Raw genomic sequence first — 57,671 nt, 5'->3', positions numbered from 1 at the left:
TTGCGCAGTACTGCGCAACTTCTTGCGCACTTGGCTGCAGGCCTCGTGAAGCATGGGCTGCAGCGATTTTAAAGGCAAAATATTATGACCATGTGCGCAACTTCTTGCGCAGTATGGCCAAGTGATGGCGCTGCCCGGAAATTGCTGGTTTTGAACAAATGACCAATCCGGCACCATTTTTTGCCGTTCCGTCACTGGTCAGCCATCTTCCGGTTACTGGAAAGTCCCAAGCCAGAGCCTGTTGTGCTTAACGCCGACAGGTCAGGGGGTTAAAAAGCGTCTTATTAATGAGACACCGCCCTCGGCTATACTCCCCGCATTTCGACCTAGGCACGAGGAATCACTGTGAAGAACTGGACGTTGCGCCAACGCATTTTGGCGAGCTTTGCGGTGATTATCGCCATCATGTTTCTGATGGTGGTTCTCTCGTATTCGCGGCTGTTGAAAATCGAAGCCAGTGAAAACAGCGTCCGCGATGATGCGATCCCCGGGGTTTATTACAGCTCGATGATTCGCGGTGCCTGGGTCGACAGCTATTTGCAGACGCAGGAGTTGCTCGGGTTAAAGGGCGGGCAGGGGATTTCCAGCGAGGATGCGGCGGATTACAAGGCGTTCGAAAACCGCCTGCAAGAACAAATGGCCAACTACCGCAAAACCATGGCCACCGACCAGGACCGTACCGAGTTCGCTGCGTTCGAGAAGTACCACGACGCCTATATGAAAATTCAGGATCAGGTGCTGGACCTGCACGGACGCAACCTGGAAGCCGATGCGCTCAAGTTGTTCAACGAGAAGCTGACCCCGGCGTGGTACAGCGGACGGATGAAGCTCAACGATATCATCGGCGAGAACAAGACCGTCGCCGATCAGGCCATGGCCAATATCGACGAGGCAGTAGCGGCTGCCAAGGTCAGCATGCTCGTCTCGTTGCTGGTGGCTGTGCTGGCGGCCGGTGCCTGCGGTTTCCTGTTGATGCGTGCGATCATGGCGCCGATGAACCGCATCGTGAAAATCCTCGAAATCATGCGTACCGGCGATTTGAGCGGCCGTTTGAATCTCGACCGCAAAGACGAGTTCGGTGCAGTGGAAACCGGCTTCAACGACATGATGACCGAGCTGACTGCGTTGGTTTCCCAGGCCCAACGTTCGTCGGTGCAGGTGACCACGTCGGTGACAGAGATTGCCGCCACCTCCAAGCAACAACAAGCCACCGCCACCGAAACCGCTGCCACGACAACGGAAATCGGCGCAACGTCCCGTGAAATTGCCGCGACCTCGCGCGATCTGGTGCGCACCATGACTGAAGTGTCGACCGCTGCCGATCAGGCCTCGGTGGCCGCCGGTTCCGGTCAGCAGGGTCTGGCCCGCATGGAAGACACCATGCACTCGGTCATGGGCGCTGCTGATCTGGTCAACGCCAAACTGGCGATCCTCAATGAGAAGGCTGGCAACATCAATCAGGTGGTGGTGACCATCGTCAAGGTCGCTGATCAGACCAACCTGCTGTCGCTCAACGCCGCCATTGAAGCGGAGAAGGCCGGTGAATACGGTCGCGGTTTTGCCGTGGTCGCCACCGAAGTGCGACGTCTGGCGGATCAGACTGCTGTAGCCACTTATGACATCGAACAAATGGTTCGTGAGATCCAGTCGGCGGTGTCTGCCGGGGTGATGGGCATGGACAAGTTCTCCGAGGAGGTGCGCCGCGGCATGTCCGAGGTGCAGCAGGTCGGCGAGCAGCTGTCGCAGATCATCCATCAGGTGCAGGCGCTGGCGCCACGGGTGTTGATGGTCAATGAAGGCATGCAGGCTCAGGCCACCGGCGCCGAACAGATCAACCATGCGCTGGTGCAGTTGGGTGATGCCAGCAGCCAGACCGTCGAGTCGCTGCGTCAGGCCAGTTTCGCCATCGACGAACTGAGCCAGGTGGCCGTCGGGCTGCGCAGCGGCGTTTCGCGATTCAAAGTCTGATGAGCGAAATCATCGCCAAACGCAGCGCTGCGCAGGTGGCGAAGCAGGCGTTGTTCCTGCTGTTTCGCATTGGCAGCGAGCGCTACGCATTGCGCGCCACCGAAGTGGCGGAAGTGCTGCCGCGCCTGCCATTGAAACCGATTGCCCACGCGCCGCATTGGGTTGCCGGGGTGGTCGCTTACCGCGGCGCGGTGGTACCGGTGATTGACCTCAGCGCGCTGACGTTTGGCAAACCCGCCGAGGCGCGAACCAGTACGCGACTGGTGCTGGTTCACTATCGCCCGGATGAGTCGCACCCAGAGCAACGGCTTGGGCTGATTCTTGAACAGGCCACCGATACCCTGCGCTGCAATCCGGAAGATTTTCAGCCCTACGGCCTCGACAACCGTGAGGCGCCCTACCTCGGCCCGGTGCGTGAAGATGCCCAGGGGCTGGTGCAGTGGGTGAAGGTCAATGACTTGCTCGATGACGCCGTGCGCACGTTGCTGTTTCCCTCGCCGCCGCGTGATCCGGCGCAACTTGAGGCGCAGCCATGAGTAGCGATCAGCGTTTTTTCGACTTCCTCAAGGAGCGTATTGGCCTCGATGTCACCTCGGTGGGCCCGGCGATCATTGAGCGCGCGGTGCGCCAGCGCACGACGCTTTCACAAGCGGCGCACGCCGACGAGTACTGGCAACTGCTGCAAGGCTCGCGGGACGAGCAACAGGCACTGATCGAGGCGGTAATCGTTCCCGAAACCTGGTTTTTCCGTTATCCGGAATCCTTCGCCACACTCGGCAAACTCGCGCGCCAGCGTCTCGCCGAGCTGAACAACATGCGCGCATTGCGCATTCTCAGCCTGCCGTGCTCTACCGGCGAAGAACCTTATTCGATTGCCATGGCGTTGCTCGATGCCGGGCTTAAACCGCATCAGTTCAAGGTCGACGGCATGGACGTCAGCCCGCTGTCGGTGGATAAGGCGCGGCGGGCGCTGTACGGCAAGAACTCGTTTCGCGGGCAGGATCTGGACTATCGTGACCGTCACTTCAGCGCTGAGCAGGACGGTCATCGCGTCAACGAAACCGTACGCGAGCAAGTGCGCTTGCAGGTCGGCAATGTGCTCGATCCGACGCTGTTGGCCACCGAGCCAGCCTTCGATTTCGTGTTCTGTCGCAACTTGCTGATCTATTTCGATCAGCCGACCCAGCAGCAAGTCTTCGAAGTGCTCAAGCGCCTGACCCACGTCGACGGTGTGCTGTTTATCGGTCCGGCCGAGGGCAGCTTGCTTGGGCGTCTGGGCATGCGTTCGATCGGGATTGCGCAGTCGTTTGCGTTCAGTCGCCACAGCGACCCGCAGCCAGAGCCATTGCCGGTTGCCAGGCCCGTTGCTCTACCGGTCAGCCAACCGATACGCAGCACGCCGCCACCGCCGGTGCGCAATCGACCGTTTGCTGCAGTGACACCGTTGCCAGTAACGAGAAAAAGCGCGAACCCGGACGCGGCCACCTTGCTGGCGAACATCGCCGCGCTGGCCAACGAAGGCAAAAGTGCTGAGGCCCGCGCCGCGTGCGATCAATACTTGCGCAGCCACGAACCCGTGGCGCAGGTGTTCTATTGGCTTGGCCTGCTCAGCGATGTCGCCGGCCTGACGCTCGAAGCCCAGGGTTTCTATCGCAAAGCCTTGTACCTCGAACCGCAACATTCCGAAGCGTTGATGCACCTGGCCGCACTGTTGCAGGCTCAGGGCGACAGCGTCGGTGCCAGACGATTGCAGGAACGCGCCGCCCGCAGCGGCCGCACCGCCGACAGTGAGCGTAAACGATGATCGCCGACACCTTGAACGTCACCCATGAAGACGCCCGGGCCATCGATGATTGCTGGAACCGCATCGGCATCCACGGTGACAAGTCGTGCCCGCTGCTGGAAGAACACATCCATTGCCGCAATTGCTCGGTGTATTCCGCCGCCGCCACACGCCTGCTCGATCGTTATGCCTTGCAGCAGGACGAGCGCGACCCGGTGGCGGCAGTGGTCGAAACCGACCTGAAGACCCGATCGCTGCTGATGTTCCGTCTCGGTGAAGAGTGGCTGGGACTGGCCACGCGCAGCCTCGTTGAAGTGGCGCCGATGCAGGCGATTCACTCGCTGCCGCATCAGCGTTCGCGCGCCTTGCTCGGCGTGGCGAATGTGCGCGGCGCACTGGTGGCCTGCTTGTCGCTGGTCGAATTGCTGGATCTGGATGGCAGCGCCGCGCCGGCGCCCGGCGCGCGGATCATGCCGCGCATGCTGATCATCGCCGCCGATGGCGGGCCGGTGGTCGTGCCGGTGGATGAAGTCGACGGCATTCATGCCATTGACGAGCGAATTCTTGATGCCGCCTCGCAGTCCGGTGCTCAAGCCAGTGCCAAATTCACCCGTGGCGTGCTGCAATTACGGGGTCGCAGCCTGCGTTGGTTGAATGAAGAACAGCTGTTGTCCGCCGTGACCCGGAGCCTCACATGACCCCCGAGCAAATGCGCGACGCCTCGCTGCTTGAGCTGTTCAGCCTTGAAGCCGAAGCCCAGACGCAGGTCCTCAGCGCAGGGCTGTTGGCGCTGGAACGCAACCCGACCCAGGCCGATCACCTCGAGTCATGCATGCGCGCGGCGCACTCGCTCAAAGGCGCGGCGCGGATCGTCGGCGTCGACAGCGGCGTCAGCGTTGCCCATGTGATGGAGGATTGCCTGGTCAGCGCCCAAGAGGGGCGGTTACTGCTGCGCCCGGAACACATCGACGCGTTATTGCAGGGCACCGATTTGCTGATGCGCATTGCGACGCCAGCGGGTGCGCCGCAACCGGCAGACATCGAGTCGTATGTGGCGTTGATGGGGCAACTGCTGGATCCGTCCGCCGCGCCAATCCCTGTCGCTGCACCTGTCATGGCCGAGTTGCAAATGGCGGCGCCGACAGCGGTTGAACCCACTTCAGCGCCTTCTATAGAAGCCCCGGTTGAAACATCCGACCCCGTACCCCGCAAAAACAGGCGTACCACGGAGGGGGGCGAGCGCGTATTGCGCGTCACCGCTGAACGCCTGAACAGCCTGCTCGATCTGTCGAGCAAATCGCTGGTGGAAACCCAGCGCCTCAAACCGCATCTGGCCACCATGCAGCGTCTCAAGCGCATGCAGAACAATGGCCTGCGCGCGCTGGAAAACCTCAATGTCCATCTCAAGGAGCATGCCCTCAGCCTTGAGGCGCTGGAAGCGTTGGAGGATGCGCGGCGCCTGCTTTCCGAGTCGCAACAACTGCTGGCCGAGAAGAACGCCGAACTCGATGAGTTCGCCTGGCAAGCCAGCCAGCGTGCACAAGTGCTTTACGACACGGCACTGGCCTGTCGCATGCGCCCCTTTGCTGACGTGCTCAGCGGTCAGGCGCGGATGGTGCGTGATCTGGGCCGCAGCCTCGGCAAGCAGGTGCGACTGGAAATAGAAGGCGAGAAAACCCAGGTCGACCGCGATGTGCTGGAAAAACTCGAAGCACCGCTCACCCATTTGCTGCGCAATGCGGTCGACCATGGCATCGAAACCCCGGAACAGCGCTTGCTCAAGGGCAAACCCGAGGAAGGCCTGATCCGCCTGCGCGCCTCGCATCAGGCTGGATTGCTGGTGCTGGAGTTGAGCGATGACGGCAACGGCGTCGATCTGGAAAAGGTCCGCCGCAGCATCGTCGCGCGCCAATTGTCCCCGGCCGAAACGGCGGCGCAATTGAGTGAAGAGGAGCTGCTGACGTTCCTGTTCCTGCCCGGTTTCAGCCTGCGCGATACGGTGACCGAAGTGTCGGGCCGTGGCGTCGGCCTCGACGCCGTGCAGCACATGGTGCGCCAGTTGCGCGGTGCGGTAGAGCTGGAGCAGACGGCGGGCGAGGGCAGCCGTTTTCATCTCGAAGTGCCGCTGACCTTGTCGGTGGTGCGCAGCCTGGTGGTGGAGGTCGGTGAAGAAGCGTACGCGTTCCCGCTGGCGCACATTGAACGCATGTGCGACCTGGAGCGCGATGACATCGTTCAGGTCGAAGGTCGTCAGCATTTCTGGCACGAAGGCCGGCATGTCGGGTTGGTCGCTGCCAGTCAGTTGTTGAACCGCCCGGCCAGCCAGAGCAGCAGCGAAACCCTGAAGGTCGTGGTGATTCGTGAGCGCGAAGCGATTTACGGCGTGGCTGTCGAACGCTTCGTTGGCGAGCGCACGTTGGTCGTACTGCCACTGGACGAGCGTCTGGGCAAAATCCAGGACATCTCCGCCGGTGCCTTGCTCGATGACGGTTCGGTGGTGCTGATCGTCGATGTCGAAGACATGCTGCGTTCGGTCGACAAACTGCTCAATACCGGTCGCCTGGAGCGCATCGCCCGCCATGGCAATCAAGCCGCAGAAGCCGCGCGCAAGCGGGTGCTGGTGGTCGACGACTCGCTGACCGTGCGCGAATTGCAACGCAAGCTGCTGCTCAATCGCGGCTACGACGTGGCCGTCGCGGTGGACGGTATGGACGGTTGGAACGCGCTGCGTTCGGAGGATTTCGATTTGCTGATTACCGACATCGACATGCCACGCATGGACGGTATCGAACTGGTGACCTTGTTGCGCCGCGACAACCGTTTGCAATCGCTGCCGGTGATGGTCGTTTCGTACAAGGATCGCGAAGAGGATCGCCGCCGTGGACTGGACGCCGGCGCCGACTATTATTTAGCCAAAGCCAGTTTTCATGACGACGCCCTGCTTGATGCAGTGGTCGAGCTCATCGGAGGAGCGCGGGCATGAAAATCGCAATCGTCAACGACATGCCAATGGCGGTGGAGGCCTTGCGCCGGGCGGTGGCCTTCGAGCCGGCGCATCAGGTGGTCTGGGTCGCTTACAACGGCGCCGAGGCGGTGCGTCTGTGCGCGGAAAATACGCCGGATCTGATCCTGATGGACTTGATCATGCCGGTGATGGACGGCGTCGAAGCCACTCGGCGGATCATGGCCGAGACGCCGTGCGCCATCGTCATTGTGACGGTCGACCGCCAGCAGAACGTGCACCGGGTCTTCGAAGCGATGGGGCATGGCGCGCTGGATGTGGTCGATACGCCGGCCATTGGCGCAGGCAATGCGCAGGAAGCGGCGGCACCGTTGCTGCGCAAGATCCTCAACATCGGCTGGCTGATCGGCGAGAAAACGCCGCGCGCGCGTCCGGCGCCTACGCCCCAGCGCAGTTCGGCCTCGCGCCAGCGGCTGGTGGCGATCGGCTCGTCCGCTGGCGGGCCGGCGGCGCTGGAGGTGCTGCTCAAAGGCTTGCCCAAGGATTTCTCGGCGGCCATTGTGCTGGTGCAGCATGTCGATCAGGTGTTCGCTGCCGGCATGGCCGAATGGCTCGCCAGCGCCAGTGGTCTGGACGTGCGTCTGGCGCGTGAAGGCGAACCGCCGCAGGCCGGCGTCGTGCTGCTGGCCGGCACCAACCACCATATCCGCTTATTGAAAAACGGCACGCTGGCTTACACCGCCGAACCGGTCAACGAGATCTACCGACCTTCGATCGACGTGTTTTTCGAGAGCGTTGTCAGCTATTGGAACGGCGATGCGGTCGGGGTTTTGTTGACCGGGATGGGGCGAGATGGCGCGCAAGGGCTTAAGCTCATGCGCCAACAGGGTTATTTGACCATCGCCCAGGATCAGCAAAGCAGTGCGGTGTACGGCATGCCCAAGGCTGCCGCGGCGATCGATGCCGCCGTAGAAATCCGCCCACTGGAAAAGATAGCGCCACGATTGCTGGAGATTTTCCCCAAATGAACAGTTTTATCCGCAATCCTGGCCCCCGCAGTAATCAGGTGACAGCCCATGAATGATTTACAGATCGACGACATTAAAACCGACGAAAACGCCGCCATGGTGTTGTTGGTGGACGATCAGGCGATGATCGGCGAAGCCGTGCGCCGTGGGCTGTCGAACGAAGAAAACATCGACTTCCATTTCTGTTCCGACCCGCATCAAGCCATTGCGCAAGCGGTGCGGATCAAGCCGACGGTCATTCTCCAGGACCTGGTGATGCCCGGTCTTGACGGCCTGAGCCTGGTGCGCGAGTACCGCAATCACCCGGCGACCAAGGACATTCCGATCATTGTCCTGTCGACCAAGGAAGACCCGCTGATCAAGAGCGCGGCGTTCTCCGCGGGGGCCAACGATTATCTGGTGAAGCTGCCGGACACCATCGAACTGGTGGCGCGCATCCGCTATCACTCGCGCTCCTACATGACATTGCTGCAACGGGACGCGGCCTACCGTGCGCTGCGCGTCAGTCAGCAGCAGTTGCTCGACACCAACCTGGTGCTGCAACGCCTGATGAACTCCGATGGCCTGACCGGGCTATCGAACCGCCGCCACTTCGACGAATACCTGGAGCTGGAATGGCGCCGCTCGTTGCGCGACCAGAGCCAGTTGTCGTTGCTGATGATCGACGTCGATTACTTCAAGTCCTATAACGACACGTTCGGCCATGTCGAAGGCGATGAAGCATTGCGCAAGGTCGCCACGGCCATTCGCGATGCCAGTGCGCGCCCCTCGGACTTGCCGGCGCGTTACGGTGGTGAGGAATTTGCGCTGGTGCTGCCGAATACTTCGCCGGGCGGCGCACGACTGGTGGCGGAAAAACTGCGCCAGACCGTGGCTTCACTGAAGATTCCACACATTGCGCCCAGCGAAGGGACGAGCCTGACTATCAGCATTGGTCTGGCGACCATGGTGCCGCAGGCGGGCAGCGATTGCCGGTTGCTGATATCGGCGGCCGATCGTGGGTTGTACTTGGCCAAGAACAACGGGCGTAATCAGGTCGGGATCGAGTAACCCGACTCCCACGACAAATGCAAAACCCTGTAGGAGCTGCCGAAGGCTGCGATCTTTTGATCTTTAAAAAATCAAAAGATCGCAGCCTTCGGCAGCTCCTACAGTTCATTAATGCTCGATTCGCCCCGCCAGACGGGCTGCCGTTACAGCCCGATTACGTTATACTCGCCGGCTTTCAAAAGTTCGCCAACGAGTGCTGCCCGCCATGGAAATCAACCCGATCCTGAACACCATCAAGGACCTGTCCGAGCGCTCCGAAACTATTCGGGGGTATCTTTGACTACGATCAAAAGCATGAGCGTCTGACTGAAGTCAATCGCGAGCTTGAAGATCCGAGTGTCTGGAACAAACCTGAATACGCCCAGGAACTGGGCCGCGAGCGCTCTGCGCTGGCGCAAATCGTCGATACCCTCGACGAATTGAACGGCGGTCTGGCCGATTGCCGCGACCTGCTCGACATGGCTGTCGAAGAAAACGACGAAGGCGCAGTGGGCGATGTCGTCGCTGAACTGGCCCGTCTCGAGGCCAACCTGGCCAAGCTCGAATTCCGCCGTATGTTCAGCCATGAAATGGACCCGAACAACGCCTACCTGGACATCCAGGCCGGTTCCGGCGGCACCGAAGCGCAGGACTGGGCCAACATCCTGCTGCGCATGTACCTGCGCTGGGCTGACAAACGCGGTTTCGACGCGACCATCATGGAACTGTCCGCCGGTGAAGTCGCCGGGATCAAGGGCGCGACCGTGCACATCAAGGGTGAATACGCCTTTGGCTGGCTGCGGACCGAGATCGGCGTGCACCGTCTGGTGCGCAAGAGCCCGTTTGACTCCGGCAACCGTCGCCACACCTCGTTCTCCGCGGTTTTCGTCTCGCCAGAGATCGATGACAAAGTGGAAATCGAAATCAACCCGGCAGACCTGCGGATCGACACCTATCGTTCCTCGGGTGCCGGTGGTCAGCACGTAAACACCACCGACTCGGCCGTACGTATTACTCACGTACCGACCAACACCGTGGTCAGCTGCCAGAACGAACGTTCCCAGCACGCCAACAAGGACACCGCCATGAAAATGCTGCGGGCCAAGTTGTACGAGCAGGAAATGCAGAAGCGCAACGCCGCTTCCCAGGCGCTGGAAGACACCAAGTCCGACATCGGCTGGGGTCACCAGATTCGCTCTTACGTGCTCGACGCGTCGCGAATCAAGGACCTGCGGACCAACATCGAACGCAGCGACTGCGACAAGGTGCTCGATGGCGACATCGATGAATACCTGGAAGCCAGCCTGAAATCAGGGCTGTAAAAGACGCAATACAGGGTCGGCTGATTCAACGCGATCCCTGTAGGAGCCAGCCCTGCTGGCGATCCCCGGGCTGCAAGGCCCGGGGGCAACGAACCTGATGGAATATCTAAAGACATGAGCGACCAACAACTCGATCCGCAAGCCCTGCAACAGGAAGAAAACTCCCTGATCGCCCTGCGCAAGGAAAAGCTTGCTGCCGAGCGCGCCAAGGGCAATGCCTTCCCGAACGACTTCCGCCGCGACAACTACTGCGATGCGTTGCAGAAACAGTACGCGGACAAGACCAAGGAAGAGCTGGCAGAGGCTGCAATCCCGGTCAAGGTTGCCGGTCGCATCATGCTCAACCGTGGCTCGTTCATGGTGATCCAGGACATGACCGGTCGCATTCAGGTCTACGTCAACCGCAAGACCCTGTCCGAAGAAACCCTGGCCGCGGTGAAAACCTGGGACATGGGCGACATCATTGCTGCCGAAGGCACCCTGGCCCGTTCCGGCAAAGGCGACCTGTACGTTGAAATGACTACCGTGCGCCTGCTGACCAAGTCGCTGCGCCCGCTGCCGGACAAGCACCACGGCCTGACCGACACCGAACAACGCTACCGTCAGCGTTACGTTGACCTGATCGTCAATGAAGAAGTGCGTCAGACGTTCCGCGTACGTTCGCAAGTGATTGCGCACATCCGCAGCTTCCTGATGCAGCGCGACTTCCTCGAAGTCGAAACACCGATGCTGCAAACCATTCCCGGCGGCGCTGCGGCCAAGCCGTTCGAAACCCACCACAACGCGCTGGACATGGAAATGTTCCTGCGTATCGCGCCTGAGTTGTACCTCAAGCGTCTGGTGGTTGGCGGTTTCGAGAAGGTTTTCGAGATCAACCGCAACTTCCGTAACGAAGGCGTCTCGACCCGTCACAACCCTGAATTCACCATGTTGGAGTTCTACCAGGCTTACGCCGACTACGAAGACAACATGGACCTGACCGAAGAGTTGTTCCGTGAACTGGCGCAGCTGGTTCTGGGCAGCACCGACGTGCCGTACGGCGACAAGGTGTTCCACTTCGGCGAGCCGTTCGTGCGCCTGTCGGTGTTCGACTCGATCCTCAAGTACAACCCTGAGCTGACCGCCGATGATCTGAACGACATCGACAAGGCTCGCGCCATCGCCAAGAAGGCCGGCGCCAAGGTGCTGGGCTTCGAAGGTCTGGGCAAGCTGCAAGTGATGATTTTCGAAGAGTTGGTCGAGCACAAGCTGGAGCAGCCGCACTTCATCACTCAGTACCCGTTCGAAGTGTCGCCGCTGGCTCGTCGCAATGACGACAACCCGAACGTCACCGACCGTTTCGAGCTGTTCATCGGTGGCCGTGAAATCGCCAACGCCTATTCCGAGTTGAACGATGCGGAAGACCAGGCCGAGCGCTTCATGGCGCAGGTGGCCGACAAGGACGCCGGCGACGACGAAGCCATGCACTACGACGCCGACTTCGTTCGCGCGCTGGAGTACGGCATGCCGCCAACGGCCGGTGAAGGTATCGGCATCGACCGTCTGGTGATGTTGCTGACCAACTCGCCGTCGATTCGCGATGTGATCCTGTTCCCGCACATGCGACCGCAAGCGTAAACGTTTCAGTTAAAAAGCCGCCTAAAACAGGCGGCTTTTTATTGCCTGTCTGGTACAAATGTATCGTTTGGTTACTTTTGAAATAACAGAGGAATGCCTGTCGTGATGGTTGCAATCGCTCAAGAAGGTGCAGCGGGTATCGCCACTGCGGTCGCTGAAAGTGTTCAGTACCAGGGGCGCAAGGCCAGCCGACAGGGCAGTGAGCAGCGTCGTCAGGACATTCTCGACGCGGCAATGCGCATTGTCGTGCGTGATGGCGTGCGCGCCGTACGCCACCGTGCAGTGGCTGCGGAAGCGGCGGTACCGCTCTCGGCCACCACTTATTACTTCAAGGACATCGATGACCTGCTCACCGATACCTTTGCCCAATACGTTGAACGCAGTGCCGAATACATGGCCAAGCTGTGGATCAACAATGAAGGGCTGCTACGCGATATGGTCGTCAGCGGTGACGGCAGCCCGGAGTCGCGCTCACAGCTGGCCGATGATATTGCCCGGTTGATGGCCGATTACGTGCAGCGACAGCTGCTCAACCGTCGCGAACATTTGATGGCCGAGCAGGCGTTCCGTCAGGAGGCGCTCCTCAACCCGCGCCTGGCGATTCTGGTGCGCTCGCATCAGCAGATTTTGCTGCAGGGTACCTGCCAGTTGTTTCAGGTATTGGGCTCGCGTGAGCCGCAGCAAGATGCCAAGGTGTTGACGGCGATTATCGGACGGATGGAATATCAGGGCCTGCTCAACGACGCCGAGCCTTTGGCGGAGGAAGAGATGCTGGGGATTCTGACGCGGTATATGCATTTGGTCCTCGCGTCGGTGTAACGCAATGTGGTCCGCCTGACGCCGGTCCCAATGTAGGAGCTGCCGAAGGCTGCGATCTTTTGATCTTGCTTTTAGAAATCAGGATCAAAAGATCGCAGCCTTCGGCAGCTCCTGCAGAGAAAGGTGATTCAGGTTCATAGGGAGTATCAAATGAAAGCCTGGCGTGGCGTGCTGATCGCCTTGTCGTTCCTGCTGCTCAGTGGCTGTCTGGTGACGTTCAAATCGCCGCTGTCCACCCATGAACCGGCGCCCAAGGGTCTGCTCGGCAAGTGGTCGAGCGTCAATGCCTGGGGCGAGCCGATGAACCTTGAGCTGACCCGTCTGGGCAACAACCGCTATCAGGCCGTCACCTATTTCAAAGCCAAACCCCGCGAGCGCGAAGCCTATCCGTTCACCGTCTCGCATCGTGGCAATCGCTGGTACCTGTCGGCGAAAGTGCCGGCGCAGTTCGGTGGCCACTACACCATCGCCGGTTTCGAACTTACCGACAAACATGAGCTGGTGGTGTACAACCTCGATCTCGAGCAGATCAATCAGGCAATCCAACACAAAGCCCTCGACGGTCAGGCCTTCCAGACCGACGACGGCGATGGCGTTCTGGTCGACAGCAACCTCGACAAAGTCTTCGCTTACCTCGACGATCCGGCCAATTCCGATGTCTTTGTCGAAGCGGCGCGCTATCAGCGTCGGGCCGGCGCCAAATAATTCAGAACATCAGGTTTTTTACAGGAGTTTCGGGTGGACGATTACCAGCAGTCGATACGCATATTGTCCGATCGCATTGTGCTGGCGCAGACGCCAATCCGTGTTCTTGACGCGGTCAAGTGGGACGAAAGCATCCGCAAGGGTTTTCTCAAGGCCAAGGGCAAGGAAATGCCCGCGGTGGATCGCGACTACTACCTGAACCGGCCGCTGGCGTTCGATTCGAGCAAGGTCAAACTGGAATTCCAGAACATCGAGCGCGACATCACTCGCCAGCTCGGCCAGTTCAACCCGGTCGGGCAGATCATGCGGCGCATGTGCAAGGAATACCGCATGGTGGTGCGTATGCTCGAAGCGCGTGGCACCGAAGATTTCGGTCTGATCTCCCAAGAATTGTACGGCGCTGCGTCCGACGCATTCCACGCCGGTGACCCGACCTTGGCCGACCTCGGCCTGATGATGTCCGACTATCTGAACAACATCGATGGCCGTGGCGACCTGAAGGACGAGCCGAAAACCCTCACCGCCAAAGACGCCGTGCACCTGCTGCAAACCCGTCTGAACAAAGTGTTCGGCGAGGCTGAGGAAACCATTCGCGTGTTCGAGTCCGACGGCATCGTTGCCGACGCGGCTGCGGGCGCCGACTACATCAAGATCCGCACCGACGCGATGTTCAACGACCGCGACGTGCGTGCACTGGAAGTTCACGAGGGTCTGGTGCACGTCGGCACCACGCTCAATGGTTTGAACCAGCCGATCTGCACCTTTCTGTCCAAGGGCCCGCCGTCGTCAACGGTGACTCAGGAAGGTCTGGCGATTCTGATGGAAATCATCACCTTCGCCTCCTACCCAAGCCGTCTGCGCAAACTGACCAACCGTACCCGCGCCATTCACATGGTCGAGGAGGGCGCGGACTTCTTGCAGGTGTTCGAGTTTTTCCGTGAGCAGGGCTTTGAAATGGCGGAAAGCTATGGCAACGCCAGTCGGGTTTTCCGCGGGTCGACGCCGACCGGTCTGCCATTCACCAAAGACTTGTCCTACCTCAAGGGCTTTATCATGGTTTACAACTACATTCAGTTGGCCGTGCGTAAGGGCAAGCTTGAGCAGATTCCACTGTTGTTCTGCGGCAAGACCACGCTGGAAGACATGCGCACCTTGCGCCAATTGGTGGATGAGGGGCTGGTGGTGGCGCCGAAATATCTGCCTGACCAGTTCCGTGATCTGAATGCGTTGTCGGCGTGGATGTGCTTCTCCAACTTCCTCAACCATTTGAGCCTGGACCGGATCGAGGCGGACTATTCCAATATCCTCTAGACCCTACACAACCCCCTGTGGGAGCTGGCTTGCCAGCGATGGCGGCGGGTCAGCCAACATCAATATTGACTGACAGAATGCAATCGCTGGCAAGCCAGCTCCCACAGGGTTCAGGATTGCCACAATTATTGTGTTCCAACCCGAATATTCGCGAGGTTTCACCGGATGAGAATCCTCGGCATCTTTTGCCTGCTCCTGACCCTCGGCGGTTGCAGTTCACTGCTGTTCTACCCAGAGCCGGGCCAGATCTTCACCCCGGAAAAAGCCAAACTCGAATACCGCACCGTCACCCTTACCACCGCCGACGGCCTCAAGCTGAACGCGTGGTGGCTGCCGGCCAAACCGGGTGTCGAGGTTAAAGGCACCGTCCTGCACCTGCATGGCAACGGCGGCAACCTGCCGATGCATTTGGGCGGAAGTTGGTGGTTGCCGAAAAACGGCTATCAAGTGTTGCTGGTGGACTATCGCGGCTATGGCTTGTCCGAGGGCGAACCGAGCCTGCCGGCGATCTATCAGGACATCGACGCGGCGTTCGCCTGGCTGGACAAGGCGCCCGAAATCAAAGGCAAGCCGCTGATCCTCCTCGGCCAAAGCCTCGGCGGCTCGATGGCCGTGCATTGGCTGGTGCAGCATCCCGAGCGGCAGAAACAGCTCAAGGCGCTGGTGCTCGACGGCGTGCCCGCCAGTTATCGCAGCGTCGGCCAATACGCCCTCAGCACATCGTGGCTGACCTGGCCGTTTCAGGTACCGCTGTCGTGGCTGGTGCCGGATGGCGACAGCGCGATCAATTCAATGCCGCAACTCAGCGGCGTGCCGAAACTGATCTTCCACAGCATCGACGATCCGCTGGTGCCTCTATCCAACGGCATCCGCCTGTATCAAGCTGCGCCGCCGCCGCGCGTATTGCAGTTGACTCGCGGCGGCCATGTACAGACTTTCGGCGACCCGGTCTGGCGTCAGGTGATGCTGCGCTATCTCGACGATCCCGAGCACTTCAACGGCCTGCGCCGCCTCGGCGAAATCCCCAATTACCCGCAACCCCCGAATTCTGAAGATGAGAGTCCGCAATGAGTGAAGAACGTAATGCCATCCCGCTGATCATCACGGGTATCTGCAGCATCCTCGGCACCGTTGGCGCCCTGTGGTACTACGGCTACCTGCACTTCGCCAAACCCGAGGATGCGCTGCTACTCAATGAATTCACCATGCTCAAGACCGTGCCGGGCGAAGACTACAAACTCTCGCTGAGCCCGGCACCGCAAGTGGCGCAGTGCATTGATGGCGTGCTGGTGCTGTTTGATACCGAGCAGAAAGGTCTGACCGGCGTGCTGATCAATGCCCAGAAAAAAGCCGTGCGCTGCATGGGCGAAGAGACGCCGCAGAAGCTGGAGCCCTAAAAATCAAAAGATCGCAGCCTTCGGCAGCTCCTACATGGGATTTCATTTCACCTGTATGAGTTGCCGAAGGCTGCGATCTTTTGATCAACAAAAAAGCCCCGCCTGATCACTCAGGCGGGGCTTTTGCGTTACAGCGTGAAGCTTAGTTCGAGCTGACAGCCGAACGTGGCATCACTGGCTGGTTGTCGTTGGAAATGGTCACTTCCACGCGACGGTTCATCGCACGACCGGAAACGCTGCCGTTCTCGGCAACCGGATATTCCTTGCCGTAACCCTGAGCGACGATGCGCGCTGGATCAACGCCCATTTTCACCAGTGCAGTGCGCACGGAATTGGCACGACGCTCGGACAGCGTCTGGTTGTGGCTGGCGGTACCGGTGCTGTCGGTGTAGCCCTCGACGATCACTTTGCGATCCGGGTTCTCCTGGAGGAACTGCGCCAGTTTATTGATGTTCACCAGACCGCTGGATTTCAGATCAGCGCGGTCGGTGGCGAACAGCACATCACCGAACGTCACCAGCGTACCGCGATCGGTCTGCTTGGCGTTGAGGCTGTCCTGCAGCTGTTTGATCTGTTGATCGCGAGCGTCCAGACGTGCCTGGGCGCGTTGGGCGGAGGCGTTCTTCAGATTGTTTTCAGCAGTGCGCAGGGCAATGGTCTGCTTGGCCACTTCAACACGCTGGTTGGTCAGGTAAGCCAGTTGGTCAACCTTGGCCGCGTCTTGCTTGTCCAGGTAGGCCTTGTCGGCCTTGTCCAGGTACTCACTGGCATCTTTGGTTTCCAGCGCCGCTACTTTGCTCGCCTGCGGGTTGGCTTGCAGGCCGGCGTAGTTGGTGCGTGCGTTCTCCAGGTTCGGATTAGGCGGGGTGGAGCAGGCAGCCAAGGCAACGCTTGCGGCCAGAAGAGCGGGAATCATCAGTTGCTTACGCATAATTTGTCGTCCTTTCTATCGGTAAGAGTTTCAGCTTTGCGGTCGGGATGCGCGCTTACTTCACGGTGCGCTGACTTTCCTGACGCAGTTCCTGAACACCTTTCTGGGAATCCTTGACAGCCAGTTCAGCCTTGGCGGCCTGAGCCTTGCGTTCTGCTACGCGAGCGTCCCACTCGGCTTGCTCGGACAGCGTACGAGCTTCTTCGTACTTCTTGTCGTGCATGGCGATTTCGGCTTGCTTGAGTTTGTCCTGCGCCTGCTTCATTTCAACGGCAGCAAACTCGGTACCACCGGCGCTGACTGCGCTGTTGACCGCAGATTGGGTCACGGCGTACTGCTCGGTCGGTGGATTACCGGCGCAACCGGCCAGTACGAAGCTGGTGCCGATTGCCAGGGCGGCCAGTTTCAGACCGCGCAGGTGGGTAAACGAGGTTTGGTTTTTCATGGTCTTCAACTCCATTAGGCATCTCCTGAATACATCTGAATCCATCCTGGTCGAGGAGCCTTAAGCGTCTTGTACAGCGCGTTTTTGAAACGCTCGTTCCAGGAGTGGTTACAGGGTCCGACCGGCGGCTGTTTTCAAAAGTTCAGAAAAGATGGCCTATCGCCTAAATAATTTTTGACCAAATGGACAAGGCTCTGGGGCGGGAACTTTGGTGGGCTGGAGTGGTACGCGCGGCTTAAGAAATGAGCAAAAGCGACACAGCATTGAAGGACAAATGTATTCAATGTGGGAGCTGGCTTGCCAGCGATGAGGTCATCAGATTCAGTATGTCAGTGACTGAACTGACGCCATCGCTGGCAAGCCAGCTCCCACAGGTTTTGTGTTGTTCAGTCAGTGTTTCTGCTTGTTTTCAGCCGATGACAAATCCTGCAAATGCCGCCGCGACAACGCCAGGAAACGCGGCGTTGGTCCGACGTCTTCATACAGCGGATCACCTTCCTCATCCGTCGCAACCACCGTCGAGCCTTTCACATAGGGCAGGCTCGCTTCGAACTCTTCAAGGGCTGCGCCGATCAGTTCGCCGAGCAGTTCTTCGGGGTGGCGTTTGGGGTACATCTCGGCAATCGCTGCCAGACGCGCAGCGGCCTCGACGTCCAGATGAATCGTGTAGCCAGTGTCGGTCAGGCGACCCTTGGCGTTTTCTTCCCAATGCTGGGCGAGTTCACGGATTTTCATGATGACCTCATGTCGCACCTGCTGTAGCAGGCTTGGGTGAGTGTCCGGCGGGGCCGGCGGCAAGCCTTTATGCGGCTTAATGTTGAGACTAGCTTTCGGCCACAAGGTTTAAAGTCCCTTCGTCGCCTGCTTGTAAGAAGCGCCGTAGAGCGGCACTCTCTGCGTCATGCACTCGTTTCTAGGCCGCCCGGATTACCGCTGGAGAACTGCTGATGACCGATATTGATGCACGCTTGCGCGAGGATGTTCACCTGCTCGGAGAGCTGTTGGGCAATACCATTCGAGACCAGTACGGCGAAGGTTTTCTCGACAAGATCGAGCAGATTCGCAAGGGCGCCAAGGCCGACCGCCGAGGCTCGATGGATGCAGAGCTGAGCGCCAGCCTCAATCAATTGAGCGAAGACGAACTGCTGCCGGTGGCGCGGGCGTTCAACCAGTTTCTCAATCTGGCGAACATCGCCGAACAGTATCAGTTGATCCATCGTCGCGAAGAGTCGCAACCCGCGCCGTTCGAATCCCGGGTGCTCCCCGAATTGCTCGCCCGCCTGCGCAACGAAGGTCACAGCGCCGAATCCCTCGCCCGACAACTTGGACGACTGGAAATCGAACTGGTGCTGACCGCGCACCCGACCGAAGTGGCGCGGCGCACGCTGATCCAGAAGTACGACGCCATTGCCGCGCAACTTGCCGCACAGGATCATCGTGACCTGACCAGCGCCGAGCGCGAGCAGATTCAAAACACCCTGCAACGGCTGATCGCCGAAGCCTGGCACACCGAAGAAATCCGCCGCACCCGCCCAACCCCGGTGGACGAAGCCAAGTGGGGGTTCGCAGTCATCGAACACTCGCTGTGGCAGGCGATTCCCAACCATATGCGCAAGGCCGACAAGGCTTTGTACGAGGCCACGGGCCTGCGTTTGCCGCTGGAGGCTGCGCCGATTCGCTTCGCCTCGTGGATGGGCGGCGACCGTGACGGCAACCCGAATGTCACCGCTGCGGTGACTCGGGAAGTGTTGCTGCTGGCGCGCTGGATGGCCGCTGATTTGTACTTGCGCGATATCGATCATCTGGCTGCCGAGTTGTCGATGCAGCAGGCCAGCGACGCACTCAAGGCCCAGGCGGGTGACAGCGCCGAACCGTATCGTGCGGTACTCAAGCAATTGCGCGAACGCCTGCGCTCCACGCGCAACTGGGCGCATGCAGCGCTGACCGCACCGACGCCGGCGCCAGCGGATGTGCTGCAAAACAATCGTGATCTGCTTGATCCGCTGGAGCTGTGTTTCAACTCGTTGCACGAATGCGGCATGGGCGTGATCGCCGACGGCCCATTGCTTGATTGTCTGCGCCGGGCGGTGACGTTCGGCTTGTTCCTGGTGCGCCTCGACGTGCGTCAGGACTCCGCGCGGCACAGTTCGGCAATGACCGAAATTACTGATTACCTGGGCCTCGGTCGCTACGAGGACTGGGACGAAGAGCAACGCATTACCTTTCTGACCCGTGAACTGAGCAATCGTCGGCCGTTGCTGCCGGCGCATTTCAAGCCGTCCGCCGACACCGCTGAAGTGCTCAACACCTGCAAGGAAATCGCCGCCGCGCCCGGCGCTTCGCTCGGTTCCTACGTGATCTCGATGGCAGGCGCCGCTTCCGATGTGCTTGCCGTGCAGTTGCTGCTGAAAGAGTCCGGCGTACTGCGGCCGATGCGTGTGGTGCCATTGTTTGAAACCCTCGCCGACCTCGACAACGCCGGCCCGGTGATGGAGCGTCTGTTGCTGCTGCCGGGTTACCGCGCACGGTTGCAAGGTCCGCAGGAAGTGATGATCGGCTATTCGGACTCGGCCAAGGATGCGGGCACCACCGCAGCGGCGTGGGCGCAATATCGCGCCCAGGAACGGCTGGTGGAAATCTGCCGTGAACAGCAAGTCGAACTGCTGTTGTTCCATGGTCGCGGTGGCACTGTCGGCCGTGGCGGTGGTCCGGCGCACGCGGCGATTCTGTCGCAGCCGCCGGGATCGGTAGCGGGGCGGTTCCGCACCACCGAGCAGGGAGAAATGATTCGTTTCAAATTCGGCCTGCCGGACATCGCCGAGCAAAACCTCAATCTGTACCTGGCGGCGGTGCTCGAAGCGACGCTGTTGCCACCGCCGCCGCCAACAACGGAATGGCGCCACCTGATGGACGAATTGGCCGCTGATGGTGTCAGCGCCTATCGCCAGGTCGTGCGGGAAAATCCGCAATTCGTCGAGTATTTCCGCCAGTCCACTCCGGAGCAGGAACTGGGGCGCTTGCCATTGGGCAGTCGTCCGGCCAAGCGCCGCGCGGGTGGCATCGAAAGTCTGCGGGCGATCCCGTGGATCTTCGGCTGGACGCAAACGCGGCTGATGCTGCCGGCCTGGCTCGGCTGGGAATCGGCGCTGAGCAAAGCGCTGGAGCGCGGCGAAGGCGAATTGCTCGGGCAGATGCGCGAACAATGGCCGTTCTTTCGTACGCGCATCGACATGCTGGAAATGGTTCTGGCCAAGGCTGACGCCGATATTGCGTTGTCTTACGACCAGCGCCTGGTCGAGCCGGATTTGCTGCCGTTGGGCGCGCAGTTACGCGACCTATTGTCGCAGGCGTGCGCCGTGGTGCTTGGGCTGACCGGGCAGTCGCAGCTGCTGGCGCATAGTCCGGACACCCTGGAATTCATCCGCCTGCGCAACACCTACCTCGACCCGCTTCATCTATTGCAGGCCGAACTGCTCGCCCGTTCGCGACAACAGAATGTCGAGCAGGGCAGCCCGGTGGAGCAAGCGTTGCTGGTGTCTGTGGCGGGGATTGCCGCCGGTTTGCGTAATACCGGCTAAGGTTTTTTCGGCGGGGCAGGGCACCCGGTGCATGTGTCGGGTGCCGCTGGATATCTGCTGGAAATGTTTCGCCAAGCGACAGTTAATGATGGGGTTGCGACTTGGGTCACCGCGTCCCAAAGTCGCGGCGGGCGTCGGTTTCTCCGACTTTTGGCGTCTTGTGTGGGCGCAGCCTGCTGTGTATCTTGATCAGCCTTTGGCCGTTTGTGCGGCCACGACCCGTATTTTTCAGGATTCGTCCCAAGAGGCGAGGCCTTTGTTTTGTAAAAGCTTTTTATAAAAAAATTGAGGAGCACATCTAATGCGCGTCATTCTGCTGGGAGCTCCCGGGGCCGGTAAAGGTACTCAGGCTAAGTTCATCACCGAGAAATTCGGCATTCCACAAATTTCCACTGGCGACATGCTGCGTGCAGCGGTCAAGGCCGGTACTCCGCTGGGCGTTCAAGCCAAGAGCATCATGGATGCCGGCGGCCTGGTGTCGGATGACCTGATCATCGCACTGGTTCAAGACCGAATCGCTCAACCTGATTGCGCCAACGGCTTCCTGTTCGACGGCTTCCCGCGCACCATTCCGCAGGCTGAAGCGCTGGTTACTGCCGGTGTCGAGCTGGACGCCGTGGTTGAAATCGCCGTTGAAGACGAAGAAATCGTTCAGCGCATCGCCGGTCGTCGTGTTCACGAGGCCAGCGGCCGCGTTTACCACATCGTCTATAACCCGCCGAAAATTGCCGGCAAAGACGACATCACCGGTGACGAACTGGTACAGCGCAAGGACGACACCGAAGAAACCGTGCGTCATCGCCTGTCGGTCTACCATTCGCAGACCAAGCCACTGGTGGACTTCTACCAGAAGCTGTCCGCTGCCAACGGCAAGCCGAAGTACAGCCACATCCCGGGCGTTGGTTCGGTTGAGGCAATCACCGCCAAGGTACTCGAAGCGCTGAGCTGAAAAGCCTGAGCGGCGGCAACATCCACGGCCCGCTTGCGGGCCGTAGTTGTTTATACTGACGCACTTTTTCCCCCACCTGTTTTGGAAACATCGATGAGCACCTTGCTGGCCCTGGACACCGCGACTGAAGCTTGCTCCGTTGCCTTGCTGCATGACGGCAAGGTCACGAGCCATTACGAGGTGATCCCGCGCCTGCACGCGCAGAAGCTGCTGCCGATGATCCAGCAACTGCTGGCCGACGCCGGCACCACGTTGCAAGCGGTTGACGCGATTGCATTCGGTCGCGGCCCGGGTGCGTTTACCGGTGTGCGCATCGCCATTGGCGTGGTGCAGGGGCTGGCGTTCGCGCTGGACCGTCCGGTGTTGCCGGTGTCCAACCTTGCAGTGCTGGCGCAGCGTGCATTGCGTGAGCATGGCGTGAGCCAAGTGGCCGCGGCCATCGATGCGCGGATGGATGAAGTGTATTGGGGCTGCTACCGCGAAACGGCGGGCGAGATGCGTCTGGTCGGTGCTGAAGCGGTATTGCCGCCGCAAGTCGCGGCACTGCCGGCCGCTGCCAGCGGCGACTGGTTCGGTGCGGGCACCGGTTGGAGTTACGCGGAGCGCATCGCGGTCAATCTGAACGGTTCTGATGCCGGCATGCTGCCCCACGCCGAAGACCTGCTGACGCTGGCACGATTTGCCTGGGAGCGCGGTGAGGCGATCCCGGCAGATGATGCTCAGCCTGTTTACCTGCGCGACAAAGTCGCCACCCCAAAAGCCCGTTAAGCCTTTAAAAGATCGCAGCCTTCGGCAGCTCCTACAGGGATCGTATTCCAATTGTAGGAGCTGCGATCTTTTGATCTTCCAGACGCCAATCGTCAGTTTCTGACCCCGCGTTTTAAACCTTTTGCGCTTTATGTGTTCTAGTTATCACTCGGCGGTTTGCTAAGTCGGTCAAGTGCCGCTAAATTGCCATCATTGATACCGAGCATGACTTTATGCGTATAGACGGCGTTTCCACTCAGTCCTACCCTATCAAGCGCAAGCCTCGCAAAGGCAATCCGGCGCTGGATGAATCCGTCGACGATATCGACGGCGAGCTGGAATTCCCGACTGAGGAGCAACTGGCCGCCCGCGCTGCCAAAGCCTCCGCGCAACGCCTGGCCAATCTGCCCGCCCGTCAGCAAGACATGATCTACCACCGCACGATGAAGAAAAGCGTAGCGATGGCCCTGGCCAGCTACCTGAGCACCGCCGGTTTTGTGGATTGGGACGCGGACGTGCTGGGCCTCGATCTGTACATCTGATGGATCTGCCTTACTACCTCGGTTGCCCGTCCTGGAGCGAAAACGCCTGGCGCGAGTATCTTTACCCGGTAGACGCAAAAACCTCCGACTTCCTCAGCCTCTATTCCCAAGTGTTCAACGCGGTGGAAGGCAATACGACTTTCTACGCCAGCCCGTCGCCCGCCACCGTGCAGCGTTGGGCCGAAACCATGCCTGCGCACTTTCGCTTCACTGCCAAGTTCCCCGGCGACATCAGTCACGGCGGCGACTTGCGTGAGCAACTGACCGCCGCCGAAACCTTCCTGCAATTACTCAAACCCCTCGGCGAGCGTGTATCGCCGCTGTGGCTGCAACTGTCGAAAAGCTTCGCACCGCATCGGCTGCCGGAACTGGCGGCATTCATCGATGCGCTGGATTGCCCGCTGGCGGTGGAAGTGCGCCACGAGCAGTTCTTCGCCAAAGGCGAGAGTGAGCGATTGCTCAATCGTCTGCTACTTGATCGGGGCGTGGAGCGTATCTGCCTCGATCCGCGTGCGCTGTTCAGTTGCCTGTCGACCGACTCTTCGGTCATCCACGCACAATCGAAAAAACCACGAGTACCGACGCGTCCGGCGGCGTTCACGCAGTTCCCGCAAGTGCGCTTCATCGGCCATCCGGAACTGGAAGCCAACGATCCGTTTCTTGTGCCGTGGGTGGCGAAAATTGCCGAGTGGATTGAAGAGGGCCGCACGCCGTACATCTTCCTGCACACCGCCGATAACCTGTTGGCGGCAAAGCTCGCGCAACGTTTTCACGCACAACTGATGCAACGTTTGCCTGGCCTGCCATCTCTGCCTGAGCTATACAGAGAGCCCGCCGCGGAGCAACTTGGCCTGCTCTGAGGCAGATTCGTTTTCCTGCCCAGGAGCCAGTTGATGGACGCGCAAGCCCTTACCGAACAAGCCCGTAAAGCCCAAGCCTTCAAAGCCCTGCATGAGCGTCCGGGGATTTTCGTCATTCCCAATCCGTGGGATGCCGGCTCGGCGAAGATGCTTGCAAGCCTGGGTTATCAGGCATTGGCGACCACCAGCGCAGGTTATGCGTTTTCCCAGGGCAAAGCCGATGGCGCCTTGAGCCTGGATGACACCTTGGCCAACGTCCGGGCGATAGTCGCGTCGACCGATTTGCCGGTGGCGGTGGATCTGGAAAACGGTTTTGCCGACGACCCGGCCGAGTGCGCGAAGAGCTTGTTGCGTGCAGCAGAGGCGGGCGCGGTGGGCGGTTCGATCGAGGACGCCACGGGCCGCGCAGACGCGCCGATCTATTGCTTCGAACACGCTGTGGCGCGCATCGAAGCCGCTGTCGCCGCTGTGCGCACGCTGCCGTTTCCCTTTCTCCTGACAGCGCGGGCGGAAAACTATCTGCACGGCAATCCCGACATCAACGACACCATCCGCCGCTTGCGGGCCTTTGCCGAGGCCGGCGCCGACGTGCTTTATGCGCCGGGTTTGCGCACCGCCGAAGAAGTGATTGCAGTAGTGCGCGCGGTGGCGCCGAAACCGGTCAACGTATTGATGTCCGGCGGCTTGAAGCTCACCGTGCGGCAACTCGAAGAAATGGGCGTGCGCCGGATCAGCACCGGTTCGGCGCTGGCATTGGCGGCGTTTGGCGAGTTCTTCCGCGCGGCTGAAGAAATTCAGCAGTCCGGCACCTTCGGCTTCACTTCGCAGTCGATGCCGTACGCCAAAGCCAACCAGTTTTTCAAAGGCTGAATATGGGGCGTTGGTTTGCGCTGTTTATTCTGCTGAGCATCGGCGGCGCTGCGATCAGTGTCTGGCGTGGTTGGCTAGAGGTGCCCGCGCAATTCAATCCGTGGGCGCCGCTGGACGTCAAAGCCACGCCTAACTGGCTGACCGGCTACAAGCTGATGCGCTTGCGCGGCGATCCCGAACTCTGCGCCCAGGCACTGCGCAGTTCTGCACTGCGCGTCACGCCGCAGTCCGACAGCCCCGGTGCCAAGTGCCCGCTGATCGGCGCTTTGCGCGTGCAGGGCGGCGAGGTGGCGCTGAGCAGCAGTTTCCTCGCCAGTTGTCCGCTGGCAGTCGCGTACGCGATGTTCGAACGGCACTCGCTGCAACCCGCTGCACAGGCCATTTACGGCCAGAACGTCGCGCGTCTCGATCATCTCGGCAGCTTTGCCTGTCGCAATATCTATAACCGCGAGAGTGGCGCGCTCAGCCGCCATGCCAGTGCCGATGCGCTGGATATCGCCGGTTTTCGGCTGGCCGATGGCCGCACCGTCAGCGTGCTCAGAGATTGGCCCAAGCAAAATCAGGACGCGCAGTTTCTGCGTCAGGTGCGCGACGGCGCCTGTGAGGCGTTCAGTGTGGTGTTGAGCCCTGATTACAACGCCGCCCATCGCAATCACTTTCATGTCGATGTCGGGCGCTGGAGCGTGTGTCGCTGAGGTTCAAGCGGCGATGCGCAGATTCTGCAGAACAATCGGGCGTGCCCAACCGTTATCGAAGTCCAGGGCTTTCTGCTGCTCGACGATTTCTTCCGGCGGGAATGGCGGGTAAGGCTTTTGCAGCAGGTCCAGGTCGAACTCGGCAATCGGCAAATACAGCGGACGCTTCTGCGGCGCGGCACCCGGTTCCGGAATCGGTTGACCGTTGTTGATCACGATCGGGCGAACCCAACTGCTGTCGAAGTCCTGCTGCCCTTGTTGAGCCTTGATTTCTTCTGGCGGGAACGGTGGGAACGGCTTGTCCAGCAGCTCCATTTCGAACTCGGCGATCGGCAGGAACAGCGGCTCTGGCGGACGCACCTGGGTTTCAACTACATCGCATTCGCGCTGGCTGATGATGTGTGCGTGCAGTTCGCTGCCGACGGTCGGTTCTTCCGGGCTGGTCAGATCAACCGGGGGAAACGTGCCGCAGGCCGGCACCACATCACTCGTCTGTTCGGCCATCGCCTGGGCAAAGAAATCCTGCCACAGGTGGCTGACGCCGCTCAGTGCTTGAGTGTTATGACGGCTGAAATCGCCATGGGGCGAGATGTAGCCAATCGATGTGGGAAGAATGCCTGACATTTTTTTCGGTTGACGCTCAGCTCTGGCAAAATGCGCGTTGAATGAGTTATCGGCGGTTTTTGCCGATCCTTAAATTTTTGAGCGTGTTTTCCAATGATTGAGCAACCCGCGGCCTGCCGCATCCATGTCGAAGCCCTCGCCCCGACGTTCGCTGTGCAAGCCGAGCAGTGGGCCGAGCGCCTGGGCCTGCCGCTTGAAGTGGTCGACGGCGAGTTTGCCTTGCAGGTCGGCGAGCAGGGTTTGCAACTGCAACAACTCGGGCCGGACGCGCCGGGGCCGGTGCGCGTGGACTTCGTCGAGGGTGGCGCGGCGCATCGTCGGTTATACGGCGGCGGCAGCGGGCAGATGATCGCCAAGGCTGTCGGCGTCGCTCAAGGCGTGCGCCCGCGGGTGCTGGATGCGACGGCGGGGCTGGGCAAGGATGCTTTCGTGCTGGCGAGTCTGGGTTGCGAGATGAGCCTGATCGAGCGTCAGCCGCTGATCGGTGCATTGCTGGAGGATGGTCTGGCGCGGGCGGCGGAAGATTTCGACGTGGCGCCGATCGTGGCGCGGATGAAGTTGCTCAAGGGCAACTCCATCGAGGTCATGCGCAACTGGGAAGGCGAGCCGCCGCAGGTGATCTACCTCGACCCGATGTTTCCGCATCGCGAGAAAACCGCGCTGGTGAAGAAGGAAATGCGCCTGTTCCGGCCACTGGTCGGCGATGATCCGGATGCGCCGGCGTTGCTCGAAGCGGCGCTGGCGCTGGCGACGCACCGGGTGGTGGTCAAACGCCCGCGCAAGGCACCTTGCATTGAGGGGCCCAAACCGAGTCATGCGCTGGATGGCAAGTCTAGCCGGTATGACATCTACCCCAAGAAAGCGCTCAAACCTTAATACCGAGTCGCTGCCAATCGCTGGCAAGCCAGCTCCCACAGGTTTTCGTGGTGTGCACACAATTTGTGATCACACTCCAATCCCTGTGGGAGCTGGCTTGCCAGCGATAGCGGCAGTGCAGACAACGCAGAAGCTAGGGTCTGTAAGCCCGCATAAACAATCCCACCACTTCCCGCACATGGCTCTCTGAAGCCTCTTCGCCCAACGGCTCACCACAGCCATACAACAAGCGGAAATTCCCCGCGCCCTTGATCAGGCAGAAAAAATGCTCCGCCGCATTGCGTGGCAGATCAATGCTCAGCGCGCCGCTGTCATGGATCTGCGTCAACAACCGCTCCATGCCCTGCACCATGCGTTGCGGACCTGCCTCGAAGAAGATCAGCGACAGCTTGGGATCCTGACTGCCCAGCGCCATGATCAGGCGATGCAGATTCACCGATTCATCGCTGTTGATCAGTTGATGAAAGCCTCGGGCAATGTTCAGCAACACCTTTTCCACAGCGATGCCTGCCGGTAATTCGAAGAACAGCGGCGGCAATTGCTCCTCGCATTTGGCCATCACGGCGGCAGAGAACAGCGTCTCCTTGTCGTTGAAATGGCTGTAGACCGTCAGTTTAGACACCCCCGCCTCGGCCGCGACTGCGTCCATGCTGGTGTTGGCATAGCCATGACTCAGAAACAGAATTTTCGCCGCATCGAGGATGGCCTGGCGCTTGGCCAGATCCTTGGGGCGGCCCGGGCCGTTTGGAGCTGAAAGATTGTTCGACATTCTTCGCTTTTATTACTGGACTGGTGAGTTTGCTATTAATAACATACCCGCCAGTATAATTATTCCAAGCACCATTAGCGAAAGGTCCGTCATCATGTTCCGCCATGCACTGCACCTCACGTGGCCATTTGCATTGCCAGTCAGTCTGGTTTTTTTATTGTCCGCGTGCGGCCAGGAAGAGGTGACACAAGTCACCGTACGACCGGCCATGGTGGTGCAGCCAGAGCCTTCGGCGCAGGCGATGGAAAGTTATCCGGGCGAGGTGCGTGCCCGTTACGAACCCGAGCTGGCGTTCCGCATTGGGGGCAAAGTGAGCCGACGACTGGTCGATGAAGGTCAGCGCGTGAAGGCAGACCAACCCCTCGCCGAACTCGATCCGCAGGACGTGCGCCTGCAACTGGAAGCCACCCGCGCTCAGGTTTCCGCCGCTGAAGCCAATCTCAACCTCGTCCGTGCCGAGCGCGACCGCTACAAAACCCTGATGGATCGGCAGATGGTCAGCCGCTCCGCGTACGACAACGCCGAAAACCTCTACCGCTCCGGCGAAGCCCGCCTCAAGCAGATCAAAGCCGAATTCAACGTCTCGACCAACCAGGCCAGTTACGCCGTGCTGCGCGCGCCACAGGATGGCGTGGTGGCCAAGCGTTCGGTCGAAGTCGGGCAAGTGGTCGCCGCCGGGCAAACCGTGTTCACCCTCGCCACCGATGGCGAACGTGAAGTGCTGATCGGCCTGCCGGAGCAGAGTTTCGGCCGTTTCAAGGTCGGGCAACCGGTGACGGTCGAACTCTGGACCCAGCAGAACCAGCGCTTCGCCGGGCAGATTCGTGAGCTGTCGCCGTCTGCCGATCCGAAATCCCGTACCTTCGCCGCGCGAATTTCTTTTACCAGCGGCAAGGTCCCGGCCGAACTGGGCCAGAGTGCCCGGGTGTTCGTGCAATCGGCCGATGCCGTGTCGCTGTCGGTGCCGCTCTCGGCGCTGACCGCTGAAAATGGCGCGACCTACGTCTGGGTCGTTGGCGCCAACAACACATTGAAGAAAACTCCGGTGCGTGTCGGCCCGTTTGGCGAGAAAGTCGTGCCGGTGCTCGAAGGCTTGAACGCCAGTGATTGGGTGGTCGCCGCAGGCGTGCATGTCCTGCTCGAAGGGCAGCAGGTGCGCCCCGTGGATCGCTCCAACCGTGTGGTCAATCTGGCGGACAAGGAGTAAGCCCCGATGCGCTTCAACCTTTCCGAATGGGCGCTGCGTAATCGCCAGATCGTACTGTTCCTGATGCTTTTGCTGGCCATCGTTGGTGCGTTGTCCTACACCAAGCTCGGCCAGAGCGAAGACCCGCCTTTCACCTTCAAAGCCATGGTCATCCAGACCCGCTGGCCGGGCGCGACGGCAGAGGAAGTTTCGCGTCAGGTGACCGAGCGCATCGAAAAGAAACTGATGGAAACCGGCGAGTACGAACGCATCGTTTCCTTCTCGCGTCCCGGCGAATCTCAGGTCACGTTCATTGCTCGCGATTCGATGCATTCCAAAGACATTCCCGATCTCTGGTATCAGGTGCGCAAAAAGGTCAGCGACATTCGCCAGACCTTGCCGCCGGGGATTCAGGGGCCGTTCTTCAACGATGAATTTGGCACCACCTTCGGCAATATCTACGCACTGACCGGCGACGGTTTCGACTACGCCGTGCTCAAGGATTACGCCGACCGCATTCAGATTCAACTGCAACGGGTCAAGGATGTCGGCAAGGTCGACTTGCTTGGTTTGCAGGACGAGAAGATCTGGGTCGAGCTGTCCAACGTCAAACTCGCCACTCTCGGTTTACCGCTGGCGGCGGTGCAACAGGCGCTGGAAGAGCAGAACGCGGTGTCCACAGCTGGCTTCTTCGAGACGGGCAGCGAGCGCTTGCAGCTACGGGTTACGGGGAATTTTCAGACAGTCGAGGAGATCAAGAACTTCCCGATCCGCGTCGGTGACCGGACGTTCCGTATCTCCGATGTCGCTGACGTGCGTCGCGGTTTCAACGATCCGCCGGCGCCACGCATGCGCTTCATGGCTGAAGACGCGATTGGTCTGGCCGTGGCGATGAAGGACGGCGGCGACATTCTGGTGCTCGGCAAGGCACTGGAAGGCGAGTTCTCGCGGATCCAGAAAAACCTTCCGGCCGGCATGCAATTGCGCAAAGTCTCCGACCAGCCAGCAGCGGTGAAAACCGGGGTCGGCGAGTTTGTTCAAGTGTTGGTCGAGGCGCTGGCGATCGTGTTGCTGGTGAGTTTCTTCTCCCTTGGCGTGCGCACCGGCATGGTCGTGGCGCTGACCATTCCGCTGGTGCTGGCGATGACCTTCGCCTGCATGTATTACCTCGGCATCGGCCTGCACAAAATCTCCCTCGGTGCGCTGGTGCTGGCGTTGGGGCTGCTGGTGGATGACGCGATCATTGCAGTGGAAATGATGGCGATCAAAATGGAGCAGGGCTTCGATCGGATTCGCGCGGCCAGCTACGCCTGGACCAGCACCGCGTTCCCGATGCTCACCGGTACGCTGATCACCGCTGCAGGCTTCCTGCCGATTGCCACTGCGCAGTCCGGCACGGGTGAATACACCCGCTCGATCTTTCAGGTCGTGACGATTGCGTTGCTCGCTTCATGGGTGGCGGCGGTGGTGTTCGTGCCGTATCTGGGAGAAAAACTCCTGCCGGATCTGGCGAAAATTCATGCAGCCAAACACGGTACTGCCGATGGTCAGGCGGACCCATATGGCACACCGTTTTATCAGAGGGTTCGGCGTTTGGTGGAGTGGTGCGTGTCGCATCGCAAAACCGTGATCGTGTTGACGGTCGGGCTGTTTATCGCCTCGGTGGTGCTGTTCCGTTTCGTGCCGCAGCAGTTCTTCCCGGCCTCCAATCGGCTGGAATTGATGGTCGATCTGAAACTGGCCGAGGGTGCGTCGCTGGCCAATACCACCGGCGAAGTCAAACGCCTGGAAGCGATGCTCAAGGAGCACGCCGGTATCGACAACTATGTGGCATATGTCGGCACCGGATCACCGCGTTTCTACTTGCCACTGGATCAGCAACTGCCGGCGGCGAGCTTCGCCCAGTTTGTCGTGTTGGCAAAAAATATCGAGGAGCGTGAAGCGCTGCGGGGCTGGCTGATCAGCACGCTCAACGAGCAATTCCCGGCACTGCGTTCGCGAGTCACGCGTCTGGAAAACGGCCCGCCGGTTGGCTATCCGGTGCAGTTCCGCATCACCGGTGAACACATCGAAGAAGTCCGCGCACTGGCGCGCAAAGTGGCGGCCAAGGTTCGCGAAAACCCGCATGTGGCCAATGTGCATCTGGATTGGGAAGAGCCGAGCAAGGTTGTGTACCTGAATATCGATCAGGATCGCGCTCGGGCACTTGGGGTGAGCACCGCCAATCTGGCGAAATTCCTGCAGAGTTCGTTAACCGGATCGAGTGTCAGTCAGTATCGCGAAGACAACGAATTGATCGAGATTCTGCTGCGCGGCACGGTGCATGAGCGCACTGAGTTGTCGTTGTTGCCGAGCCTGGCGGTGCCGACTGATAACGGTCGCAGCGTGGCGTTGTCGCAGGTCGCCACGCTCGAATATGGTTTTGAAGAAGGCATCATCTGGCACCGTAATCGTCTGCCGAACGTGACCGTGCGTGCGGACATTTATGGCAAGGAGCAGCCGGCGACGCTGGTGAAGCAGATCATGCCGACGCTTGATCCGATTCGCGCTGAATTGCCGGACGGTTATCTGTTGGATGTTGGCGGTACGGTGGAGGATTCGGAGCGTGGGCAGAAGTCGGTGAACGCCGGGGTGCCGATGTTTATTGTCGTGGTGCTGACCTTGCTGATGGTGCAACTGCGTAGCTTCTCGCGCACGGCGATGGTGTTTTTGACGGCGCCGTTGGGGTTGATCGGGGTGGTGCTGTTTCTGATGGTGTTCCGTCAGCCGTTCGGGTTTGTGGCGATGCTGGGGACGATTGCGCTGTCGGGGATGATCATGCGCAACTCGGTGATTCTGGTGGATCAGATCGAGCAGGATATCGCCTCGGGGCTGAGGCCTTGGCAGGCGATTATCGAGGCGACGGTGCGGCGTTTTCGGCCGATTGTGCTGACGGCGTTGGCGGCGGTGCTGGCGATGATTCCGTTGTCGCGCAGTGTGTTTTTTGGGCCGATGGCGGTGGCGATCATGGGCGGGTTGATTGTGGCTACGGCGTTGACGCTTTTGTTTTTGCCTGCTTTGTATGCGGCTTGGTTCAGGGTTCGTCGGGAGGGGTGATCTTCTTGGGGCTTGGCGGCCTTTGGGCCGACCATGCTCTGGGGGTTTTGGGTGAATATCCGTTTCTGCGGGTGTTGCCGCTGGCGGTTTCGCTCTTACAGCGAGTCCCTTTGGCAAACGCCCCAAAGGAACCAAAGGTCTGGGCCCCGGCGTTCGGCCCGCTCGCTGGGGCTCGGGGTTCCTTCGCTCCGGAATTGATCCGGGGGCATCGCTTCCGGTTTGCTTCGCTGCACCTCCTTTCGATGTATTCGACTTCGTCGAACGGCGCTACGCGCCCACCCCCCGGATCAATCCCTCCACTCAGCCTGCCGAAGGGGCCAGCAGATCAAAAGCCGCAGCCGAGCTAACGCTCATCCTGTTGAGTGGTGAGAAGCGAAGCGGGTGCTTTTTTGCTTTTGCTTTCCTGTGGGAGTGAGCCTGCTCGCGAAGGCGGCCAGACTGCGGACGTGTTTCTTTCAGACGTACGCGATCCAACTGTAGGAGTGAGCCTGCTCGCGAAGGCGGCCTGCCTGCCGACGTGTTTCTTTCAGACGTACGCGATCCAACTGTAGGAGTGAGCCTGCTCGCGAAGGCGGCCTGACTGCGGACGTGTTTCTTTCAGACGTACGCGATCCAACTGTAGGAGTGAGCCTGCTCGCGATGACACCCTCACAGCCACCCAATCTCTGCCTGAGTGCACGCGCCGAAATTGTGGGAGCTGGCTTGCCAGCGATGGCGTCCGCCAGCCGCTCAATCTCCACGTGATGTACTCAATCCACTGTGGGAGCGAGCCTGCTCGCGAAGGCGGTTTCGCAGCGTTCGCTACATTGCGATCAGTCTGTTATTGCGAAATACGCCGGTGAAGGATGGGCGTTGTTATCTGCATACCGAGGACTTCGAGCGTTGGCATCCTCGCAGTGGCGGTTTGCCAGGTAACCAAACTATCGCGGATGTATTGACTCCTCTGTAGGAGCTGCCGAAGGCTGCGATCTTTTGACTTTGAGTTTCTGAAAGTTAAAACCCAGATCAAAAGATCGCAGCCTTCGGCAGCTCCTACATGGGTGCGATATCAACCATAAAAAAGCCCGCTGGACCTGTGAAGGTCAGCGGGCTTTTTGTTGGGAGGGGAGTTTAGAGCGTCCCGAACACCTTCTTCGCCAGCCCCGTCGCCGCAGCAGCCGGGTTCTTGCGAATAGTTTCTTCCTGCTTGCCGATCATTTCGAACAAGCCGTTGAGCGCTTGCTCGGTGACGTAGTTTTCGACGTTGGCACTTTTCGCGTCGACAACGCCGAAAGTCGCGGCCTGGCCGGCGAAGGCGTTGTATTTCTGTGCCACGCCAACTTTGTCGGTGGCTTGTTTGACGATGGGCAGGAATTTGGCGCGGATCTGTTCGCGGCTGGATTTGTCCAGGTATTGGGTGGCCGAGTCGGTGCCGCCGCTGAGGATGCCTTTGGCGTCGGAGACGCTCATTTTCTTCACGGCGTCGACGAGGATCGGCTGGGCCTGGGTTACGGCAGTTTCCGCGGCTTTGTTCATGGCGGTTTCCAGCTCTTCGACCTGGGCGCCCATGCCGAAGGCTTTCATCTTGCTGGCGGCTTTGCCGAGTTTGCCCGGTAGTTCGATTTTCACGTCAGGGTTGTTGGAGAAACCGCCCGGGGTACCGAGTTGTTTGACGGCCAGTTGCGCGCCTTGGGTCAGGGCGTCCTTGAGGCCGCCGGTGGCGTCTTGCTGCGACAGGTCGGCGAGCGACAGCGCCAGTACGTTGGCGGAGATCATCAGGCCCGCGCACAGGCCGGCGAAGCGAAGGGTAGGGCGGAACATGGCAGCTTCCTTGGTAGGCAATTAGCGAATGGCGTCGACGCGGATTTTCAGCGGCTGCGGATCGTTGCCGTCGAGTTGCACGGCGTGGTTTTCGGTGGTGATGAACATCAGTTCACCGTTGACCTCGATGCGTGCGCTGACCGAATAGCGGTGGCCGGGTTTGACTTGCGCCGGATCGTAGGTCAAGTGAAAAGGCAGAGGCACCTGACCCTTGACCAGGCCTTTCTGTTCATCGAGCACCACGGCCGGTGCGTCGGCCAGCGATACGTCTTGCAGGCTCACGCTCAGGGTCGCGCTCGGTGGCAGGGCGATGCGTTGCAGGTAGAACACCTCACCGTCGAGGCTGGCCTTGCCGGCGGGCGTGGTCGATTGGCAGGCGCTGAGCAGCGTGGCGGCTGCGAGAATGGTCAGTTTTTTCATGGTGTTCTCCTTTCAATTGTAGGAGCGAGCCTGCTCGCGATAGCGGTGTGTCAGACGACAGTGACGGCGACTGACACGACGCCTTCGCGAGCAGGCTCACTCCTACAGGCTTTCATCAGGCTTCGGGCTGAGTGGTGGTCTGGTCGGCCGCATCTTCACTGCGATGCAGCGCCACCTGACGGATCGACAAGCGAATCTCCGCCGGCAACACGCGTTTGGCCGCGCCTTCGGCCAGTTCGCCGAGCAGTTCGTGGTAGCTCAGTTTGCCGGCTTCGTCGCGACGCAAAACGTCGAGGTCGAGCAGGGTCTGGATGAAATGGCGGAACAGGCTCTTGTCGAAGAATTCCGGGGCGTTGAGGCCGTGCAGGATCGACAGGCGCTGGGCCATGACGGTGCACAGGTCTTCCAGTTCTTCGGCGCTGATGGTGTTCTGCCCGGCGTTGAGCAGCAGCGACACGGTCATGTAGAAGCGCTGCAAGGTCTGCGCGATGCTTTTCGACAGCAGGGTCAGCAACACAAAGTGCCGCGAACTTGGCGCCGGGCGCATGTACACCTCTTTCTCGAAGCGCAGCAGACCTTGTTCGACAAACGCTTCCAGCCACTGATCGACCACGGCGTCGAGTTCGTCCAGCGTCCAGCGGATGAACAACTCCGATTGCAGGTACGGATACAGGGCACGGGTGTAGCGCAGGATCTGTTCGCGGCTCATGCGCGAGGTGCTCTGGAAGAAGCTCGCCAGCAGCGACGGCAGCGCGAAGATGTGCAGCACGTTGTTGCGGTAGTAGGTCATCAGGACGGCATTTTGCTCGTCGAGATAGAGAATCTTGCCCAGCGCATCGTTCTGCTCGGACAGCAGGTCCATGTCCTTCACATGTTCGATCAGCGCGCGGCCATCGCCTTCGGGCAACGTGGTGTGCGGCGAGTAGGGAACCTTGCGCAGCAGCGCCAGATACAGATCCAGCACGCGCGCCATGGCCCGATCGTCCAGCGCCAGGCGTGTGGTCGACAGAAGGGCGAGCGCGACCAGATTTACCGGGTTGATCGCCGCCGCTTCGTTCAGATGCTGCGCGACTTTTTCGCCGAGGCGATTGGTGGTTTCGTTGAGCCACGCCGGTTTGAATTGCGGACCGAGTTCCTGCTGGCGCCAGTCCGGCTGCTCGCTGTCGAGGAATTCCGCCAGTTTGATCGGTTCGCCGAAGTTGACGGCGACCTGACCGAAGCGCTGCTTGAGTGCGCCGATGACTTTGAAGATGTCGAAAATCGACTCTTTCTTCTTGCTCGCGCCACGCAGTTCGCCGAGGTAGGTGCGACCTTCCAGCACCCGCTCGTAACCGATGTACACCGGCACGAACACAATTGGCATGCGCGATGAGCGCAGGAAACTGCGCATCGTGATCGCGAGCATCCCGGTTTTCGGTTGCAGCATGCGCCCCGTGCGCGAGCGGCCGCCCTCGACGAAGTACTCGACCGGGAAACCCTTGGTGAACAGCGTGTGCAGGTATTCGTTGAACACCGAGGTGTACAGCGGATTGCCCTTGAATGTGCGGCGCATGAAGAACGCGCCGCCACGACGCAGCAGGCTGCCGATCACCGGCATGTTCAGGTTGATCCCGGCGGCGATGTGCGGCGGGGTCAGGCCGTTGCGGAACAGCAAGTACGACAGCAGCAAGTAGTCGATGTGGCTGCGGTGGCACGGCACGTAGATCACTTCGTGACCCTGCGCGACTTTCTGCACGCCTTCGATGTGGTTGACCTTGATGCCGTCGTAGATTTTGTTCCAGAACCAGCTCAGCACCACTTCGAGAAAGCGGATCGCGGTGTAGGTGTAGTCCGAGGCGATCTCGTTGCCATAGCGCAGGGCCTGGGCCTTGGCTTTTTCCGGCGAGATGTTTTCGCGTTCGGCTTCGTCGAGGATCGCTTGCTTGACCAATGGCTGGTTGAGCAGGCCTTTGACGAGGTTACGGCGGTGGGAAATGTCCGGGCCGATGACCGCGGCTTTTAGATTGCGGAAGTGCACGCGCAGGATTCGCTGGGCCATGCGCACGGTGCGCTCGTGGCCCTTGTTGTGATCGATCAGTTCGCGCAGATGGATTGGCGCGGAGAATTGCACGCGGGTCTTGCGCCCGAGAATCATGATGCTCAGCAGGCGACGCAAGCGCCCGGTGACTGCCCAACTGTCGGCAAACAGCAGTTTCCACGGGCTCGATTCGCTATCCGGCGACTGACCCCAGAACACGCTGACCGGAATGATCTGCGCGTCTTCGGCGGCGTTCTGGCTCAGCGCGCTGACGAGTCGCGTCAGCGTCGGCGGCGCGCCGCGTTTGTCCTGACGGCCGAGCCAGTCCGGTTCCGGCGTCAGATAGAAGAACGCCGCCGGTTCCAGCAAATTACCCACCGACACTGGCAGCACCGGACGCGGCAGACCGGCCTTGGTGCACTCGGTGTCGAGCACGGCCAGATCGGTCAGCGAAGGGTTTTGCAGGACGTAGAACACCGGACGACTGCGGTCGAGGTTGAGAGTGAACGACGACTGGTTGATCGTCTCGGAGCGAACCCAGAGGTACAACAGTCGGCGCAGGGTGCCAAACACAAGACGGCGGAACGGGGAACGGGTCATACGGCTTCTGCATGAGTGAATAAAACCGAGCGATTGCTCGGGCGGTCGATAGTGTGCCGGATTAGGCGAAAATCGGCAAAAAAGCGGCGAAGTAATCTCCTGTTGAGAGTTTTCGCGCCTGTCATATACTCGGCGGTCTGTCGCCGGGGCCCTTTAATGGTCGTCGGACGCAGGCTGACGTTCCTCAAAGGCTTTCCTGCGAAAAGCCTGTCCAATAATAAAAAAGGAGTATGAACAGATGGCAACACGTGAAACCGGCAACGTGAAGTGGTTCAACGACGCCAAGGGCTACGGCTTCATTCAGCGCGACGACGGGGTGGACGTATTCGTGCACTACCGCGCGATTCGCGGCGAAGGACACCGCTCGCTGGCGGAAGGTCAGCAGGTCGAGTACGCGGTGGTGACGGGGGAGAAGGGTTTGCAGGCTGAGGATGTTGTGGGTCTGTAAAAACCAGGATCAAAAGATCGCAGCCTTCGGCAGCTCCTACAGTTTGGAATGCATTCCCCTGTAGGAGCTGCCGAAGGCTGCGATCTTTTGCTGGTTAAGCGGTTTTCCAGGTGATCTCTTCTTCACCGTCTTCGCTGATGCGCATCCAGCGATCCGCCGTCTCCTCACCTTCTTCCTCGACCCACGTGCCCGGCGCGCAACGCACTTCGACGTTCAGCGCGGCAAATGCTGCGCGGGCGCAGGCGATGTCGTCGTCCCATGGGGTCTGGTCGCTTTCCAGGTACAGGCTGTTCCATTTGCCCACGGCTTTCGGCAGCCAGGTGACCGGGACGTTGCCGGCCTTGCACTTGTAGGTCTGGCCTTTCTGTACCCAGTCGCTGCACGGGCCCAGCGCGGCGCCGAGCCAGGCGGCGATGGCCTTGTGGTCGACGTCGGCGTCTTTCAGGTAAATCTCGATATCCGGTTGGCGCATGGATGTCCTCACTGCGGGTCTGAAAAATCCATTCGCGGATTTAGCCGGCCCCGGGCATTTGCCCGAGACCAATAGTTATTGAAGAACGAAATAATCGTAGCGCATCGACACGGTGGTCTCGAACGGCTCGGCCTGCTCGATCACTGCCGCGCGACGCTCGGCACTGGCGCGCCAGCCGTGGGGTGTCATCGCCAGGAGGTTGGCGCGATCCTGCGGCTTGTCCAGCGTCAGCTTGAATTCCAGGGTTTCACTGTGCGCCAGCGCCATGCCTTGCGGCACCAGGGCCAGATGCTTGTCGTCGGTGTATTCGCGCACTTCGTCGTACAGGCTTTCGCGCAGTTCCATCAAATGGCCGCTGGTCGGGCCGACTTTCATCAATCCGCCGCCGACGCTCAGCAGGCGTTTGGCCTCTTCCCAATCCAATGGACTGAAGACGCTGGCGAGAAACTGGCAGCTGCCCGACGCCAATGGCACGCGGGCCATGCTGGCGATCAACCAGGTCAGTTGCGGATTGCGTTTGCAGGCGCGTTTGACGGCTTCCCGCGAGATATCCAGTGCGTAGCCATCGGCATCCGGCAGGGCAGCGGCGATCTGCGCGGTGTAGTAACCCTCACCACAACCAATGTCGACCCAGCGTGCCGGCGCGTAACTCGCCGCCAGCTCGGCCAGACGCTTGGCCACCGGCGCGTAATGGCCGGCGTTCAAGAAATCACGGCGGGCCTCGACCATCGCCTGATTGTCGCCAGGATCGCGGCTGTTTTTGTGCTGCACCGGCAGCAGGTTCAGGTAACCCTGCCGCGCACGGTCAAAACGATGCCCGGCGGGGCAGGCCACGCCGTTGTCCACCGCATTCAGCGGCTCACTGCAGATCGGGCACGCGAGCATCAGGCGAGCAACTTGATCATGGTCTGGTAGTAAATCTCGGTCAGTACATCGAGATCGGCTGCCAGCACGCGCTCGTTGACCTGGTGAATGGTCGCGTTGACCGGGCCCAGTTCAACCACTTGCGTGCCCATGGTCGCGATGAAACGACCGTCGGAGGTGCCGCCGCTGGTAGACGCCTTGGTCTCGCGGCCGGTGATGTCCTTGATGCTCGCCGACACCGCGTCGAGCAGCGCGCCCGGCTCGGTGAGGAACGGCAGGCCGGACAGCGCCCAGTCGATGTGCCAGTCCAGGTCATGCTTGTCGAGGATGTCGGCCACGCGTTTCTGCAGGCCTTCGACGGTCGACTCGGTGGAGAAACGGAAGTTGAACACTGCCACCAGATCACCCGGGATCACGTTGGTCGCGCCGGTGCCGGAATTGACGTTGGAAATCTGGAAGCTGGTCGGCGGGAAGAAATCGTTGCCGTGATCCCAGTGCTCGGCGGCCAGCTCGGACAGCGCAGGCGCGGCGAGGTGGATCGGGTTCTTGGCCAGATGCGGATAGGCCACGTGGCCCTGAATGCCTTTGACGGTGAGCTTGGCGCCCAGCGAGCCGCGACGGCCGTTTTTCACCACGTCGCCGACCAGCGTGGTGCTCGACGGTTCGCCGACGATGCACCAGTCCAGACGCTCGTTACGCGCGGCCAAACGCTCAACCACAGCCTTGGTGCCGTGGTGCGCCGGGCCTTCTTCGTCGCTGGTGATCAGGAACGCGACCTTGCCTTTGTGGTTCGGGAAGTCGGTCACAAAGCGCTCGGCGGCGACGGTCATCGACGCCAGGCTGCCTTTCATGTCCGCCGCGCCACGTCCGCAGAGCATGCCGTGTTCATCGATCAGCGCGTTGAACGGGTCGATCTGCCAGGCAGTCACCGGACCGGTCGGCACCACGTCGGTATGACCGGCGAAACACAGCACCGGGCCATCGTTGTCGCCGTGGGTAGCCCAGAAGTTATCCACATCTTCGATGCGCATCGGCTCCAGTTTGAAACCGGCATCGCCCAGGCGCTGCATCATCTGCTTCTGGCAATCGGCGTCGACCGGCGTCACGGACGGACGGCGGATCAGGTCGATGGCGAGTTGAAGGGTCGGCGAAAGGTCGGCGTGGGCCGTCATGTAATAACTCCGGGGTGCGCACGGTAAACCTGTAGACGCTACCGCAGGCTGCGATCTGTTGATCTTGCTGTTGATTTAAAAAACAAAATCAAAAGATCGCAGCTTGCGGCAGCTCCTACAGGATGTGTTGGCATTGAAAAAGGCGACCATTCTAAAGCAAAACGGCGACCCGAAGGCCGCCGTTTGACGTTATCCAATAACCGATTACGCGGTTGCCGGCTCAGGCGCCGCCGCAGGTTTTGGCAGCGACGACAGGAACGCCATGATCAACGCCGCCAGATACGGCAGCGACTGCACCAGCAACATGACCACCCAGAAGCGCATGTCGTTGCTCGGCATGCCGTTGACCAGATAGATCCCCAGCGCTGCGCCCCACAACAGCAGCATGATGAACAGCTCTTCGCGCGCTTCGGAGATCGCCACCCAGAAACCGTGGTTGTCAGCGTTTTTCGGCGTGCGGAAGAACGGAATGCTGCTGGTGAAGAAACCGTACAGCACCGCTTTGGCAATGGTGTGCGACAACGCCAGCCCGGCCAGTGCCGCGCAGAACGCATCTTTCAGGTTCACGCCAACGGCGCGACGGTACAGGAAGATGATCTTGCCGACCTTGAACACGAACAGCGCCAACGGCGGGATCGCGAAAATCAGCAGCGGCGGATCGACCCGCTGCGGCACGATGATCATCGCCGCCGACCACAACAGCGCGCCGACGGTGAAGAAGATGTTCATGCCGTCCGCGACCCATGGCAACCAGCCCGCGAGGAAGTGGTAGCGCTGGCCGCGAGTCAATTCGGTGTCCTTGCCGCGCAGCAGGCTGCCGGTGTGACGCTTGATGATCTGAATCGCACCGTAGGCCCAGCGGAAGCGCTGCTTCTTGAAGTCGATAAACGTATCCGGCATCAGGCCCTTGCCGTAGCTGTCGTGGTAATACGCCGCCGACAGGCCTTTTTCGAATACACGCAGACCGAGTTCGGCATCCTCGCAGATACACCAGTCAGCCCAGCCCAATTCTTCCAGAACCGAACGGCGAGTCATGGTCATGGTGCCGTGCTGGATGATCGCGTCGCGGTCGTTACGGGTGACCATGCCGATATGGAAGAAGCCCTTGTATTCGGCGTAGCAGAGCTTCTTGAAGGTGCTTTCGTTCTGGTCGCGGTAATCCTGCGGCGACTGCACCACGGCGATTTTCGGGTCGGCGAAGTGCGGCACCATGTGCTTGAGCCAGTTCGGCGACACGCAGTAGTCCGAATCGATGACCGCGATCACTTCGGCATCCTTGGCGGTGTGCGGAAGCAGGTAGTTCAGCGCGCCGCCCTTGAAGCCGGCCAATGGCGAAACATGGAAGAACTTGAAGCGCGGGCCGAGGGTTTCGCAGTAGTCGCGCACCGGCTCCCACACCGCCGGGTCCTTGGTGTTGTTGTCGATGATCAGGACTTCATAGTCCGGGTAATCGAGGGCGGCCAAGGCGTCGAGGGTCTGTTTGACCATCTCCGGCGGCTCGTTGTAGCACGGCACATGGATCGACACTTTCGGCCGGTAGTCCGAATCACCCACCACCGGCAGGAATTCGCGTCGACGTTTGTGAATCCACACCGCTTCAGCCAGTTCATGGGCCTCGGTGAGTAACACGATGAACACCCCGAACGCACCGAGCGCCAGCAGGAAACCCACCGTCAGACTGAACCACGTGCTGTATTGCAGGCTGTAGTCGTAACCGATCCACACCAGCACCGACCCGCAAAGGAAGGCGATAAAGGTCAGGAACACGCGTCCGCGCTGACGCAGCGCCGAGCCGTCGATCATCAGCAACGTCAGCGACAACAGCGCCAGCACCACCGAACCGACTGCCAGCACGCGCCATTGCGGGATCGCGACCACCGGGCCTTCGAAATTGAATTTCTGCTGACGCGCGGCGTTGAACACGCCCCAATACGCGCCGACCGAACCTTCATCGCTGGCCTTCCACGGCTGGTCGAACGCTTCGATCACGAAGTAGTTGAAGCCCTGACGGTTGAGTTTGTTCACCAGCGTACGCAGGTAGATCGCCTGATCCGCCGGCGACGCATCAGCGCCACCGCGCATGCGGCCGTTGCTTGGCCAGCCGATTTCGGACAGCAACAACGGTTTTTTCGGGAACATCTTTTTCAGGTCGCGGGCGCGGTCGAAGACGAACTGGCCGGCCTTGTCGACCGGGATGAATTCCCAGTACGGCAGAACGTGAGCGGCGATCAGGTCAACGTGCTTGGCCAGCTCCGGGTGTTCTTCCCAGACGTGCCACTGTTCGGACGTGGTGACGGGTACTTTCACCGCAGCGCGCACCCGGTCGAGCAGTACGCTGAGTTGTTCAGCGGTGATTTCCTTACGGAAGATTGCCTCGTTACCGACCACCACGCGAACCACACTGCGCGACGTGTTGGCCAGTTCGATGGCACGAGTGATTTCGCGCTCGTTGCGCTCCTGATCGGGGCTGATCCAGATCCCCAGGGTCACGCGCAGACCGAACTCTTCAGCCAGTTTTGGAATGTCTTGCAGGGAACCGTCGACCGAGTAGATACGGATGTTATCCGTCAACTTGCTCATGATCTCGAGGTCGCGGCGCATCTCGTCGTCAGACGGATACTGATCCTTCTGTGGGTACTGTCCCTGCTGGAACGGCGAATAAGAGAAACCGGAGATCTGTTCCGGCCAATTGGGCGCGGAGACCGGGCGATTGATCAGCGCCCAGAAACCAGTGAACAGGGCGGCGATTGCCAGAACCACCACCAGGTTGAGACCAAATTTACGCGATGACATAGCTGTTTCGGGTTCCAAAGGCTGTGGAACGAAGGATCGGTAGGCTGTACCCCACAGGGGCGCGCATCCTACACCGACAGTTCGCCGGTCGTACATCAGACAGGGAAATGGCTCACATTGGGCAAGCCTCTTTGACTTAAGTTCTTACACTTGTAGATCGAAGGTTAAAACTTGTCGCTGCGTAGCCCTATAATGCGCGCCGGTTTTTGGGGTAATGGTCATGAGTACAGAAGATCCGCGGTTTGCAGGCATCGCCCGTTTGTATGGCATCGAAGGCATGGAGCGCTTGCGCGCGGCCCACGTGGCGATCGTCGGCGTCGGTGGCGTCGGTTCCTGGGCGGCGGAAGCCATTGCCCGTTGTGGCGTCGGCGAGATTTCGCTGTTCGACCTCGACGACGTCTGTGTCAGCAATGCCAACCGCCAGTTGCACGCGCTGGACAGCACCGTCGGCAAACCCAAGGTCGAGGTGATGGCCGAGCGTCTGCGCGGGATCAACCCGGACTGCACGGTGCACGCCGTGGCGGATTTCGTCACCCGCGAGACCATGGCCGAATACATCACGCCGAATATCGACTGCGTGATCGACTGCATCGACGCGGTCAACGCCAAAGCTGCGCTGATCGCCTGGTGCAAGCGCCGCAAGATTCAGATCATCACCACCGGTGGCGCGGGTGGGCAGATTGATCCGACGCTGATTCAGGTCTGCGATCTCAACCGCACGTTCAACGATCCGCTGGCCTCGAAAGTGCGCTCGACATTGCGCCGCGATTACGGCTTCTCGCGCACCGTGACCCGCCATTACAGCGTGCCGTGCGTGTTCTCCACCGAGCAGCTGCGCTATCCGAAACCGGATGGCAGCATTTGTTTGCAGAAGAGTTTTGTCGGCGACGGCGTAAAGCTCGACTGCGCGGGCGGGTTTGGCGCGGTGATGATGGTCACGGCGACGTTCGGCATGGTTGCGGCGACCAAGGCTGTGGACAAGATTGTGGCGGGTGTTCGGCGCCCGGCAGAGCGGGTCAAACCTGAAGTGCAGTGAAAGCAGTTTTTGTGGCGAGGGGATTTATCCCCGATGGGGGGCGAAGCCGCCCCAAAGCCTATGGATGCGGTGTGACTATGAAAAAATGGGGCCGCTTCGCGACCCATCGGGGATAAATCCCCTCGCCACAGGGGAGTTCCACTACAGGATTAACCTGCGAGCTCATTCATTCGCTGAAGCACAGCATTCAGGCCATTGCTGCGCGACGGTGACAACTGTCGCGACAGCCCCAACTGACTGAACCAGTCCGGTAAATCCACTTGCTGCAACTCATTAGCAGTCAGGCCATTGACCCGCAACAGCAGCAACGCCACCAACCCACGAATCATCCGCGCATCGCTACTCGCGGCGAACTGCCAGTGGCCATCCTGTAACGCACCGACCAGCCACACCTGGCTTTCACAGCCGTGCACGCGGTTGGCGTCGCACTTGTCTGCGTCATTCAACGGCGCCAGGCGATCACCAAACTGCATCAGCAATCGCGCCCGCTGTTCCCAACCTGCCGCATTCTGAAAGGTTTGCAGCGCCTCGGCAGCCTCGACCGGCAAGCTCATCGCAATAACTCCAGCGCCTGATCCAGCGCTTCAAAGAAGCGTTCCAGATCCTCCGAATCGTTGTACAGCGCCAGCGACACCCGAATCGCCCCAGCCAGCTCAAAGCTTTTCAGTAACGGCATCGCGCAATGGTGCCCGGCGCGCACGGCAATGCCTTGCTCGGTCAGCAGGTGCGCCAGATCCGCGTTGTGCACGCCTTCAACGACAAAACTGGCCAGCGCCAGTTGCGGTTTGCCCAGCAGGCGAACGCCGTTACGTGCCGCGAGGCCACGCAACAGATAGTCATGCAATGCCGCTTCGTGCGCCGACACCGCGTCCTGATCAAGACCTGCCAGATAGTCGAGGGTCGCGCCGAGGCCGATTACGCTGGCAATCGGCGGCGTGCCCGCCTCGAAACCCAGTGGAGCAGGGCGGAAACGTGCGTCGTGATAGTTGGCTTCCAGGACCATTTCGCCACCGAACTGCCACGGTTTCAGCTGTTCAAGCGCAGTGTTGCGCCCAAATAGCACGCCGAGGCCATCGGGGCCGTACAGCTTGTGGCTGGAAAACACATAAAAGTCGCAACCCAGTGCCTGCACGTCATGCCGACCGTGAACCACACCTTGCGCGCCGTCGACCACGGTCAGCGCGTTGTGCGCCTTGGCCATGCCCAGCAGCGCCGGCAATGGTTGCCAGGCGCCGAGCACGTTGGACAACTGACTGACCGCCAGCAGGCGCGTGCGCGGGCCGATCAGGTGCACAGCGGCGGCGAGGTCGATCAAACCGTCGACATCCAGTGGCAGGATCACCAGTTTCAGTTGACGACGTTGTGCCAGTTGCTGCCACGGCAGCAGGTTGGCGTGATGCTCCAGGGCGCTGATGACAATTTCATCGCCCGGCTGGAAAAGATGTTCCAGGCCATAAGCCAGGAGATTCAGCGCGCTGGTGGCGCCGTGGGTAAAGATGATCTGCCCGCTGTCACTAGCATTCAGCCATTGCCCGACTTTCAGCCGACTGTCTTCAAATGCCTGCGTGGCATGGGCGCCGGGCAAGTGTTGTGCACGGTGCACATTGGCCGCGCCGTTGGCGTAGTAATGCGCCAGCGCGTCGAGCAGGGCTTGAGGTTTTTGCGTGGTGGCGGCGTTGTCCAGATAGGTCTGGTCTTGCCGTTGCAGAGCGGCGATGGCCGGAAAATCGGCACGCCAGGGGGAGGCAATCATCACAGTTTTTAGCCCTGGTGAAGAGGGGCGGGATGTACGCCAGACCCTGTAGGAGTGAGCCTGCTCGCGGTGGCGTCTGTGAGGGCGCTAAAAGCATCGCGAGCAGGCTCACACCTACAATGATCGTCTAACGCTTAGTTGTGAGCGTGCAGCGCTTCGTTCAGCTCGATCGCCGATTTGTGGGTTTTGCATTCCACGGCACCGGTTTCCGAATTGCGACGGAACAGCAGGTCGGTCTGGCCGGCCAGTTCACGCGCCTTCACAACTTTAACCAGATTGTTGTGCTCATCCAGCAGCGCGACTTTGGTGCCGGCGGTCACGTACAGGCCCGACTCGACGGTGTTGCGGTCGCCCAACGGAATACCGATACCGGCGTTGGCGCCGATCAGGCAGCCTTCGCCAACCTTGATCACGATGTTGCCGCCGCCCGACAGGGTGCCCATGGTCGAGCAACCGCCGCCCAGGTCCGAACCCTTGCCGACGAAGACGCCAGCCGACACGCGGCCTTCGATCATGCCCGGGCCTTCGGTGCCGGCGTTGAAGTTGATGAAACCTTCGTGCATCACGGTGGTGCCTTCGCCCACGTAAGCGCCCAGACGCAGACGCGCGGCGTCAGCGATACGCACGCCGGCCGGTACGACGTAGTCGGTCATTTTCGGGAACTTGTCCACCGAGAACACTTCCAGCAGCTCGCCACGCAGACGCGCTTCGAGTTGCATTTCGGCCAGTTCGCTCAGGTCGACAGCGCCTTGGCTGGTCCACGCTACGTTCGGCAGCAGCGGGAAGATCCCGGCCAGGCTCACGCCGTGCGGCTTGACCAGACGGTGGGACAACAGGTGCAGCTTCAGGTACGCCTCAGGCGTGGAAGTCAGTTGCGCGTCTTCGGCCAGCAAAGTGGCGACCAGCGGCTTGTGGCTCTCGGCCAGACGGGTCAGCAGTTTGCCCTGAATCGCGTCGATGCCTTTGACCGCTTCAGCCAGTTGCGCAGCCTGTGCGGTGGTGAAGGTGATGGCCTGATTGCCTTCGGTGTAACCGAGGATCGGTGCAACAGCAGCGACCAGTTCGGCCGAAGGATTAAGCAGTGGCTGCGCGTAAAACACTTCGAGCCAGGCGCCCTGGCGGTTTTGCGTGCCGACACCGAAGGCGATGCTGAACAGAGAGTTGGACATGTGAATACCTCTACAAAGAGTGACGGGCTGCTTACTTCAGAGCGGCCGCGTAGATATCTGGCTTGAAGCCAATCAGGGTTCGGTCACCGAGATCGAGCACCGGGCGCTTGATCATCGAGGGTTGGGCGAGCATCAGTTCGATGGCTTTTGCTTGGTCGAGATCGGCTTTACGTTCGTCGTCGAGTTTGCGAAAGGTCGTGCCTGCGCGGTTCAACACCGTTTGCCAGCCGTGCTCGTCACACCATTGGGTCAGGTGTTCGCGGTCGATACCGGCGGTCTTGTAATCGTGAAAGTCATAGGCGACAGCGTGTTCATCAAGCCAGGTGCGCGCCTTTTTCATGGTGTCGCAGGCTTTGATGCCGAAAAGGTGCAACGTTTTACTTGAAACGGTCAAGGAATTGCCCCCTTTACAGGTGCTGGAAAAAAATGGTGTCGGATTATGCCATGACCAAACGGTTTCGCGGCGCCGAGGTTTATCTGCCACCACAAAACCCTGTAGGAGCTGTCGAGTGAAACGAGGCTGCGATCTTTTGATTCTGTTTTTAAACATCAAAAGATCGCAGCGTGGCGCAGCTCCTACACGGGGATCAGTGTCGGCGTGCGACATAGGTGCAACGGTCAGGCGCAGCCTAAACGGCTAATATGGCAGTTCAACGCTGTCGATTGTCCGAGATTCTGATTTATGCAAACCGCTTACACCGTCCTGATCCTGCTGATGCTCGTCAGCGTCTCGCGTCTGGTCGGACGGGTCATCCCGCTGCCGCTGCCTCTTGTGCAAATTGCCGCTGGCGCCTTGCTGGCCTGGCCGACCCTCGGTTTGCACGTGGCGCTGGATCCCGAACTATTCCTGTTTCTGTTCCTGCCGCCGCTGCTGTTCTCCGACGGTTGGCGCATGCCCAAACGCGAACTCTGGCACCTGCGTGGCCCGATCCTGACATTGGCCGTCGGGCTGGTGCTGTTTACGGTGGTTGGAGCCGGGTACTTCATTCATTGGTTATTGCCGACAATTCCGCTGCCGGTGGCATTCGCGTTGGCTGCCGTGTTGTCGCCAACGGACGCGGTGGCTGTTTCGGCGATTTCGCAAAATCGCCTGCCGACGCCGCTGATGCACATGCTTCAGGGCGAAGCACTGATGAACGATGCGTCGGGTCTGGTGACGTTCAAGTTTGCTTTGGCCGCTGCGGTGACGGGCGTGTTCTCGCTGGCCACCGCCAGTTTGACATTCGTATTGGTGGCGGTCGGCGGCCTGGCCGTCGGTGTGGCGCTGAGTTGGCTGGTCGGGCGTTTGCGGTCGTGGATGATCACTCGCGGGTGGGATGATCCCGCGACCCACGTCGTCTTCATGTTGCTGCTGCCGTTTGCGGCTTATGTGTTGGCCGAACGCCTTGGCGCCTCGGGCATTCTCTCCGCGGTGGCGGCGGGGATGATGCAGAGCTGGCTCGACCTGCTGCCGCGCCAGACCAGCACTCGACTGCTCAATCGCAGCGTCTGGTCGCTGCTGGAGTTTGCCTTTAACGGTCTGATCTTCCTGCTTCTGGGCCTGCAACTGCCCGACATCATCAAGGCCGTGGTCAGCCATGAATCGACACTCTGGCCGACGCTGTTTTACCGCTGCCTCGACGTGGTGGCGATATTCCTCGCGCTGGTGGTGCTGCGGTTCATCTGGGTGCAGAGCATTTGGCGCCTGTCGGTGTTGTTGCGGCGTCTGCGCGGCAAAGGTGCTCTGACGCAAGTGCCAACTGCGCGATCCTGCTGGCTGCTGACCGTCGGCGGCGTTCGCGGTGCGGTGACGCTGGCGGGTGTGATGTCGGTGCCGATGCTGATGGGAGCGGATGCGTTCCCCGAGCGTGATCTGCTGATCTTCATCGCCGCCGGGGTGATTTTGCTGTCGCTGATCTCGGCGTGTATTGCGCTGCCACTGTTGCTGCGCGGCATCCAGAAGAGCCCGGACGACAAGCGCCGGCAGGAAGTTCGTGATGCCTGGCGCAAGACCGCCGAGGCGGCCATTCACTCGCTGGAAACCGAAGAGCTTGCCCCGCAGGACGCCGCGCAGGCAGCACTGGCGGCGGAACTCAAGGCGCGCATCATGTCCGAGTACCGCCATCAGCTCGATGTTTTCAACGACTCCGCCGAAGCCCAGGCGCTGGCATTCCAGATGGATCTGCTGGAGCGCCGTTTACGTCTCAAGGCGCTGCGCGCGCAACGCCTGGAGTTGTATAGCCTCAGCCGACAACATCAGATTGGTGATGATGTGCTCAGGGAAGTGCTGGGGGAGCTCGACCTGAGTGAGGCCAACCTCGGACAAGTCAAATAGACAGGTCACCGTAATCGATAGGTGGATAAATCGCTCTGGCGAAGGCCTTGTCGCCTTCGCTGAGCGTCTGGTTGATCCCTGTTTCCCAATTGTTTCGAGTCATGAAACTGGCGATCTGGTAATGCATGATCGAATCTTTATCGTAGGTGCCATAAATAATCATCCATTCGTTGATATAAAACAGATTGCGATCAACGTCCTTGTTACTCCATCCATGGCTCTCGGTGAAATACTTGTAGATCGCGGGTTTGTTCCATTGAATATTGGCTTCGGGATGCAAGTGGGCATGCTGGAAACCTAATGCATGGCCAAACTCATGAAGCATTGTTCGATCAAAGTCTGAATCGTCCGGCTTGACAGCGATTTTCAGAGTCGCTGTTTTTTTATCCGCGCGGAGTGCGTCGGTACCAACCATTGACTCGCTTTGTTTACTGCCGACTGCAATGCGAATGTCACCTTCGCCATCATCCACGAGTTCTATCGCAAGGCTGATAAAAGGCTCCCATTGCCGAATGACACGCTCTATACGATATCTGAGTTCATTGGGCACCTCTGGCATAAACGATATTTTCAGGGTGCTGGCGTTTTCCCATAACTTGCTGGATGCCACTGAGCGTTTGGGCCGTCCTTCGGATATCGCGGCGGTATTCTGTTCCTGAGTCGATGGCGTCGTTAATTGTTTTACATAGTGCATGATCAACATCCGTGTTGGGTCTGAGTGTTTGCGGCAGTGTGGCAGGGCAATGAAGTTAATGTATTTGAAAGGTATCAGGGGGCGGATGTTGTAACTTTATGCTGTGAACATTCGTTTTGACTGGATTTGTGGCGGTGGGGTGTTTGAAGGGAGTCGTGATGTATTGGCAGGCAAGTTATAGGCGTGTTCGTCGTAGGTGGCTGTAGCACGCTGGATCAATGTCCGCGCCAGGTTGCCTGGCGCGGACCTTCATGCTTACTGTTGACGAGTAATAAAGGCGCGAATCCGTTCGGCGGCTTCAACACACTCCGCCAAAGGCGCTACCAGCGCCATTCGAACGCGGCCGGCGCCCGGATTGACGCCATCGACATCGCGCGACAGATACGAGCCCGGCACTACGGTCACATGTTCTTCGGCAAACAGATCCCGGCAGAACGCCGCGTCGTCACCTTTCACGTTTGGCCACAAATAAAAGCTGCCATCTGGACGCTGCACATCCATCACCGGACTGAGGATTTCCAGTACCGCGTCGAACTTCTCGCGGTACAAGGTGCGGTTGGCGCGTACATGCTCTTCGTCATTCCACGCGGCAACGCTGGCCAGTTGGGTCTGAACCGGCATCGCGCAGCCGTGATAGGTGCGATACAGCAGGAAGCCCTTGAGGATCTCGGCATCGCCGGCGACGAAGCCGGAACGCAAGCCGGGCAGGTTCGAGCGCTTGGACAGGCTATGGAACACCACGCAACGTTTGAAATCCTTGCGACCCAGTTCCACGCACGCGCTGAGCAGGCCTGGCGGCGGGGTCTGCTCGTCGAAGTACAGTTCGCTGTAGCACTCGTCGGCGGCGATCACGAAGTCGTGTTCATCCGCCAGGGCGATGAGTTTTTTCAGGGTGTCGACCGGAATCAGCGCACCGGTCGGGTTGCCCGGCGAGCACAGGAACAGAATCTGGCAACGCTTCCAGATGTCCGCTGAAACAGCGTCGAAATCCGGATTGAAACCGTTATCGTCCAGGCACGGCAGGTAATGCGGTTTGGCGCCGGCCAGGAACGCCGCGCCTTCGTAGATCTGATAGAACGGGTTCGGGCTGACTACAAGCGCGTCGTCGCCACGGTTGACCACGGTCTGGGTGAAGGCGAACAACGCTTCACGGGTGCCATTGACCGGTAGCACGTTGCGCGCCGGGTCGATCCAGCCGCTCGGGACGCCGAAGCGGCGTTCGCACCAGCCGGCGATGGCTTCGCGCAGGGCCGGGATGCCGAGCGTGGTTGGATACACCGCCATCTGATCCAGGCTGTTGGCCAGCGTTTCGGCGACGAAGCCTGGCGAACGGTGTTTCGGCTCACCGATGGACAGCGCGATCGGGCGCTTGTCCGGGTTCGGGGTCACGGTGCCGAGCAGGGCGCGGAGCTTCTCGAACGGGTAGGGCTGGAGCTGGTTCAGAGCGTTGTTCATGCGGGCCTCGTTCAATGTGGGGAGAGGTCTGTAATTAGAGATCTGTGGTGAGGGGATCTATCCCCGATCGGCTGCGCAGCAGTCGCAAATCATTGAATGCGGAGTACTTGGTACACCGTGATGGCTGATTTGGGGACGCTTCGCGACCCATCGGGGATAAATCCCCTCGCCACAGAAAAACCGTCACATACGTCTGTGTCCACCGGGGAAATGGTTAATTCAAATCAAATACTGATACGCGAAAGATTGATATCGGGTTCGTGGCTGACGCTCAACTGCTCGACAATCGCATCCTGCAAACGGCTGCACAGCAGCGGATCGGACAAAGGCTGATTTTTCGCATCAGTAATAAAGAACACGTCCTCCACTCGTTCGCCCAATGTTGCAATCTTGGCGTTTTGCAGCGACAGGTCGAACTCCAGAAAGATTCCGCCGATTCGCGCCAGCAGACCCGGTCGGTCAGGTGCGGTCAATTCCAGCACGGTGACCGGGCGTTGCGCGTCGTTGTGGATAGTGACCTGCGGCGCGAACGCGAAATGCTTGAGCTGGCGCGGCACCCGGCGCTGAATGATCGTCGGGTAGTCGTCCGGATTGCGCAGGGCGTCGGTCAAACCGTCGCGGATCTGCTTGATCCGCACAGGGTTGTCGCCGATGGATTCGCCATCGTTGTCGAGCACGATGTAGGTGTCGAGGGTGAACTGGCTGCTCGAGGTGATAACCCGGGCGTCGTGAATGTTCAGGTTGAGCTGATCCATTGCCGCCACGGTCACCGCGAAGAAGTCGTGCTGATCCGGTGCATAAATGAAGATTTGTGTGCCGCCCTCGAACTCGCGCTGGGTGGTTTCCTTGATCAACACCAACGGCCCGCCATCGACGGGTTGCTGGAGGATCGCATCGCTGTGCCAGGCCACGTCGCCGGCGGTGTGGCGCAGAAAATAGTCGTCGCCCAGTTGCGCCCACAATTGTTCGACGTCGTCCGGATCGGTGCCGCCGCGCACGAGGATGTCGAGTGCCGCGCTTTGGGTCTGACGGATCTGCTCTTCGCGATCCACTGGGTTCTCCAGACCGCGACGCAATGCCCGCTTGGTTTCGGTGTAGAGCTGGCGCAACAGACTGGCGCGCCACGAGTTCCACAGCGTCGGGTTGGTCGCATTGATGTCGGCCACGGTCAGCACGTACAGATAGTCGAGACGGGTTTCATCGCCGACCGCCTGCGCGAAATCGTGGATTACCTGCGGGTCGGACAAATCCTTGCGCTGAGCGGTGGTCGACATCACCAGGTGGTTCTGCACCAGCCAGACGATCAGGCGGCTATCCCACACCGGCAACTGATGGCGCTGGCAGAACGCCTCGGCATCGATCGCGCCGATCTCCGAGTGATCGCCATGACGGCCCTTGCCGATGTCGTGATACAGGCCGGCGAGATAAATCAGCTCGGGTTTCGGCAGCTTGGCCATGAGCTTGCTGGCCAACGGGAATTTTTCCGACACCTGGGTGTACTGAAGCTTACGCAGGTGTTTGATCAGGTTCAGCGTGTGCGCATCGACCGTATAAATGTGGAACAGGTCGTGCTGCATCTGCCCGACGATAAAACCGAACTCCGGCAGGTAGCGCCCGAGAATGCCGTAACGGTTCATCCGTCGCAGATTGCGATGGATGCCGATCTTGCATTTGAACAGCTCGATAAACAGGCTGGTGTTGCGGATGTCGTTGCGGAAATCGTCGTCGATCAGGTGACGATGCTCGCGCAGCAGGCGGATGGTGTCGGCGCGCACGCCTTTGATTTCCGGCTGCTGGGCCATCAGCACGAATATCTCGAGCATGGCGAACGGGGTGCGGCGGAACACATTGTCGTTGCGCGCTTCGATGTAGCCGTCATGTAGCTGGAAACGCGAATTGATCGGTTGCGGCGGCGCTTCGTCTTCCGGCGCGAGGATGACTTCCTCGAAGTGCTGGATGATCAGGTCGCTGAGCTGGGCGATGCTCATGACCACCCGGTAATACTGCTGCATGAAGTTTTCGATGCTGTGCTTGGCGTCATCGCCTTCGAACCCCAGCAGCGTCGCAATCGAACGCTGATGATCGAACAGCAGACGGTCTTCGGAGCGTCCGGCGAGCATGTGCAGGGCGTAGCGCACCTTCCAGAGAAATTCCTGAGAGGACGCGAGCAACGCGTTTTCGCTCTCCACCAGAAAACCTTCGCCAGCGAGTGCACGTAAATTCAGCGTGCCGTACTGACGACGGGCGACCCACAGAATCGTCTGAATATCCCGTAGTCCACCGGGCGAGCCTTTGACGTTGGGTTCCAGGTTGTATTCGGTATCGTTGTACTTGTGGTGACGAGCCTTCTGCTCGGCGCGTTTGGCCAGGAAAAATTCCTTGGCCGGCCACATGTGCGCAGTGCTGGTGACGTCGAGCATGCGTTGGCGCAAACGTTCGGGGCCGCTGATGGTGCGGCTTTCCATGAGGTTGGTGACCACGGTAAGGTCGGCGCGCGCCTCTTGCGCGCACTCGTCCACCGAGCGAACGCTCTGACCGACTTCCAGGCCGATGTCCCACAGCAAGGTGAGAAAACGCTCGATGGAATCGCGGAAAACTTCGTGATCGGCGCTGTCCAGCAGGATCAGCAAATCGATGTCGGAATAGGGGTGCAATTCACCTCGGCCGTAGCCGCCGACTGCGACCAGCGCGATGTCCGCGTCTTCGCTCCAGTTGAACTGCTCCCAGGCCTTTTGCAGGATATTGTCGACGAACCAGGCACGGTCCTCGATCAGCCGCCGAATATCACGACCACTGCGAAAACGTGCGTCGAGCACGTCGCGGGCCTGGCGAATCGCCTTCTTGAAGGCGGCGATGGGGCTCGCTTTCAGGGCCAGCTCAGCCTGGAACTGGCCACGGTCGAAGAGTTCGGGATCCACCTGCGGCATCGATTGGCTTTCCTTCTATAAGGCTGGGAGCGTTTTTGGATCAGGCCGAGATGCGTGGGATGGTGTCATCGGCACGCAGGGTGAAGATCTCGTAGCCGGTGTCGGTGACCAACAGGGTGTGTTCCCACTGGGCCGAGAGCTTGCGGTCCTTGGTGATCGCGGTCCAGCCGTCGCCCAATACCTTGGTGTCGGCCTTGCCCTGATTGATCATCGGTTCGATGGTGAAGGTCATGCCGGCCTTCAGTTCCATGCCAGTACCGGCGCGGCCGTAGTGCAGGATCTGCGGCTCTTCGTGGAACACCTTGCCGATGCCGTGGCCACAGAACTCGCGAACCACCGAGAAGCCGTTCTTTTCTGCGTGCTTCTGGATGACTTCACCGATGTCGCCGAGGCGGCAGCCAGGTTTGACGATCTCGATCGCCTTGTACATGCATTCCTGGGTGATTTGCGACAGGCGCTCAGCCCATACCGGGACTTCGCCGACATGGAACATGCGGCTGGTATCGCCGTGGTAACCGTCCTTGATCACGGTGACGTCGATGTTCAGGGTGTCGCCGTTTTTCAGCGGCTTGTCGTTCGGGATGCCGTGGCAGACGACGTGGTTGATCGAGGTGCAGATCGACTTCGGATAGCCCTTGTAGTTGAGCGGGGCAGGGATGGCCTGCTGCACGTCGACGATGTAGTCGTGGCAGATCTGGTTCAGTTGATCGGTGGTAACGCCCGGTTTGACGTGTTCGGCAATCATTTCCAGCACATCGGCGGCCAGTTTGCCGGCGACACGCATGCCAGCGATGTCCTCGGGAGTTTTGAGGTTGACGGTCATACAGGCTCTCTTTGCGCTCGGCGGCGCTTGCTGATACGGATAGGGTGGCAGGTGTACATTTTGCGACCCTGAAAAACGCGATTCTAACAGACGAGAGGAGCAAATCCGCGCCTGCGTGCATCGCTTCTGTCTATACAATGGTGCCCGCGGCGCCGATTCCAAGGGGGCTGAGCCCATGTCCTTGGTGTGATTGCAGATTTCGAGTTCCGTTTCTGCCTTCCTTGTGATATAAAATGCGCCGCTTTCCGGGGATACCCCGAAAGGCTTAAATCCACACACGTGTCGACACGATGACCTGGGTGCTTTTGGCTTTATGCCACTGGTTGGTCATTGGGATACGTGGAGGCCAAACCCGACTTATTAAGGAACTATCATGTCCCAAGTCAATATGCGCGATATGCTGAAGGCCGGTGTGCACTTCGGTCACCAAACCCGTTACTGGAACCCGAAAATGGGTAAGTACATTTTCGGCGCGCGTAACAAGATTCACATCATCAACCTTGAAAAAACCCTGCCTATGTTCAACGAAGCTCTGACTTTCGTAGAGCGTCTGGCCCAGGGCAAAAACAAGATTCTGTTCGTCGGCACCAAGCGTTCCGCTGGCAAGATCGTTGCTGAAGAAGCAGCACGTTGCGGTTCGCCGTACGTCGATCACCGCTGGTTGGGCGGCATGCTGACCAACTTCAAAACCATTCGTGCTTCCATCAAGCGTCTGCGTGACCTTGAAGTTCAAGCCGAAGACGGTACTTTCGCCAAGCTGACCAAGAAAGAAGCGCTGATGCGCACTCGTGATCTTGAGAAGCTGGATCGTTCGCTGGGCGGCATCAAGGACATGGGCGGTCTGCCAGACGCACTGTTCGTGATCGACGTTGACCACGAGCGCATCGCGATCACCGAAGCCAACAAGCTGGGCATCCCGGTAATCGGCGTTGTCGATACCAACAGCAGCCCGGAAGGCGTTGACTACATCATCCCAGGCAACGATGACGCAATCCGCGCTATCCAGCTGTACATGGGTTCGATGGCTGACGCTGTTATCCGTGGTCGCAGCAATGTTGGCGGCGGCACTGTAGAGTTCGCAGCTGAAGAAGCTCCGGCAGCTGCAGCTGAGTAATTGACGCCCTGGCGTTGACTCAGTAAGCAAAAAGGGGGCTTGGCCCCCTTTTTGCCACCTCGAAAACCATTTGTTAACAGCGCAGCTACAGCATCTGTAACGTGCAGCGGCTAACAAGGGTGATTCGGGAAGAATTGAACGCCCGTTCGATCGGGTGGAATGGTTGAAAACCTATCCAAGAGGAATTTGAAAATGGCAGAGATTACTGCAGCGTTGGTTAAAGAACTGCGTGAGCGTACCGGCGAAGGCATGATGGATTGCAAAAAGGCCTTGACCAAGGCCGGCGGCGACATCGAAAAAGCCATCGACGACATGCGTGCTTCGGGCGCCATCAAGGCCGCCAAGAAAGCCGGCAACGTAGCTGCTGAAGGCGCGATCGCTCTGGTAGAAGACGGCAAGTCCGCCGTTCTGCTGGAAGTGAACTCGCAGACCGACTTCCTTGCTCTGCAAGACGACTTCAAGGCATTCGTTGCTGCCAGCGTCAAAAAAGCATTCGACGAGAAGCTGACCACTGTTGAGCCTCTGATCGAATCGCAAGAAGCTGATCGCCTGGTACTGGTCGGCAAGGTTGGCGAGAACGTCAACATCCGTCGTCTGGTTCGCGTTGAAGGTGATGTTGTTGGTGGTTACCTGCACGGCAACAAGATCGGTGTTGCAGTTGTTCTGAAAGGCGGCGACGTTGAGCTGGCCAAGGACATCGCTATGCACGTAGCGGCGACCAACCCAGAATTCCTGCTGCCATCGGAAGTTTCCGCTGAAGCGGTTGAGCGTGAGAAGGGCGTTTTCCTGAGCCTGAACGCTGACAAGATCGCTGGCAAGCCAGAAAACATCGTTGAAAACATGATCAAAGGCCGTATCAGCAAGTTCCTGGCTGAAGCGAGCCTGGTTGAGCAGGCGTTCGTCAAGAACCCTGAAATCAAAGTCGGCGACCTGGCCAAGAAAGCCGGTGCTGAAATCGTTTCCTTCACCTACTTCAAAGTAGGCGAAGGCATCGAGAAGCCGGTCGACAACTTCGCTGAAGAAGTTGCTGCCCAGCTGGCTGCCGCCAAGCAGTAAGACGGTTTTCAACTGTCGCCCGAAAGAGGCTGCCCGCTCACGCGCGCAGCCTCTTTTCAGATGGGGTAACCAATTATTTATTGGTTTCCACTTGGAACTGACTTACAAAGCCATGTTCCGATGGCGCTGAAGCAGCGCCAAGCTAGAGTGAACGCCAGCTGAAAACAGCTCGCAAAGAATTTTAAATACGCCGCAGGAGAGATTCGCAATGGCTCAGCAGGGCAGTGGTTATCAGGCTCGCTATAAACGCATTCTACTCAAGCTTAGCGGCGAGGCCCTGATGGGCTCGGAAGAGTTCGGGATCGATCCAAAAGTGCTGGATCGGATGGCGCTGGAAGTCGGCCAACTGGTCGGCATCGGCGTACAGGTCGGTCTGGTGATCGGCGGTGGCAACCTGTTCCGCGGCGAAGCCTTGAGCAAAGCCGGTATGGATCGGGTGACAGGCGACCACATGGGCATGCTGGCCACTGTGATGAACGCCCTGGCCATGCGCGACGCGCTGGAACGTGCGAATATCTCGGCAATCGTCATGTCGGCCATTTCGATGGTGGGCGTGACCGATCACTATGATCGCCGCAAAGCCATGCGTCACCTGAACTCCAAAGACGTCGTGATTTTCGCAGCCGGTACCGGCA

General features: G+C 59.8%; 50 protein-coding genes (1 of these 50 cut by a window edge). 30 read left to right on the top strand and 20 right to left on the bottom strand.

The window, feature by feature from the left end:
• Positions 1 to 345: 345 nt before the first annotated feature.
• From ICA15_RS06440 to ICA15_RS06375, 14 genes are all read left to right on the top strand, one after another.
• Positions 346 to 1,968, top strand: coding sequence for a methyl-accepting chemotaxis protein (locus tag ICA15_RS06440; protein WP_210553907.1), 1,623 nt, complete (start codon positions 346 to 348; stop codon positions 1,966 to 1,968).
• Positions 1,968 to 2,504, top strand: a complete 537-nt coding sequence (locus tag ICA15_RS06435; RefSeq protein WP_210553906.1) for a chemotaxis protein CheW — start codon at positions 1,968 to 1,970, stop codon at positions 2,502 to 2,504. Before ICA15_RS06440 ends, ICA15_RS06435 begins: the two co-directional genes overlap by 1 nt.
• Positions 2,501 to 3,772 (top strand): CheR family methyltransferase, encoded by a 1,272-nt coding sequence (locus ICA15_RS06430; protein WP_150618133.1) that lies wholly within the window; start codon positions 2,501 to 2,503, stop codon positions 3,770 to 3,772. Before ICA15_RS06435 ends, ICA15_RS06430 begins: the two co-directional genes overlap by 4 nt.
• Complete coding sequence (locus ICA15_RS06425; protein ID WP_210553905.1) at positions 3,769 to 4,449, top strand: chemotaxis protein CheW; 681 nt, start codon at positions 3,769 to 3,771, stop codon at positions 4,447 to 4,449. Before ICA15_RS06430 ends, ICA15_RS06425 begins: the two co-directional genes overlap by 4 nt.
• Entirely contained in the window at positions 4,446 to 6,734 is a 2,289-nt protein-coding gene (locus ICA15_RS06420; protein ID WP_210553904.1) for a hybrid sensor histidine kinase/response regulator, read from the top strand. Before ICA15_RS06425 ends, ICA15_RS06420 begins: the two co-directional genes overlap by 4 nt.
• Complete coding sequence (locus ICA15_RS06415; RefSeq protein WP_150603789.1) at positions 6,731 to 7,741, top strand: chemotaxis response regulator protein-glutamate methylesterase; 1,011 nt, start codon at positions 6,731 to 6,733, stop codon at positions 7,739 to 7,741. The genes ICA15_RS06420 and ICA15_RS06415 overlap by 4 nt, the downstream gene beginning before the upstream one ends.
• Positions 7,742 to 7,789: 48 nt before the next feature.
• Positions 7,790 to 8,791, top strand: a complete 1,002-nt coding sequence (locus ICA15_RS06410; protein WP_042560882.1) for a PleD family two-component system response regulator — start codon at positions 7,790 to 7,792, stop codon at positions 8,789 to 8,791.
• Positions 8,792 to 8,996: 205 nt separating this feature from the next.
• Positions 8,997 to 10,092, top strand: a protein-coding gene (gene prfB, locus ICA15_RS06405) for a peptide chain release factor 2 (protein WP_150594562.1) whose coding sequence is annotated in 2 segments (ribosomal slippage) — positions 8,997 to 9,068 and positions 9,070 to 10,092 — 1,095 coding nt in all. Because the reading frame shifts where the segments join, the coding sequence is not laid out codon by codon here.
• 114 nt (positions 10,093 to 10,206) lie between these two features.
• Positions 10,207 to 11,709: a lysine--tRNA ligase gene (gene lysS / locus ICA15_RS06400; RefSeq protein ID WP_047299888.1), complete on the top strand. Its 1,503-nt coding sequence runs from the start codon at positions 10,207 to 10,209 to the stop codon at positions 11,707 to 11,709.
• A gap of 105 nt (positions 11,710 to 11,814) precedes the next feature.
• Positions 11,815 to 12,528, top strand: a complete 714-nt coding sequence (locus tag ICA15_RS06395) for a TetR/AcrR family transcriptional regulator (RefSeq protein WP_150604741.1) — start codon at positions 11,815 to 11,817, stop codon at positions 12,526 to 12,528.
• Between the two features lie 150 nt (positions 12,529 to 12,678).
• Complete coding sequence (locus ICA15_RS06390; RefSeq protein ID WP_210553903.1) at positions 12,679 to 13,233, top strand: hypothetical protein; 555 nt, start codon at positions 12,679 to 12,681, stop codon at positions 13,231 to 13,233.
• Between the two features lie 33 nt (positions 13,234 to 13,266).
• The gene (locus tag ICA15_RS06385; RefSeq protein WP_042560877.1) at positions 13,267 to 14,544 is read left to right on the top strand and encodes a flavohemoglobin expression-modulating QEGLA motif protein; all 1,278 of its coding nucleotides are present in this window, start codon (positions 13,267 to 13,269) and stop codon (positions 14,542 to 14,544) included.
• Positions 14,545 to 14,709: 165 nt separating this feature from the next.
• Positions 14,710 to 15,615: an alpha/beta hydrolase gene (locus ICA15_RS06380; protein ID WP_150618128.1), complete on the top strand. Its 906-nt coding sequence runs from the start codon at positions 14,710 to 14,712 to the stop codon at positions 15,613 to 15,615.
• Positions 15,612 to 15,941 carry a hypothetical protein gene (locus tag ICA15_RS06375; RefSeq protein WP_150604737.1) on the top strand — a complete coding sequence of 110 codons (330 nt, stop codon included), beginning with the start codon at positions 15,612 to 15,614 and terminating at the stop codon, positions 15,939 to 15,941. Before ICA15_RS06380 ends, ICA15_RS06375 begins: the two co-directional genes overlap by 4 nt.
• Positions 15,942 to 16,083: 142 nt before the next feature.
• Here the strand turns inward: ICA15_RS06375 and ICA15_RS06370 are convergent, their stop codons facing one another.
• The 3 genes from ICA15_RS06370 to ICA15_RS06360 form a co-directional block, all read right to left on the bottom strand.
• The gene (locus ICA15_RS06370; RefSeq protein WP_150604736.1) at positions 16,084 to 16,872 is read right to left on the bottom strand and encodes an OmpA family protein; all 789 of its coding nucleotides are present in this window, start codon (positions 16,870 to 16,872) and stop codon (positions 16,084 to 16,086) included.
• A gap of 55 nt (positions 16,873 to 16,927) precedes the next feature.
• Positions 16,928 to 17,332, bottom strand: coding sequence for a DUF4398 domain-containing protein (locus tag ICA15_RS06365; RefSeq protein WP_042560872.1), 405 nt, complete (start codon positions 17,330 to 17,332; stop codon positions 16,928 to 16,930).
• Between the two features lie 375 nt (positions 17,333 to 17,707).
• On the bottom strand, positions 17,708 to 18,052 hold the full coding sequence (locus ICA15_RS06360; protein WP_047299892.1) for a hypothetical protein: 345 nt from the start codon (positions 18,050 to 18,052) through the stop codon (positions 17,708 to 17,710).
• A 212-nt stretch (positions 18,053 to 18,264) separates the two neighbouring features.
• On the opposite strand from ICA15_RS06360, the gene ppc reads away from it, so the two are divergent.
• The 7 genes from ppc (at position 18,265) to ICA15_RS06325 (ending at position 25,558) form a co-directional block, all read left to right on the top strand.
• Complete coding sequence (ppc, locus tag ICA15_RS06355; protein ID WP_210701081.1) at positions 18,265 to 20,895, top strand: phosphoenolpyruvate carboxylase; 2,631 nt, start codon at positions 18,265 to 18,267, stop codon at positions 20,893 to 20,895.
• Positions 20,896 to 21,196: 301 nt separating this feature from the next.
• On the top strand, positions 21,197 to 21,844 hold the full coding sequence (gene adk / locus ICA15_RS06350; RefSeq protein WP_103303063.1) for an adenylate kinase: 648 nt from the start codon (positions 21,197 to 21,199) through the stop codon (positions 21,842 to 21,844).
• A 93-nt stretch (positions 21,845 to 21,937) separates the two neighbouring features.
• On the top strand, positions 21,938 to 22,612 hold the full coding sequence (gene tsaB, locus ICA15_RS06345) for a tRNA (adenosine(37)-N6)-threonylcarbamoyltransferase complex dimerization subunit type 1 TsaB (protein WP_210553902.1): 675 nt from the start codon (positions 21,938 to 21,940) through the stop codon (positions 22,610 to 22,612).
• Between the two features lie 212 nt (positions 22,613 to 22,824).
• The gene (locus ICA15_RS06340; protein ID WP_042560798.1) at positions 22,825 to 23,133 is read left to right on the top strand and encodes a hypothetical protein; all 309 of its coding nucleotides are present in this window, start codon (positions 22,825 to 22,827) and stop codon (positions 23,131 to 23,133) included.
• Complete coding sequence (locus ICA15_RS06335) at positions 23,133 to 23,993, top strand: DUF72 domain-containing protein (RefSeq protein WP_150688998.1); 861 nt, start codon at positions 23,133 to 23,135, stop codon at positions 23,991 to 23,993. Before ICA15_RS06340 ends, ICA15_RS06335 begins: the two co-directional genes overlap by 1 nt.
• 33 nt (positions 23,994 to 24,026) lie before the next feature.
• Entirely contained in the window at positions 24,027 to 24,863 is an 837-nt protein-coding gene (locus tag ICA15_RS06330; RefSeq protein WP_210553901.1) for an oxaloacetate decarboxylase, read from the top strand.
• A 2-nt stretch (positions 24,864 to 24,865) separates the two neighbouring features.
• Positions 24,866 to 25,558, top strand: a complete 693-nt coding sequence (locus ICA15_RS06325) for an extensin family protein (protein ID WP_210553900.1) — start codon at positions 24,866 to 24,868, stop codon at positions 25,556 to 25,558.
• A gap of 3 nt (positions 25,559 to 25,561) precedes the next feature.
• On the opposite strand, the gene ICA15_RS06320 is transcribed toward ICA15_RS06325, so the two are convergent.
• Entirely contained in the window at positions 25,562 to 26,182 is a 621-nt protein-coding gene (locus ICA15_RS06320; protein ID WP_042560794.1) for a hypothetical protein, read from the bottom strand.
• A 93-nt stretch (positions 26,183 to 26,275) separates the two neighbouring features.
• On the opposite strand from ICA15_RS06320, the gene ICA15_RS06315 reads away from it, so the two are divergent.
• Entirely contained in the window at positions 26,276 to 27,058 is a 783-nt protein-coding gene (locus tag ICA15_RS06315) for a class I SAM-dependent methyltransferase (protein WP_215731361.1), read from the top strand.
• Between the two features lie 133 nt (positions 27,059 to 27,191).
• On the opposite strand, the gene ICA15_RS06310 is transcribed toward ICA15_RS06315, so the two are convergent.
• Entirely contained in the window at positions 27,192 to 27,827 is a 636-nt protein-coding gene (locus ICA15_RS06310; protein WP_150594546.1) for a TetR/AcrR family transcriptional regulator, read from the bottom strand.
• Positions 27,828 to 27,921: 94 nt separating this feature from the next.
• Here ICA15_RS06310 and ICA15_RS06305 point away from each other — a divergent pair, with 94 nt between their 5' ends.
• Together ICA15_RS06305 and ICA15_RS06300 are read left to right on the top strand one after the other, a co-directional pair.
• Complete coding sequence (locus ICA15_RS06305) at positions 27,922 to 29,034, top strand: efflux RND transporter periplasmic adaptor subunit (RefSeq protein ID WP_150618120.1); 1,113 nt, start codon at positions 27,922 to 27,924, stop codon at positions 29,032 to 29,034.
• Between the two features lie 6 nt (positions 29,035 to 29,040).
• The gene (locus ICA15_RS06300; protein WP_210553899.1) at positions 29,041 to 32,109 is read left to right on the top strand and encodes an efflux RND transporter permease subunit; all 3,069 of its coding nucleotides are present in this window, start codon (positions 29,041 to 29,043) and stop codon (positions 32,107 to 32,109) included.
• 1,110 nt (positions 32,110 to 33,219) lie between these two features.
• Here the strand turns inward: ICA15_RS06300 and ICA15_RS06295 are convergent.
• The 3 genes from ICA15_RS06295 to plsB all read right to left on the bottom strand — a co-directional run bounded on the left by ICA15_RS06295 (position 33,220) and on the right by plsB (position 36,946).
• Entirely contained in the window at positions 33,220 to 33,909 is a 690-nt protein-coding gene (locus tag ICA15_RS06295; RefSeq protein WP_150618117.1) for a DUF4197 domain-containing protein, read from the bottom strand.
• A 21-nt stretch (positions 33,910 to 33,930) separates the two neighbouring features.
• Positions 33,931 to 34,329 (bottom strand): YbaY family lipoprotein, encoded by a 399-nt coding sequence (locus ICA15_RS06290; protein WP_150618116.1) that lies wholly within the window; start codon positions 34,327 to 34,329, stop codon positions 33,931 to 33,933.
• A gap of 115 nt (positions 34,330 to 34,444) precedes the next feature.
• The gene (gene plsB / locus ICA15_RS06285; RefSeq protein WP_210553898.1) at positions 34,445 to 36,946 is read right to left on the bottom strand and encodes a glycerol-3-phosphate 1-O-acyltransferase PlsB; all 2,502 of its coding nucleotides are present in this window, start codon (positions 36,944 to 36,946) and stop codon (positions 34,445 to 34,447) included.
• Between the two features lie 238 nt (positions 36,947 to 37,184).
• On the opposite strand from plsB, the gene ICA15_RS06280 reads away from it, so the two are divergent.
• Complete coding sequence (locus ICA15_RS06280; protein ID WP_042557861.1) at positions 37,185 to 37,394, top strand: cold-shock protein; 210 nt, start codon at positions 37,185 to 37,187, stop codon at positions 37,392 to 37,394.
• A 94-nt stretch (positions 37,395 to 37,488) separates the two neighbouring features.
• On the opposite strand, the gene ICA15_RS06275 is transcribed toward ICA15_RS06280, so the two are convergent.
• The 4 genes from ICA15_RS06275 to ICA15_RS06260 all read right to left on the bottom strand — a co-directional run bounded on the left by ICA15_RS06275 (position 37,489) and on the right by ICA15_RS06260 (position 42,695).
• A complete protein-coding gene (locus tag ICA15_RS06275; protein ID WP_150604722.1) occupies positions 37,489 to 37,866 on the bottom strand; it encodes a hypothetical protein in 378 nt (125 codons plus the stop codon).
• A gap of 75 nt (positions 37,867 to 37,941) precedes the next feature.
• Complete coding sequence (locus ICA15_RS06270) at positions 37,942 to 38,751, bottom strand: putative RNA methyltransferase (RefSeq protein WP_210553897.1); 810 nt, start codon at positions 38,749 to 38,751, stop codon at positions 37,942 to 37,944.
• Positions 38,751 to 39,902, bottom strand: coding sequence for a succinyl-diaminopimelate desuccinylase (dapE, locus tag ICA15_RS06265; protein WP_150618113.1), 1,152 nt, complete (start codon positions 39,900 to 39,902; stop codon positions 38,751 to 38,753). Before dapE ends, ICA15_RS06270 begins: the two co-directional genes overlap by 1 nt.
• A gap of 204 nt (positions 39,903 to 40,106) precedes the next feature.
• Complete coding sequence (locus tag ICA15_RS06260) at positions 40,107 to 42,695, bottom strand: glycosyltransferase (protein WP_210553896.1); 2,589 nt, start codon at positions 42,693 to 42,695, stop codon at positions 40,107 to 40,109.
• A gap of 214 nt (positions 42,696 to 42,909) precedes the next feature.
• Between ICA15_RS06260 and tcdA the strand changes: the two genes are divergently transcribed.
• Entirely contained in the window at positions 42,910 to 43,731 is an 822-nt protein-coding gene (gene tcdA, locus ICA15_RS06255; RefSeq protein ID WP_150604718.1) for a tRNA cyclic N6-threonylcarbamoyladenosine(37) synthase TcdA, read from the top strand.
• Between the two features lie 149 nt (positions 43,732 to 43,880).
• On the opposite strand, the gene ICA15_RS06250 is transcribed toward tcdA, so the two are convergent.
• The 4 genes from ICA15_RS06250 to ICA15_RS06235 all read right to left on the bottom strand — a co-directional run bounded on the left by ICA15_RS06250 (position 43,881) and on the right by ICA15_RS06235 (position 47,047).
• Positions 43,881 to 44,285, bottom strand: a complete 405-nt coding sequence (locus tag ICA15_RS06250) for a SufE family protein (RefSeq protein ID WP_210553895.1) — start codon at positions 44,283 to 44,285, stop codon at positions 43,881 to 43,883.
• The gene (locus tag ICA15_RS06245) at positions 44,282 to 45,487 is read right to left on the bottom strand and encodes an aminotransferase class V-fold PLP-dependent enzyme (RefSeq protein WP_210553894.1); all 1,206 of its coding nucleotides are present in this window, start codon (positions 45,485 to 45,487) and stop codon (positions 44,282 to 44,284) included. The genes ICA15_RS06250 and ICA15_RS06245 overlap by 4 nt, the downstream gene beginning before the upstream one ends.
• A gap of 131 nt (positions 45,488 to 45,618) precedes the next feature.
• Positions 45,619 to 46,653, bottom strand: coding sequence for a 2,3,4,5-tetrahydropyridine-2,6-dicarboxylate N-succinyltransferase (gene dapD, locus ICA15_RS06240; RefSeq protein ID WP_210553893.1), 1,035 nt, complete (start codon positions 46,651 to 46,653; stop codon positions 45,619 to 45,621).
• A 31-nt stretch (positions 46,654 to 46,684) separates the two neighbouring features.
• Positions 46,685 to 47,047 carry an ArsC family reductase gene (locus tag ICA15_RS06235; RefSeq protein ID WP_042557868.1) on the bottom strand — a complete coding sequence of 121 codons (363 nt, stop codon included), beginning with the start codon at positions 47,045 to 47,047 and terminating at the stop codon, positions 46,685 to 46,687.
• A gap of 288 nt (positions 47,048 to 47,335) precedes the next feature.
• On the opposite strand from ICA15_RS06235, the gene ICA15_RS06230 reads away from it, so the two are divergent.
• Entirely contained in the window at positions 47,336 to 48,967 is a 1,632-nt protein-coding gene (locus tag ICA15_RS06230; protein WP_210553892.1) for a Na+/H+ antiporter, read from the top strand.
• Here the strand turns inward: ICA15_RS06230 and ICA15_RS06225 are convergent.
• The 4 genes from ICA15_RS06225 to map all read right to left on the bottom strand — a co-directional run bounded on the left by ICA15_RS06225 (position 48,960) and on the right by map (position 54,866).
• On the bottom strand, positions 48,960 to 49,661 hold the full coding sequence (locus ICA15_RS06225) for a M12 family metallopeptidase (protein WP_150618108.1): 702 nt from the start codon (positions 49,659 to 49,661) through the stop codon (positions 48,960 to 48,962). The genes ICA15_RS06230 and ICA15_RS06225 overlap by 8 nt on opposite strands.
• 255 nt (positions 49,662 to 49,916) lie before the next feature.
• Entirely contained in the window at positions 49,917 to 51,116 is a 1,200-nt protein-coding gene (dapC, locus tag ICA15_RS06220; RefSeq protein WP_210553891.1) for a succinyldiaminopimelate transaminase, read from the bottom strand.
• A gap of 224 nt (positions 51,117 to 51,340) precedes the next feature.
• On the bottom strand, positions 51,341 to 54,043 hold the full coding sequence (locus ICA15_RS06215) for a [protein-PII] uridylyltransferase (protein WP_150618106.1): 2,703 nt from the start codon (positions 54,041 to 54,043) through the stop codon (positions 51,341 to 51,343).
• Positions 54,044 to 54,083: 40 nt separating this feature from the next.
• Positions 54,084 to 54,866, bottom strand: coding sequence for a type I methionyl aminopeptidase (map, locus tag ICA15_RS06210; RefSeq protein ID WP_042557873.1), 783 nt, complete (start codon positions 54,864 to 54,866; stop codon positions 54,084 to 54,086).
• A gap of 373 nt (positions 54,867 to 55,239) precedes the next feature.
• Here map and rpsB point away from each other — a divergent pair, with 373 nt between their 5' ends.
• From rpsB to pyrH, 3 genes are all read left to right on the top strand, one after another.
• The gene (gene rpsB / locus ICA15_RS06205) at positions 55,240 to 55,980 is read left to right on the top strand and encodes a 30S ribosomal protein S2 (RefSeq protein ID WP_042557874.1); all 741 of its coding nucleotides are present in this window, start codon (positions 55,240 to 55,242) and stop codon (positions 55,978 to 55,980) included.
• Positions 55,981 to 56,172: 192 nt separating this feature from the next.
• Complete coding sequence (gene tsf / locus ICA15_RS06200) at positions 56,173 to 57,036, top strand: translation elongation factor Ts (protein WP_042557875.1); 864 nt, start codon at positions 56,173 to 56,175, stop codon at positions 57,034 to 57,036.
• Positions 57,037 to 57,244: 208 nt separating this feature from the next.
• Positions 57,245 to 57,671, top strand: the 5' portion of a protein-coding gene (pyrH, locus tag ICA15_RS06195; RefSeq protein WP_003222124.1) for a UMP kinase. Its footprint extends 317 nt past the window's final position; only the first 427 of its 744 coding nucleotides appear in the window; the start codon lies at positions 57,245 to 57,247; the stop codon falls past the right edge of the window.

It is taken from the genome of Pseudomonas sp. P116, assembly GCF_020149425.1.
In the GTDB taxonomy this organism is placed as follows: domain Bacteria; phylum Pseudomonadota; class Gammaproteobacteria; order Pseudomonadales; family Pseudomonadaceae; genus Aquipseudomonas; species Aquipseudomonas anatoliensis.
The sequence above is the reverse complement of the archived record's forward strand: the minus strand, read 5'-3'. Positions and strand labels throughout refer to the sequence as shown.

Coding starts and splice junctions, on each gene's coding strand:
- ICA15_RS06330 (WP_210553901.1), top strand. CDS start 24,027: ATGGACGCGCAAGCCCTTACCGAACAAGCCCGTAAAGCCCAAGCCTTC.
- ICA15_RS06320 (WP_042560794.1), bottom strand. CDS start 26,182: ATGTCAGGCATTCTTCCCACATCGATTGGCTACATCTCGCCCCATGGC.
- ICA15_RS06275 (WP_150604722.1), bottom strand. CDS start 37,866: ATGCGCCAACCGGATATCGAGATTTACCTGAAAGACGCCGACGTCGAC.
- ICA15_RS06300 (WP_210553899.1), top strand. CDS start 29,041: ATGCGCTTCAACCTTTCCGAATGGGCGCTGCGTAATCGCCAGATCGTA.
- ppc (WP_210701081.1), top strand. CDS start 18,265: ATGACCGATATTGATGCACGCTTGCGCGAGGATGTTCACCTGCTCGGA.
- ICA15_RS06365 (WP_042560872.1), bottom strand. CDS start 17,332: ATGGAGTTGAAGACCATGAAAAACCAAACCTCGTTTACCCACCTGCGC.
- ICA15_RS06430 (WP_150618133.1), top strand. CDS start 2,501: ATGAGTAGCGATCAGCGTTTTTTCGACTTCCTCAAGGAGCGTATTGGC.
- ICA15_RS06270 (WP_210553897.1), bottom strand. CDS start 38,751: ATGCTCGCGTGCCCGATCTGCAGTGAGCCGCTGAATGCGGTGGACAAC.
- ICA15_RS06410 (WP_042560882.1), top strand. CDS start 7,790: ATGAATGATTTACAGATCGACGACATTAAAACCGACGAAAACGCCGCC.
- dapE (WP_150618113.1), bottom strand. CDS start 39,902: ATGACGGCCCACGCCGACCTTTCGCCGACCCTTCAACTCGCCATCGAC.
- ICA15_RS06260 (WP_210553896.1), bottom strand. CDS start 42,695: ATGTCATCGCGTAAATTTGGTCTCAACCTGGTGGTGGTTCTGGCAATC.
- ICA15_RS06215 (WP_150618106.1), bottom strand. CDS start 54,043: ATGCCGCAGGTGGATCCCGAACTCTTCGACCGTGGCCAGTTCCAGGCT.
- ICA15_RS06290 (WP_150618116.1), bottom strand. CDS start 34,329: ATGAAAAAACTGACCATTCTCGCAGCCGCCACGCTGCTCAGCGCCTGC.
- ICA15_RS06380 (WP_150618128.1), top strand. CDS start 14,710: ATGAGAATCCTCGGCATCTTTTGCCTGCTCCTGACCCTCGGCGGTTGC.
- adk (WP_103303063.1), top strand. CDS start 21,197: ATGCGCGTCATTCTGCTGGGAGCTCCCGGGGCCGGTAAAGGTACTCAG.
- ICA15_RS06425 (WP_210553905.1), top strand. CDS start 3,769: ATGATCGCCGACACCTTGAACGTCACCCATGAAGACGCCCGGGCCATC.
- ICA15_RS06225 (WP_150618108.1), bottom strand. CDS start 49,661: ATGCACTATGTAAAACAATTAACGACGCCATCGACTCAGGAACAGAAT.
- ICA15_RS06310 (WP_150594546.1), bottom strand. CDS start 27,827: ATGTCGAACAATCTTTCAGCTCCAAACGGCCCGGGCCGCCCCAAGGAT.
- ICA15_RS06395 (WP_150604741.1), top strand. CDS start 11,815: ATGGTTGCAATCGCTCAAGAAGGTGCAGCGGGTATCGCCACTGCGGTC.
- map (WP_042557873.1), bottom strand. CDS start 54,866: ATGACCGTCAACCTCAAAACTCCCGAGGACATCGCTGGCATGCGTGTC.
- ICA15_RS06420 (WP_210553904.1), top strand. CDS start 4,446: ATGACCCCCGAGCAAATGCGCGACGCCTCGCTGCTTGAGCTGTTCAGC.
- ICA15_RS06325 (WP_210553900.1), top strand. CDS start 24,866: ATGGGGCGTTGGTTTGCGCTGTTTATTCTGCTGAGCATCGGCGGCGCT.
- ICA15_RS06370 (WP_150604736.1), bottom strand. CDS start 16,872: ATGCGTAAGCAACTGATGATTCCCGCTCTTCTGGCCGCAAGCGTTGCC.
- ICA15_RS06305 (WP_150618120.1), top strand. CDS start 27,922: ATGTTCCGCCATGCACTGCACCTCACGTGGCCATTTGCATTGCCAGTC.
- dapD (WP_210553893.1), bottom strand. CDS start 46,653: ATGTCCAACTCTCTGTTCAGCATCGCCTTCGGTGTCGGCACGCAAAAC.
- ICA15_RS06340 (WP_042560798.1), top strand. CDS start 22,825: ATGCGTATAGACGGCGTTTCCACTCAGTCCTACCCTATCAAGCGCAAG.
- ICA15_RS06390 (WP_210553903.1), top strand. CDS start 12,679: ATGAAAGCCTGGCGTGGCGTGCTGATCGCCTTGTCGTTCCTGCTGCTC.
- ICA15_RS06295 (WP_150618117.1), bottom strand. CDS start 33,909: ATGTTCCGCCCTACCCTTCGCTTCGCCGGCCTGTGCGCGGGCCTGATG.
- ICA15_RS06360 (WP_047299892.1), bottom strand. CDS start 18,052: ATGAAAATCCGTGAACTCGCCCAGCATTGGGAAGAAAACGCCAAGGGT.
- ICA15_RS06230 (WP_210553892.1), top strand. CDS start 47,336: ATGCAAACCGCTTACACCGTCCTGATCCTGCTGATGCTCGTCAGCGTC.
- ICA15_RS06250 (WP_210553895.1), bottom strand. CDS start 44,285: ATGAGCTTGCCGGTCGAGGCTGCCGAGGCGCTGCAAACCTTTCAGAAT.
- ICA15_RS06415 (WP_150603789.1), top strand. CDS start 6,731: ATGAAAATCGCAATCGTCAACGACATGCCAATGGCGGTGGAGGCCTTG.
- ICA15_RS06435 (WP_210553906.1), top strand. CDS start 1,968: ATGAGCGAAATCATCGCCAAACGCAGCGCTGCGCAGGTGGCGAAGCAG.
- ICA15_RS06375 (WP_150604737.1), top strand. CDS start 15,612: ATGAGTGAAGAACGTAATGCCATCCCGCTGATCATCACGGGTATCTGC.
- ICA15_RS06315 (WP_215731361.1), top strand. CDS start 26,276: ATGATTGAGCAACCCGCGGCCTGCCGCATCCATGTCGAAGCCCTCGCC.
- ICA15_RS06280 (WP_042557861.1), top strand. CDS start 37,185: ATGGCAACACGTGAAACCGGCAACGTGAAGTGGTTCAACGACGCCAAG.
- plsB (WP_210553898.1), bottom strand. CDS start 36,946: ATGACCCGTTCCCCGTTCCGCCGTCTTGTGTTTGGCACCCTGCGCCGA.
- tsf (WP_042557875.1), top strand. CDS start 56,173: ATGGCAGAGATTACTGCAGCGTTGGTTAAAGAACTGCGTGAGCGTACC.
- tcdA (WP_150604718.1), top strand. CDS start 42,910: ATGGTCATGAGTACAGAAGATCCGCGGTTTGCAGGCATCGCCCGTTTG.
- dapC (WP_210553891.1), bottom strand. CDS start 51,116: ATGAACAACGCTCTGAACCAGCTCCAGCCCTACCCGTTCGAGAAGCTC.
- ICA15_RS06335 (WP_150688998.1), top strand. CDS start 23,133: ATGGATCTGCCTTACTACCTCGGTTGCCCGTCCTGGAGCGAAAACGCC.
- tsaB (WP_210553902.1), top strand. CDS start 21,938: ATGAGCACCTTGCTGGCCCTGGACACCGCGACTGAAGCTTGCTCCGTT.
- lysS (WP_047299888.1), top strand. CDS start 10,207: ATGAGCGACCAACAACTCGATCCGCAAGCCCTGCAACAGGAAGAAAAC.
- rpsB (WP_042557874.1), top strand. CDS start 55,240: ATGTCCCAAGTCAATATGCGCGATATGCTGAAGGCCGGTGTGCACTTC.